We start from the raw sequence: 49,606 nt of genomic DNA on the forward strand, positions 1-49,606 counted from the left end.
CCTCCTCGTGATGGCCGTGCACAACCTGGTCGCCAACGCGGTGCACTACTCCGCTGAGGGATCCCGGGTGGGTGTGGGAGTGCGTCACCACGACGGCGTCGTCGAGGTGACGGTGACCGACCAGGGCGTCGGCATCCAGGAGGCCGACCTCGACCGCATCTTCGAACGATTCTTCCGGGTCGACCAGGCCAGGTCGCGTCACACCGGTGGAACGGGCCTCGGCCTCTCCATCGTGAAGCACATCGTGCAGATCCACGGCGGCGACATCCGCGTCTGGTCCCAACCGGGCAGCGGTTCGACGTTCACCATCCGGCTGCCTGAGGCGAGTCACACCGCCCTGGCCACAACAGGAGAGACCCCGTGACCCACATTCTTTTGGTTGAGGACGAACAAGCGCTGAGCGAGCCGTTGAGCTTCCTGCTCGAACGCGAAGGCTACGAGGTCACCGTCGCCGAGGACGGACCGAGCGCCATCAGCGAATTCGACCGGATCGGACCCGACCTGATCCTGCTGGACCTGATGCTCCCCGGCATCCCCGGAACCGAAGTGTGCCGCGAGATCCGCACCCGCTCCCAGGTCCCGATCATCATGCTCACCGCGAAGGACTCCGAGGTCGACATCGTCGTCGGACTCGAACTCGGCGCGGACGACTACGTGACCAAGCCGTACTCGACCAGGGAACTGCTCGCGCGCATCCGTGCGGTGTCACGTCGGCGCACCGACCAGACCGAGGACGACGAGAACATGCTCACGGCGGGCACCGTCCGGATGGACATCGAACGCCACACGGTCGCAGTGAGCGGCACCGTGGTGAACATGCCGCTCAAGGAGTTCGAGCTTCTCGAGTTCCTGCTGCGGAACGCCGGCCGGGTGTTGACCCGCGGCCAGCTGATCGACCGGGTCTGGGGCACCGACTACTTCGGCGACACCAAGACCCTCGACGTCCACATCAAGCGGATCCGCTCGCGCATCGAGGCGACGCCGTCAGAGCCGACCATGCTCGTCACCGTGCGTGGCCTCGGCTACCGCTTCGAGGCCTGACCCGGTCGGCTTCGACGCCGGACCCGGCCTGGCCCGAACCGGTCTGGTTCGAACCGGTCGGGTCCGAACCGGTCGGGCTCGACCAGTTCCGGCCTGACCCGGCCTGACCCGGTCTGGCCTTGCCTGCGTCTGCCGGGCGCTACGGCGCCGTGGTCGGCAGCAGGGTCGAGTACTGGGGGAGCGTGCCGTCGAGTACCGGCGTGAGCAACTGGAGGCCGGTCTCGGTGCCGTACTGGAAGTAGACGGGGAACAGCGAGCCGAGCGGGGCGTCGATGTTCTCGAGGGTGATCACGGGGCCGCCGGTCGCACCGATCGCGGTGCTCGACTGAGGCTTCAGTGTCAGCTGCTGGGTGACCTTGCCGGTCGTGGCCGTGTACTGCACGGACAGGCTGTGCGCTGAATCGCTCGGGTTGACCACGGTGACGAGGAGGCTCCCGGTCTTTCCGTCCGTCGAGAGCACGATCGCGTTGCGGACCTGCAGGTCGCCGACGTTGCCGCTGACCCCGTCGCTCGCGTCGTAGTGTTTGGTCGTTGACTGCGGGGCCAGCAGGTTGCATCCACTGGTACCCAGCAGGATACCGGCCGTCAGCAACACGGACAGCAAGACTCGAGCCCTCACAAGACCTCCAACAGTTCGACGGTGCGCCTGAAGGCGCGAACGCCGCAGATTTCGCTTCGAGCCTAGCGTATCGGGGAGGCCGGCCTCGTGGCCCCGCCGGCCCATGCCCCGGTCAGGGTCGCAAACCCTACCACCCCTCGCTGTGGTATCCTAGACGTTGCTGAAGGGATATCCATACATGCTTTTTGAAGTAGGCGAAACCGTCGTTTATCCCCACCACGGTGCCGCGACAATCACGGAAGTGAAGACGCGGATCATCAAGGGTGAGGAAAAACTGTACCTGAAGCTCAACGTCACTCAGGGAGACCTCACCATCGAGGTTCCCGCCGAGAACGTCGACCTCGTCGGCGTGCGCGACGTGATCGGTCGTGAGGGCCTCGACAAGGTGTTCGAGGTGCTGCGCGCCCCGTTCACCGAGGAGCCCACCAACTGGTCCCGCCGGTACAAGGCCAACCTCGAAAAGCTCGCCTCCGGCGATGTCATCAAGGTGTCAGAGGTCGTCCGCGACCTGTGGCGCCGCGACCAGGACCGCGGCCTGTCCGCCGGTGAGAAGCGGATGCTCGCCAAGGCCCGCCAGATCCTGATCAGCGAGCTGGCCCTCGCCGAAAAGACCGACGAAGAGAAGGCCTCAACTGTCCTCGACGAGGTTCTGGCTTCCTGACCCACCCTGACTTTTTTCACACGCTGAAAGGCGGCGCCGCGAGGTGCCGCCTTTCGCACGTTCCGGTGTGAACGTTCCGGTGTGAACTATCCCGCAGCATCCGCCCTCCAACAGATAGCCTCCAGACATGACTGAATACGCAGCCCCCGCGGTCGCGGTCATCGTCGTCGCCGCGGGCAGTGGCGCCAGGCTCGGAGCGACGGAGCCGAAGGCGTTCGTCCTGCTCAGGGGTCGCACGCTCCTCGAGCGCGCGCTCGGTTCCGTGTTCGGAATGGTCGAACCCGCCCAGGTGATCGTCGTGGCGCCGGACAGCCACCTCTCCGAGGCCCGGGTGATCGCGGCATCCGCCGCCGGGGCTGTCGCGTCGTACGTCGACGTCGTGGTGGGCGGCCCCACTCGTGCTGACTCTGTCAACCGGGGCCTCGCCGTGCTGCGCCCGGGCGTCGAGACTGTCCTCGTGCACGATGCCGCCCGCGCCCTCACCCCTGCCGGACTGTGCGACGCCGTCGTCGCCGCTGTGCGGTCGACCGGGCACGGCATCGTCCCCGGTCTCGCCCTCGTCGACACCATCAAGCACGTCGACGCCGAGGGCACCATCCGCGCGACGGTCGACCGTTCGGCCCTCTCGGCCGTGCAGACGCCGCAGGGCTTTCCCCGGGGCGTGCTGCTCGCCGCCATGAGCGCCGCAGACCCCGCGGGCACCCCGACCGACGACGCCGAGATCGTCGCGGCCGCCGGACATCCGGTCGGGGTCATCCCCGGAGACCCGCTCGCGTTCAAGATCACGACCCCGTGGGACCTGCACCGGGCCGAGGCCCTCCTCGACGAGCGTGCCCGCACGGATGCCGCCGCGGTCGGCCAGCAGGCCGAGGCGCCGTCACCGCGGATCGGTTCGGGCCTCGACGTGCACGGGTACGACGATGCCTCGCCGCTCTGGCTCGCCGGCCTGCACTGGCCGGGGGAGCGCGGCCTCTCCGGGCACAGCGACGGCGACGCCGCCGTGCACGCCATCTGCGACGCGCTCTTGTCCGCGGCCGGCCTCGGCGACGTCGGCGGTGTCTTCGGCGTGGCCGACCCGCGTCTCGAAGGTGCGCACGGCGACGTGTTCCTCCGCGAAACCCTCCGCCGGGTCACCGCGGCCGGGTTCCGGGTCGGCAACGTCACCGTCCAGATCATCGGCAATCGCCCGAAGGTCGGCCCGCGCCGACTCGAGGCCGAGGAATACCTCAGCGGGATCCTGTCCGCGCCGGTCAGCGTGTCCGCAACGACGACGGACCGGCTCGGTTTCACCGGGCGCGGCGAGGGCATCGCGGCCGTCGCGACGGCCCTCATCGTGCCCCTCATCCCGCTGCCGGAAACCGGCCCTGTTCTAAGCTGGGACGTGTGACGATCCAACTGTACGATTCCCGGGCCCAGGCCTTGCGTGACTTCATCCCGACGACCCCCGGTGCGGTCGGAATCTACGTGTGCGGGCCGACCGTGCAGTCCTCTCCGCACATCGGCCACCTGCGCAGCGCCCTGGTCTACGACCAACTTCGGCGCTGGCTCACCTACCGCGGCTTCGACGTCACGTTCATCCGCAATGTCACCGACATCGACGACAAGATCCTCGCCAACGCGGCAGGCACCGCAGAGCAGTGGTGGGCGCTCGCCTACCGCTACGAACTCGAGTTCACGGCCGGGTACCAGCGCCTCGGCATCCTCGCCCCCACGTACGAGCCACGTGCGACCGCGAGCATCCAGCAGATGCAGGACCTGATCACCCGACTGATCGACCGCGGCCACGCGTACCCGGCGGCCGACGGCTCCGGCGACGTCTACTTCGACACCAACAGCTGGGAGGAGTACGGGGCGCTCACCCGCCAGGGTCGCGGCGACATGGAAGCGGCGGCGGACGCCGATCCGCGTGGCAAGAACGACCCGCGCGACTTCGCCCTCTGGAAGGGTCACAAGGCCGACGAACCGGCCTCGGCGTCCTGGCCATCCCCCTGGGGACCAGGCCGGCCCGGCTGGCACATCGAGTGCTCCGCGATGGCGAGCCGCTACCTCGGAGCGGGCTTCGACATCCACGGCGGCGGCCTCGACCTGCGGTTCCCGCACCACGAGAACGAACTCGCCCAGTCAACGGCGGCCGGCGACGCGTTCGCGAAGTACTGGATGCACAACGGTCTCGTGCACGTGCACGGCCAGAAGATGTCCAAGTCCCTCGGCAACTCCGTCTTTGCTGCCGAGCTGCTCGACCAGGCCAGGGCCATCGTCGTGCGCTACTACCTCGGAGCCGCACACTACCGCTCCACGATCGACTACACCGACCACTCCCTTGCCGAGGCCGAAGCCGCCCTCGAACGCATCGAGAGCTTCCTCGACCGGGCCGACCGCCGCCTCGCCGAGACGCGTTTCGCCTCGAGCGGCGTCGAGCTCGTCCCCGACGAGTTCGCGATCGCCATGGACGACGACCTCGCCGTGCCCCAGGCCCTCGCCGTGTTGCACGAGACCGTGCGCACCGGCAACGCGGCGCTCGACGCCGAAGACTTGCGCGCCGCCGCCGCCGCCCGTGGCCAGGTGCTCGCCATGAGCGAGGTCCTCGGCATCAACCCCCTGTCGCCCGGCTGGGCCGTCGCGACGGACGAACCAGCCATGGTCGCACTCACCGCCCTCGTCGAGCGCCTGCTCTCCGACCGGGAGACCGCCAGGGAAAGCCGCGACTACAAGGCCGCAGACCGTATCCGGGACGAGCTCGTCGCCGCCGGAATTACCATCGAAGACACCCCCTCGGGTGCGCATTGGAGTTTTGACTGATGAAGAACACAGACCGCAAGGCTCGCACCGGGTCCGTGCGCAAGGGCAGCCGCGGCCCCCAGGTCGGCTCAGGCGGACAGGGCCGCCAGGCCCTCGAGGGTAAGAAGCCCACGCCCAAGGCCGAAGACCGTCCGTACCACCCCGCCGGGAAGCGCAAGGCCGCCCAGGACCGCTTCGCAGCGGCCGGCGGTGGCCGCAGCCGCCCCACGACGGGTTCGCAGGGCGGGCAGCGCTCCACCGCCAACTCCGGCGGCGGTGGCACCTCCACCCGCAAGGCGAAGTCGATCGACGAGCATGAGATCGTCACCGGGCGCAACTCGGTGCTCGAGGCCCTGCGCGCGAAGATCCCCGCGAGCACCCTGTACATCGCAACCCGCATTGAAATGGATGACCGGGTCAAGGAGGTCCTGACCCTCGCGACGGGCCGCGGCATCCCCGTGCTCGAAGTGATGCGCCCGGAACTCGACCGCCTCGCCGGCCGCGACGCCGTGCACCAGGGCCTCGCGCTCAAGGTGCCCGCGTACGAGTACGCGCACCCGATGGAGCTCCTCGAGCTCACGATCAGCCGCGGCTTCAAGCCGTTGTTCGTCGCCCTCGACGGCATCACCGATCCCCGCAACCTGGGCGCCATCATCCGTTCGACCGCGGCATTCGGCGGCCACGGCGTGATCGTGCCCCAGCGCCGGTCGGTCGGCGTCACGGCTTCCGCGTGGAAGACCTCCGCCGGTGCGGCAGCGCGCACGCCCGTCGCCATGGCGAGCAACCTCACCCAGACGCTCAAGTCGCTCAAGGAGGTCGGTGTGCTTGTGATCGGCCTCGACGGCGGCGGAGACACCTCGCTGCCCGAGCTCGGCCTCGGCTTCGCGGAGCGCCCGATCGTCGTCGTCGTCGGCAGCGAGGGCAAGGGCCTGTCGCGCCTCGTCACCGAAACCTGCGACGCAATCGTCTCGATCCCGATCAGCGCGAGCACCGAGTCCCTCAACGCCGGCATCGCCGCGAGCGTCACGCTCTACGAGATCTCCCGCCTGCGCGCGGCAGCGAAGGTCGCCAAGGCCGTCAAGCTCGCCGCCGCCAAGGCAGCCGCCACCGCCTGACCCTTCACCGGGTCAGGGTTCGCCATGACGGAGGATGCCGCGGACCGCGGCATCCGGACGTCGCCCGACCGGACGTCTAGACCTTGAGGCGCCAGTCCTGGGCGTCGTCAGCGCTGGTATCGCCGGCGCCCGCGGCGACGTCGTCGTTCGTGACGTCGATCGGAAGCGTGATGGACCCGGTCGCGGGTTCGATCACGGTCGCCTCGTCGCGGCGGTGACGCAGGACATCCTGCACATAGGACGTGACCGCTTCGGCGAGCGGGATGTCCCTGGACTGGTTCTGGGCCATGTACCAGCGGTGGTCGAGCAGCTGGTGGAACACCTCTGCCGGCTCGAGCTTGCCCTTGAGGTCGCGCGGAATCGCGCGGATGACGGGTTCGAAGACCCGGACGACCCACTCGTGGGCGAGGGCTTCTTCGTCGCTCGCCGGGTCGCCGTATGCGAGGCGATAGGCGTCGAGGTCGTTGAGCAGGCGCCGGGCCTGGTTCTCCTCGGCGTCGAGGCCGGTCAGCCGCAGCAGGCGGCGCTGGTGGTGCCCCGCGTCAACGACCTTGGGCTGGATGCGCACGGTCGAGCCGGTCGCATCCGTCTTGATGGCGAGTTCCTCGATGTCGAAGCCGAGGTCGTTCAGGCGCTCGACGCGTTCGGTGATGCGCCAGCGCTCGGAACTCGCGAAGGATTCGGAGCCGGTCAGCTCGGTCCAGAGCAGCCGGTAGGCGTTCACGATGCCGTTGCTGACCCGGATCGGGTCGAGTTCGTCCGCGGCGCGGCCGCCGGCCTCGAGGTCCATCAGCTCGCCGGCGATGTTGACCCTGGCGATCTCGAGGTCGTTCTCGCGCTGGCCCTTGGACAGGCCGCCAGGGTAGAGCTGCCCGGTCTCCGCGTCGACGAGATAGGCGGCGAAGGCGCCGGCATCGCGGCGGAAGAGAGTGTTGGAGAGCGAGACGTCGCCCCAGAACAGGCCCGCCATGTGCACGCGCACGAGCAGCAGGGCGAGGGCGTCGACGAGGCGGGTCGCGGTCGTCGGTCGCAGCGTCTGCGAGTACAGGGCGCGGTAGGGGAGTGAGAACTTGAGGTGCCGGGTGACGAGGACCGAGTTCAGCGGCTCGCCGTCTTCGTTGGTGCGGTTCGTGATCACGGCGAGCGGCTCGACGCAGGGGATTTCGAGTCCCTGGAGGGTGCGGAGCATTTCGTACTCGCGCTTGGCCATCTCGCTCGTGGTTTCCTTGATCGCGACGACGCGACCGCTGAGGTGCGCGAACCGTACGAGGTGACGGGAGAGGCCCTTCGGCAGGGCGGCGATGTTCTCGTTCGGCCAGGCGTCCAGCGGCAGGTGCCAGGGCAGGTCGAGGAGGGCCGGGTCGGCCGTGGCCGAGGTGATGTTGACAGAACCGCTCATGGATTGAGCCTACCGGTGCGGGTTGGCGGCCGGTGCCGGATGCCCCGCGGACAGGGGCTGTCCCGGGTTGCCGGGACGCAGAACGGCCGGGCGGAATGAATCCGCCCGGCCGTTCTGGTGAATCGTTGTCGACTAGTCGGCGACGGCTCCACCGAGGCGGAGGCCGCTCTCGGCGTCGAAGACGTGCAGGTGGTGCGCGGTCGGCGTCAGGTAGACCGTCTCTCCGGCGTTCGGGTGTGAACGGCCGTCGACGCGGGCGACGATGTCGGTGCGCTTGCCCTCGACCGTGGAGTGACCGTAGAGGTAACCGTCGGCGCCGAGCTCTTCGACCAGGTCGACGCTCACCTCGAGGCCCTCGCCGTGCGTGGTCGAGAGGTGGATGTCCTCGGGGCGGACACCGATGGTGACCTTCGGGCCGGTCGCGCCGGCGATGATCTCGCGGGCGACGGGGATCGTGGCGGTGCCGAACTTGATGCCACCCTCGACGGTGTCCGCGAGGAAGAGGTTCATGGCCGGGCTGCCGATGAATCCGGCGACGAAGACGTTGTTCGGCTTGGCGTACAGGTCGCGCGGGGTACCGACCTGCTGGAGCACGCCATCCTTGAGGACCGCGATGCGGTCACCCATGGTGAGGGCTTCCGTCTGGTCGTGGGTGACGTAGACGGTCGTGACGCCGAGGCGACGCTGCAGCGAGGCGATCTGGGTGCGGGTCTGCACGCGGAGCTTGGCGTCGAGGTTCGACAGCGGCTCGTCCATGAGGAACACCTGGGGCTGACGCACGATGGCACGGCCCATGGCGACGCGCTGACGCTGGCCACCCGAGAGGGCCTTCGGCTTGCGGCTGAGGTACGGCTCGAGGTCGAGCAGCTTGGCGGCTTCGAGAACGCGGGCGGCGCGCTCGTCCTTGTTGACGCCGGCGATCTTGAGCGCAAAGCCCATGTTCTCGGCGACCGTCATGTGCGGGTACAGCGCGTAGTTCTGGAAGACCATCGCGATGTCGCGGTCCTTCGGGGGAACATCCGTCACATTGCGCTCACCGATGAAGATGTTGCCGTCGTTGACCTCTTCGAGGCCGGCGAGCATGCGCAGGGACGTTGACTTTCCACAGCCGGAGGGACCGACGAGGACGAGGAATTCACCATCGGCAACCGACAGGTCGAGGTGGTCGACCGCGGGGCGGGTGGAACCCGGGTAGAGACGGGTTGCTTTGTCAAAGGTGACTGAAGCCATTTTCGGTATTCTCCTTCACCGGCAGGTACGTGCCGGACGATCCGTAGTGATGGGATTTATTGTCGGCCTGCGCATCATGGCAGGATCCGACTGTTCCAGTATGACACGCCCGAACAGGGGGTCTGCGGCGGTTTTGCCCAGCGGACGCGTCGCAAGGCAGCCCCTGTCTGGTCATTTCCCAGACTGGAGTCCTATTATTTGGAGGGCATTTACATAGGAAATGTCGATCCAAAGACCTACCCGAAGCGAGCATTCATGACTATTGGCGGATCTGGCGAGAGTCGACCTTCCCGAAATAAGCGACGCGACGCGGTCCGCACGAAGGCTACCCAGCTGCGTGTCGAGCAGAAGAAGAAGAACCGTCGCAACCGGTTCCTGCTGCAGGGCGGCATCCTGGTTGTCGCACTCGCGATCGTCGCGGTCATCGCACTCGTCGTCATGAATTCGATCCGCCCCGCAGGCCCCGGCCCCGCGAACATGGCCAGTGACGGCGTTCTCATCGGCGAGGGCATGAAGGTCACCGAGACCACGGCCCTCAAGGCCGGCGCCGACGCCGTGCCGTCCACACCGGATGCGACCGGAACCGTCGCCGACATCCGCGTGTACGTCGATTACCTGTGCCCGTTCTGCGGCCAGTTCGAAACGACCAACAGCGACCAGATCGTGAAGTGGGTCACCTCGGGTGCCGCAACGGTCGAGATCCACCCGATCTCTATCCTGACCAGCAAGTCGGCTGGAACCCAGTACTCGCTCCGCTCGGCGAACGCTGCCGCGTGCGTCGCCAACTATTCCCCCAATGACTTCTTCACCTTCAATGCCGCACTCTTCGCGAACCAGCCGAAGGAAGGCACCGCAGGGCTGGACGACGCAGCGATCATGGGGCTCGTGACGAGCTCCGGAGTCGCGTCATCCGTTTCGGAGATCAATACCTGCATCACCGACGTGCGCTACAAGGCCTGGGTCGTCGCTGCGACCAACCGGGCGTTGTCCGGGCCGCTGCCCAACACCACGGTCGAGGCCGTGACCGGCACTCCGACCGTGCTCGTGAACGGCAAGCAGTACTCGGGCGCCCTCGATGACCCCAAGGAATTCGCCGCATTCGTGCTGCAGTCCGCCGGAGAGACCTACTCGACGTCGACGCCGACGCCCACGCCGACCCCGGCGGGCTGATCCTCGACGGGTCCGCAGTTTTCGTCCGCAGCGGGCTCACGACCGGCGGATGCTGCCGGTCTGGCCCCGCGGAGCCCGTTCGTCATTTAGGATGGGGGACCGAGGCGGGAATCCGCCTCATGCCGGCCTGGCGCAATTGGTAGCGCACCACTCTTGTAAAGTGGGGGTTACGGGTTCAAGTCCCGTGGCCGGCCCCACACCCCTTGAAAACACTGGGATCCACGCCGATCCGGTCCTCTTGGAATCCGCCGCAGTCATGATTTAGTCATGATGAGAAACGACGGACGGGCCGCAAGTGCCGCGTCGCGGGCGTGGCCGACGGCATCCGTCACCTCGTCGAGGCGGTCGGGCCAGAGGTGCCCATAGGTGTTCAGCGTCTCGGCCGCGTCTCGGCCGCGTCGCGGTGTCCGAGCATTTGCTGCAGAACGAGCACGTCGGCACCGGCGGCGACGGCGGCAGACGCGGCCGCGTGGCGCAGCTTGTGTGGGGTCAGGCCGGGAATGTCGAGGCCGGAGCCCAGGACCGCCAGACGCCACGTGCGGCTGCGCCAGTTGTGGTTGTGGATCGGCCCGCCCCGCGGCCCTTGGAAGACGTAGGTGTCAGGGGAACGCCCCACGGTCAGCGCTCGCAGCTCGTCGACGAGGAAGGGCTGCAGGGGCACGACGCGAGTCGATCCGGTCTTGGGCGTGCCCGTGACGCGCTCACCCGCCGCGTTGATCGACCAGGTGGCTTTGACCGTCGCCCGGCGCGTCTCCAGGCGCAGGTCGCCGACGGTGAGCGCGAGCGCCTCGTTGATGCGCATACCCGTGTACGCGAGCGTGTGGATGAGCACCCGGTCGGTCTGGTCGGTCGTCGCTGCGAAGGCGGCGTCGGCCAGTAGCTCGACCTCGGGGTAGCTCAGGTAGATGTGGTGCGCGCGGAGGATGGTCGGCAGCTCGACGCCGTTGGCCGGGTTGACCGGCAGCCAGCCGGCCTTGTCGGAGTAGCTGAGCACGGCGCTCGTGATCGCGAACAGGCGGTCGATGCTGGCGGCACTGAGACCCGACGCCTTGCGCGGGTGCTCACCGAGGAAGTCGACGGGTGCTGAGCCGTCCTGCAGCTGAGTCACCCAGGTCTCGATGTCATGCCGTGTGATCGAGCCGATGGCGACCGCGCCCCAGCGGGGCAGAATGTGCGTGCGGAAGTCACGGTCGTAGCTGTGGCGGGTTGAGGGCTTGATCTTCTTCTTGCCGGCTAGCCAGGACTCAGACGCCCGCACGAAGGGCTTGCGGCCGAACTCGACGGGCCGGTAGCTGCCCGCCCGGGTCTCGTGGTCCGTGCGGGTCGCGAACTCTTCTGCGCCCGCCTTGATCGGGAAGGTGCGGGAACGGAGTCGCTTCGTTCCGTCGGGCTGGAGCTCGTACCAGTCGACTCGCCACCGTGAGCCACTGCCGAATCGCTCGGTCCGGATTTTCTTGCCGGTCTCGGGATCGATCTTCTGCCACAGATCGATTACCAAGGCTCTGGCCATTCGGCTCCTCCTCGATCGCTTGCGCACGAGCGTACATTTCAGGTCCGACAGCGCATGGAGGCGGGTTGCATGGTATTCAATCCGGAGACCAACGCGGTCGAAAGACGTGCCAGGTAGGCCGGTGAACCTGCCCGAGCGCGCACTCCGAGGCGTCGCTGCGTGGGGCCTTCAACGCAGACAACGAGTCGACTTTCTGCTTAGGCCCGAACGACATCACCCGCTGCTATGCCGAAATGCGTGACGACGATTAGGGGCGTTCGATCAAGCGAAGAGGATCCGAATTCGCCGTCGCGAAGGATCACGCGTCGGTGCTACGAGGCGGCTGCCTATTCGTTTGGGTATTCGTTTGGCTATTAGTTGAGAGCGAATACCCAAACGACTTGGTAAGGGGCCTCTTTCCCTGTCCCACCGCGACCCCCTCGCTGCGCTCGCTTCCCAACCCCCCCACACTCAACGGCATTGTGTGTGTGGGGGGGGGTGGGAAGTAAAGGGGTAGCGGTGGGACAGGGAAAGAGAAAGAAGTGTGAGGGAGAGAGGAAGAAGAAAAAGGAGAATAGAGAAATACAAGGACAAGTACAAGAAAGAGAGGCAGGAACGGGAGCAGCAGGGTGAACTGAGTCAGGACATCAGGAGACTCAAGGTAGGCCGAGATCGCGAAGTGGACGGACCGGAGCCAGGAAATTGGAGACCGACTGGGAGGAGTGCGTCCAGGCGGATGGATGCAATCTGAAGGGCAATGCGTCCTTGGGCTTGTGGCCCCAGTCGTGGTCACACCGGCCCGAGGTTGCCAGAGTCCTCGTCTGCGCTGAGAAAAACGCGGGTCCAACTCCTATTGTTCATCTGATGAACCCCATTGGATGGCTCCGATTTGGTCCGGTGGGTGTCGCCACCTGCTTCATTCGCCGAATGAAGCCAACGTTTGTGCCCATATCCTCTGCGAAGCGAACATTCGCGGACCTCCTCAGTGCCTCGTCGCAGCCGGTCACCCTCTCCGAGGCTCTGGTGGCCTATATGGATTTCTATCGTGACGTTCGGATCACCGACTGCCCGACTATCAATGACGGCGACATGCTGTTGTTCCAGTGGGGACTATACGATTGGCGGGACTTCAACGGGCAGGGTCTCGACGTGTCGCTTACACGCCAGTTCATGCCCGTCGGGATCGACGACGACAATGATCCGCCGATCATTCAGCTGTCGCTTAATCTGCGCTACCCGGCGGCGCGGGCACTGGGCCTGAAGGACGGGAACCGCTGGCTGAGCGAACCCGCCGACGTGAAGGATTTCGCGCAATGGTGCCGCAGCACTCCCGTGTATTCACTTGTTGAGAACGAATTTCCACAACACATTGAATTGAGGCTGGAAGACGCAGAGTGACGACCTGACGGACATGGTCGCCCGCGCTGGGCATCAAGCTGGAGTAGCACCTCGACACCACACTCCATGCCGTGCGTGCAGCCGAGGTGCTGAATCGCTGTCGATTACTCAGCCACGAAGCTGAGTGCGTTCGTGGCAACGTCAGGCAACGAGCTCGCGGAGTCGCTGGATGTCTGCGGTCACTCTGTCGAGCGCAGTGGCAATGGACTCATCACGGTGAGCCGCGAGGGCATCCAGAATCCAGCCGCGCAGGAGGCTGGACACCGGCACGTCAAGCTTGTTGGCCAGTATCTCGATGGCGGCGACGTCGTCGGGCGCGAGTCGAACGGCAACCGGAACGGACTTGTTGGGACGGGTCGGTGTCGCTCCGGCCGGCATCGGTTCATCTCGCGTGGTGTCGGCTTCGGCGGCCACATTTTCAATCAGCTTCTGGATGTTGCTGCTCACTGTTCAATCCCTTCTCGATACGTTCGTCGGTCCGCGGGGCCGGCCCGCCATCCATTCGCACCCCACCAAGCCTGAGTGCGGTCATCCCGATGGACGAGGATGACCACGATCACAGCGCTCGCCGTGTGCGAGTAGCCGAGCACTCGCGCGCTGTTGCCCGACGTGCTCTTGGGGTCCGGATCGAACCATTGTGCGTCGACGTCGGCGAGTGCTTCCATCGCTTCGGTCACGGAGACTCGATGCTTCGACCACATGTGATCACTGCCGTGCGTCCAATCAACGTCGAACCCCATGCTTGGAGTTTACGAGTGTAAACAATGGATCACAATGGGTCATGGGAGCTGCGCTTCAGTGATGATTTGGCCATCATGCCGAGCCAAACACTGCAGCCACCGTAGGAGCCCGCAGGCGATTCTGGTTGTGTCGATCTACGCGTCGATGTATTGTTTATCAACATTGTTGATTATCGATACGGGGGTATCTAATGAAGCAAATGCACGAGTCGTCACAGGCGTCCTTCAAGCGCTCGGTGCGATTGCCGCGAACGGGTCGATTCGCCGAAGGCGCGATCATGATCGTGCTCGTTCTAACGCTCCTGAACGATATTCCACTGGCGATCACAATCGGTACGGGACGGGTGCTTGTCGCGCTGGGCGGCGCGGACGGGCGGCTTCCGCTGAGCCATTTGCCGCAGCTGCTCCAGGCGGAGTTGCGCGAGGGTACCCAGGGGACTCTTGCCGATGCGGATCTGGGCCTGCGTTTGCTCGCTGCCCTACCGACGGTTCTGCATGCAGTCACCGTCACGGCCGCCGCGATTCTCCTGATTGGGATCTTGTACCGCGTCGCGCTGGGGAGGCCGTTCTCCAGCGAGGTCCTGCGTCGGTGGCGCTGGTTGACCGCCGTCCTCCTGATCGGCGGCGTCCTCCAATCGCTGGCTGACACCGGAGCCATCCTCTACCTGAGCCTCCACATCGGCCTTTTGACGGCCGGATCTATGCCTCGAGAGGACATCGTGTCATTCCTGGGCGGGGACTACTCCATCATCAGCACCAATGCGCCGCAGTGGCCGATCCCGATCCTCCTGGGTGGGATCATCGCCCTGGCCCTGGGCGTCGCCTTCCGGGCCGGCGCCCAACTCGTCGAGGAGGCCGATGGTGTCGTCTAAAGACCTGCCGACGACCGACGGTGACGCCGATTCCGGTGCGACAGCGCACCGCATCCGCTGTCATCTCGACGACGTGCTCGCTGAACGCGGCATGACGCTCACTGAACTCTCGGCTCGCACGGGCATCACGATCGCGAATCTGTCGATCCTGAAGAACAACCGGGCCAAGGCCGTGCGCTTCACGAGCCTCACCCTGATCTGCGACGCACTTCAGACCCAACCCGCAGAGCTCTTCACAATGGACGCGGATTGAGTGCGCACCGCTTTCGACAGCAGTAGTCGGACGTGTGAGCGCCCGCGACACGCTTGCCTTGACCTTTCGAAGTGGTAACTTGTTAAGCATGATAGCGGATGCGCAATTGCGGAAGGGCGTGGTCGAGTCATGTATTCTCGGCCTGCTCGCTCGCGAACCCATGTACGGGTGGCAGCTGTCGGAGAAGCTCACGAATCTCGGCATGATCGCCAGCATCGGGACCTTGTATCCCGTTCTGGGGCGACTGCGCGCCAAGGGGCACGTTGTGTCGGTCGACGAAACGTCAGAACTCGGACCAACGCGCAAGTACTACCACCTCGCGCCCTCCGGGAAAGAACAACTCGCACGGTTCAGACAGCAGTGGGCGCCGTTCACCGCTGTCGTGGCCGAAATCATTGGGGGAGACGATGAGCACAGCTGAAGCACCGAAAATTATCAGCAACTATTTGGCGCAACTGGAACGCGCCCTCGTCGACGTGCCGGACGCAATCGCTCAAGACATCCTTGAGGGAATCAGCGAAGAACTGGCGGGCCTCGACGAGAAATCCGCTTCTGAAAAGATCGCTCTTCTCGGGGATCCGAGGTTCATCGCGACCGAGGCTCGAGGGGGATCTGAGCCCTCACCCAGCGCCGAGGACACGTCTTCCCTGGGCAGGACGCGCAGCTCCGCGACACGATCCCGCGGCTTCGCGCTGGCTGCGGTTGTCCTTATCGCGGTAGGTGGGGTTCTGGTCCCAGTCGTTGGATGGGTAGCGGGGGTTTTCCTGATCTGGCTGTCTCAGAGCTGGCGCGTGTGGGAAAAGCTGGTCGCGACGCTGGCCGGTCCGACGGCGTCAGTGGCAATCATCATTCTTGCGGCGGTAGCGAGTCATGGAGTCATCCACGGGCAAGCCCTTCTTGGTGCCCCCGTGCTCGCGACGACGTTTGCCCTCATCATTCCCAATGTCGCCGTCGCGCTCTGGCTCCTCTGGAGAATTCGCGGAAACTGAATTGCTACGCGCTCACGAGCCCGATTGTGCACAGCGCCGCCAGCGCTGCGTGCAGGAATACCAGCGTGCTTGGGCCAGCGGCCGGGCCGGTAACGGAGCTTCCTTAGACGAGTCGAAGGACGCTGAGGACCGATATCCGCTATCGGTTAGGAAAGGCCTCCGTCCGGCATCGGATCGCCGTGGGTCGCATTGGCCTCTTCGGCGACTTGTTCCACTTCGTTCTTGATGTGACTGGTCATGAGGTGATCCTCCGCGGAACGGAGCATTTAAGGCAAAGAGCACTCCCGCCCAGATCGGATCCGGGGAGGCGTGGCAGTCATGATTTAGTCATGATGCCGAGAGAAACACGGCAGTTTCGGCGCGGGTCGTAGTGATCCAAAACAGGCCTGGATCCCAGTCATAGCACGGAACTGAGGGTTCTAACGCGTTCCGGTGATTGGGCCGAAATGGGCCAAAATGCAAGTGGGGGTTACGGGTTCAAGTCCCGTGGCCGGCCCCACACCCCTTGAAAACACTGGGATCCACGCCGATCCGGTCATGATGAGCGGTTGTCTCGCCGAGAATCTCGCCTATCCCGGTACTGCGGCGACTGCCGGAACCCGATCGTGTGGTCGAGCAGATCCTCCCACTCGACCAGCAGTAGGTACGTGCTCTGCGACTCGAGAGACCGCGACAACGACACGCTGAGGCATCCGGGCATGGAGGCGATGATCGGGCGAGCCAGGGTGAAGGCTCGCTCGAATTCAACTTCTCGTCCGGCGATGATGGGCAGTAAGGCGTGTTCGGTGAGCACGAGACCAGTGTGCCATTCGGGGTGGCTACGCTGACTCACATGAATGCAGAGGAACTCGCTCGGGAGGTAGATCGGCTGGAGAGATTGAGGACGCTACTCGCGGCCCGGAACCGCATTGAGGAGGTTTCTCGGGCCGTCGTTGCTGCGTCGAGTGACGATGACGCCGCGGAGCGAGTCCGTCGCCTTCTGGGTTGCTCAGAGATCGCAGCGCGGCACGTCATCTCGACACCGTTGCGCATGTACCGTCGCGGTGACGCACTCGCACGGGAAATCGCGGACCTTGAGGAGTACTTGACTGGCGTGGTGCCGCTGGACCCGGCGGTGTCCACGCGCGCCCTGGCTGACGGTACCGAGGACGTAACGGCCGCTCATCCGCTCGCGGAGCTGGAAGCCGGCGAGCCGAGCATCCCTCTCGAAGATATCGTCCGGGACCCGGGCATCCCATTGGACTAGCCCCGAAGGGCGTCCGAAATTCTTATTCGGTGACCAGCCCGATTGCGCACAGTGCCGCCAGTGCAGCGTTCAGGGCTACCAGCGTGCAGAATCTTGACGTCACTGGTCCTGAGTTGATCCCTCCGCGGGCGGATGCTCGGCCAGGCAGAAGAGGTTGCCTTCCGGGTCCGCCAGTGTGGTCCACTGCACGTGTGGGAACTCGTCCAGGACGTCCCACTGGTAGACGGCGCCCAGGCCGAGGAGACGTTCGACCTCAGCACGTCGTGACCCCCACGGGACGGTGAGGTCCAGGTGGGCGCCGCGGCGATTCGGATGGGGGGAGTCACAAGGCCGGAAGAACATCCCGAACCCGTTCGCGCCGGCCGGCGGCAGGTAGACGCTATCGCCACCGGGTGAGGGTGTCGCTCCGGTGACCGACGCCCAGAAATCGGCAAGCGCAGTCGGGTCATGTGCCTCGAGGTTGATCGCGCCAAGGGTGATTTGGGGAGCCGTCATCTCGCCGACGCTAGCACGCGTCCGACACGCATCTCTGGACAGCGGATCCGCGAATGTGGGAGGTCTCCGGTCCAAACGATTGCGACCCGCTCCCGAAGGCGGTTTGATGGACCGGCCCGAGATTCCGGATTCCACCAGCGAAGGAGCAGAGATGTCATTCCAGGCCTACCTCGACAACATCGAAGACAAGACTGGCCTGACCCCGCGCGAGTTCATCACCCTCGCCCACGAGAAGGGGTTCGACGACCCGTCCACGAAGGCCGGCGTGATCGTCGACTGGCTGAAGGCGGACTTCGACCTGGGCCGAGGTCACGCGATGGCCCTCGTGCACGTCATCAAGAACGGCGAGAAGATCGACGCCAAGCACGTCGGGACCGGGACCACGCACAGCGATGCGTCCGACACGCTCTGGCTCGACGGGAAACTGAACCGCCCCGGGTGACCGGGTGCACGCAGCCGTCGCCAAGATGTCGTAGTTTGACACTGCAGGCAGACGCCGGGCGTGAAATGGTCGATGATTGCATAGTCGCGCTCGAACGCGCCATCGCGTCGACCGACGCCGCCAGACCAGAGGGACGCACGCCCATGCCGCACGACGCGATCGCCCGGGAGGGAGACCGGTGACAGCAGAGCGCTCCGGACTGCTCGGCTTCGGTCGAACCGCCTGGTTCAGGCTCGCCGTGGCCATCATCCTCGCGATCGGCCTGCTCGCCGCCGCCGTGCTCGCCGCCAAGGGCCTCCGCTCGCTGCCGGCCGTGCAATCCTTCCTGACCGACTTCCCGGGAACGTCGCAGCTGCCGTCCGGGGCGCCCGTCGGCTTCCCGGCCTGGCTGGCCTGGCAGCATGGGCTCAACGTCTTCTTCCTCCTCTTCATCGTGCGTTCGGGCTGGCAGGTCCGCAGCGCCGGGCGGCCGACCATGTTCTGGACCCGGCGCAATACCGGGCTGATACGCACGAAACAAGCGCCCACCCGGATGGGCATCAACGTCTGGCTGCACCTCTCGGTCGACGTGCTCTGGGTGCTCAACGGGCTCCTCTTCTACGTGCTGCTCTTCGTCACCGGCCAGTGGGTGCGCATCGTTCCGGTCAGCTGGGACATCATTCCCAACGCCGTGTCGGCCGCGCTCCAGTACGTCTCGCTGGGCTGGCCGGTCTCCGACGGCTGGGTGAACTACAACGCCCTCCAGACCCTGAGCTACTTCACCATCGTGTTCGTGGCCGCTCCGCTCGCGCTGGCCACCGGCATCCGCCTCTCGCCGCTCTGGACGTCACGCCGGCTGAGCGAACTCGTCCCGCTCCGCCCGACCAAGGCGGTCCACGTCGGCGTGATGATCGTCTTCCTGGTCTTCGTCGTCGTGCACGTGACCCTGGTCTTCGCGACCGGGGCGCTCCGTAACCTCAACCACATGTACGCCGTGCAGAGCGACGACGGCTGGACCGGATTCTGGATCTTCGCGGCCTCGGTCGTCGTGATGATCGTGGCCTGGTTCGCTGCCGGCCCGCGCCTGCTGCGGGCGATCGCCTCGCTCGGCGGCACTGTCATCTCGCGCTGAGTCGCACCGGCGTCGGTCAGCGCTCCGCAGACTCCTGCGCGGCCGCCTCGACGCGTTCCCGGTAGTCCTCCCACCAGGCGCGGTCGGCCGGCGGCATATTGTCGTTGCCCTGCCGGAGTCCGACCTCCCCGTCGATGAGCTCTCGGACGAGGTCGGCGTGTCCGGCGTGCCGGTGCGTCTCCGCGATGAGGTGAACGAGGATCTCGTGCAGGCTCGCCGCGCTCCGATCGCCCGTCCACCACGGCACCCGGCCGATGGTGTCGAGCGTGAGCGCCTCGATCGTCGCGCTCGAGTGCGCCCCGACCCGGCGGTAGAGGGTGATGAGCGACTCGCGGGACTCGTCCGGCTTCGCCCACATGTCCGCGTTGAACTCGACGTCGTCCGCCGTCCACGGCAGCGGTTCCGGGAAGGGCCGGCCGAAGACGAGCCCGAGATACCCGGCCTCGACGCCGGCCATGTGCTTGACGAGTCCGAGCAGGTTGGTGCCGGTCGGCACGAGCGGGCGCCGCACGTCGTACTCGCTGAGCCCGTCGAGCTTCCAGATCAATGCTTCCCGACCCGACACCAGGTACCGCGTCAGATCCGTCTTGGCTGCAGTCTCCGTTGCATCAGTCATCCCGCCAGCCTCGCAGACCCGGCTCGGCGGGCCAAGCGATCCGTGCTGATCCGGTCCGACCCGGGTCGATCCGGGCGGGTCTGCTCCAGGACCCATCGACCGGCTGTGGGCGCCGCGCGACTGCGCGTTCCGCGATCCGTCCGACAACACGGCACGCGCAGGCCGAGCGACCTACGGGCGAGCGCTCATCTGGTCGAAGTCGGGGCTCACGGGTCGGCGGATGCTGCCGGCGCTCGACAGTCCGATGGCCGGCAGTCCCACAGCGGGGTAGTCCGCCTGCGGCCAGACGATCGGCTCGAGCTCCCGGCTCGCCGAGCGGGGCCGCGGCCCCTTGGCGAGGAGGACGACCCAGACATAGCAGCCGACGAGCGCCCAGAGGAACCGGAGCATGACATCCACGAGCGGTTCCAGGAAGGTGGCTTCGGCATCGTCGAGGCTCGGGCTCCGCGGAACCGCGGAGGCGGAGGCAGCAGGAGCGTGGGCGATCAGGGGTGCTGTGGCGGCCGTCCGCAGGACGGTCAGCGTGCCGAGGGAGATGGTGTCGGGCCGGACGAGTGTGCTGATTTCTGCGCTCACGCCACGAGGATACGTCGCGCCCCTGCTGCACCCGGGACATTCTGCCGACGTTCAGGTGAAGAAACGGTGAAGCCTCGCCTTCGCGCGCCAACTGCGCCGCTTCGCGCCAGGCCTGCCTGGCGCGAAGCGGCGCACGTGGCGCGCGACCCTCAAAAACCGAAAATGGCGGCAGTCAGCGGCGGTCAGGGGGTGGTCAGAGGGCGGTGAGGTGCGCGGCAGGGTCGATCGGGAGCCGGACGCCCGGCTTCGCACCAGACGGCACTCCGCCGACATAGAGCCAGCCGAGCAACTCCTCCGATTCGGTGAGCCCGTGCAGCCGGTGCACCTCAGCGGTGCGGGTGAACGCCCCGGTGCGCCACATCACACCCCAGCCGGCGTGTGTCAACAGGAGGCTCAGGGCATGTCCGACACCCGCCGCTGTGACGTCCTGTTCCCACGGTTCGACCTTGTCGCTCTCCCGATGGCTCGCGACGACCGCGATCAACAGTGATGCCCGAAGCGGCTTGCCCGCGAGCTTGGCCAACTCCGCAGCGGACGGCGGTTCCGCACCGGCCTCAGCAGCGAGGCGGGCGGATGCCGCGGCGAACGCCGCCCCGAGCCGCGTGCGGGCGTCCCCGCGCAGCTCGATCAGGCGCCAGGGTCGCAGGGCCCCGTGGTCGGCCACGCGCGCACACGCGGCCACGAGCGGGAGCAGGTCGTCGTGCGAGGGGGCATCCGATGTCACTGCGGACGACGAACGCCGCCCGCCGATCGCCTCGAGCGGCGTGGACACGGTCTAGTCGACCGGCTTGAACTCGAGCGAGATGGAGTTCATGCAGTAGCGGTCACCGGTCGGGGTGCCGAAACCGTCGTCGAAGACGTGCCCGAGATGGGAACCGCAGTTCGCGCAGCGCACCTCGGTGCGGACGACGCCGAGGGAGGTGTCTTCGATGAGTTCGACGGCCTCCGGGCGCACCGACTCATAGAAGCTCGGCCAGCCGCACCCGGAATCGAACTTCGTGCCGCTCTTGAAGAGTTCGGCGTGGCAGGCGCCGCAGGTGTAGATGCCGGAACGGCTCTCGTCGAGCAGCTCCCCGGTCCAGGCACGCTCGGTGGCGGCCTGCCGCAGTACGGCAAACTTCTCCGGCCCGAGTTCCGCGGCCCATTCAGCGTCTGACTTCGTGACTTCGTAGTCCATGGTTCATCCTTCCCATCGGGCGAGGGCGCAGTGCAGCGTGGCCGCCAACCCTCCCAGCAAGCTTAAACTCAGCCCGGCAGGGGCGTATTCCGATTCCCGGGCCCGTTCAGCACTTTCACACCGAGACGCCCACCGGGACGCTCACCGGCACGCTCCCGCGCCTGTCCGGGCACTTTTCCTCCCGGGGAGGGAGCGACCCGCGTGGCCCAGCAAATCCATAGCCGACGCCAAATAGGATTCGAGCAGCGAATGGCGATGGTGAAAGAGGTGGATGGTGGACGGCGTGCGTGACCCGGACCCCGCCGACTCCCCGGGCGGCCTCACCGACCGCGACCGCGGCATCCTGAGCTTCGAACGGCGCTGGTTCACCCATGCCGGAGCCAAGGAGCAGGCGATCCGTTCCGAGTTCGGGCTGTCCTCGGCCCGGTACTATCAACTATTGGGCGTTTTGATCGACTCCCCTGTTGCCCTGGCTCACGATCCCATGCTGGTGAAACGCCTGCAGCGGATGCGTGCAGCCCGTGAGCAGGCACGGGAGCGCCGGACAGTGCGCGCTCCGGAGCACCGAACCAGCCCCGCCCCCTAGGCGCAGCCGGATTTCGACCCCGATGTTCCACCCATTCGCCCGCGACAAGAGGATCGACCCAGCCCCACAATGCCTCCCACCTATCCGAAAGACCGCTTCGACCACCTGCCGCACTCCCTCGACCGAGTGGGCGCCCATCGCGCCCCCGGAAAGAAGGGACGCCACTGGGTTGCGTTCTGGTGGGCACTGGGGGCAACGGCCGTCCTGATCGGCCTCGGAGTCTTCGGGATGGCCTCGCTCAGCAACAAACTCAACATCGCGATCCCCGGGCTGTCCTCCAGCTCTGCGACAGACACGGCGACGGATGCCGCGACCGCCGTTCCGACGGCCGTCGCGACGGTCGATCCGAGTCTCACCGTGACCGTGCTCAACGGCACAAAGGGCACGGGTGTCGCCAAGGCTGCCGGGGAAGTCCTCTCCGCGGCCGGCTGGACCGTCGGCGCGCTCAGTAACGCGAGCACCGAAGACGTGACCAAGACGACCGTGTACTACGCCGATGCGACCCTCGAGGGCGCCGCCCGCGGGGTCGCGGCTTCGTTTCCGGGATCCACGGTGCTCCTCGCGAGCGACTTCGCAACCTCGGGGGCCGACCTCACGGTCGTCGTCGGGGCTGACTTCGTGTCAAGCACCACGCCTACGTCCTGACCGGCCATTCGCCTCCGGTTGTATAACTCCACGGGGGCTCCTCGTCAACCCCCTTTCGTTCTTTCTTGGCTTCAGTAATCTTTGACTCAGGTCGCTCATCTCGTTCGTCCGGTTGCCCCCTGGGGCATCCCACCGGTCGGACCAGATGGACGCAGTCACATGCGCCAGGCCCGGTACGGCCAACGGGCGGTTGCCGAAAATATCAGAGCACTGGGGAGTTACACATGGCGAACGGAACCGTCAAATGGTTCAACGCTGAAAAGGGTTTCGGCTTCATCACCGTCGACGGCGGCGGACAGGACGTCTTCGTCCACTATTCCGCCATCGACATGCACGGATACAAGGTTTTGGAAGAGGGACAGCACGTCATCTTCGAACTGGGAACCGGGGCAAAGGGGCCACAGGCCGAGTCGGTACGTCCCGTCTGATCTGAAAAGATCAGGCGCACCCACACCAAGCGCACCCAATCTCGGGTAACACCCCGAGCCGCGCGGCATCCGCGAGTTTGCCGCGTTAGGGTGTGGGGCGTGACAGCGAAAAGAACTGCAAGAATCCACGGGCGAAGCACGGCACGACTTTTCGGTGCCGTGCTTCTTCCATGCCTCCTCTTGGTGATGACGGCGTGCTCCGGAACCGAGCCGCCCACCACGGCGACGCCGACGGCGACCGTGGAACCAACCGCCGCTGCCGTCGACGCCCCGGCGCCGCTGGCGATCGCGCCGCTTCGTGGCACGATCGTGCCGGCCGGGAAGGCTGCGAACCCGTCCCTCGCCGTGAAGATCGACAACCACGAGGCCGCCAGGCCCCAGATCTCGCTGGATCGGGCTGACATCGTCTTCGAGGAACTCGTCGAGGGCGGACTGACCCGTTACGTCGGCGTCTGGCAGTCCGACATACCCGACGCGATCGGCCCGGTGCGGTCGATCCGGCCGATGGACCCCGACATCATCACGCCGTTCGGCGGGATCGTCGCCTACTCCGGCGGACAGCAGGTCTTCGTCGACATGATGAAGGCCACCCCCGTCATCAACTCGGTCTTCGATTACGACACGACGGGCCTGTTCTCCCGCGTCGCCGACAGGGAGGCCCCGCACAACGTCGTGCTGAAGGCCGCCGAACTCGTCGGGCGCAACGCTTCTGTCGCGCCGCCGGTGCAGCAGTTCGCGTACGCGGGCAGCATCGCGGCATCGACCGCCGGGGTCGATGGCACCCCGATCACCCAGATCAACGCGCGGTTCTCCGCATCGCGCTATCCCGGCTGGAGCTGGGACACAGCCTCACAGGCTTACCTGCGCTCGCAGGAGGGCGCCCCGGACCTCGACACGACCGGCGCCCGCAGGGGCGCCACCAACGTCCTCGTGCTCCGGGTCGACATCGACGGTACCTACGGCGAGGTGCCCAAGACCGTCATGATCGGCACGGGGGAGGGCTCGGTGTCCGCCGGCGGCAAGACCGTGCACGCGACGTGGTCGAAGGCCGGGCAGGCCGACCCGATCCGGCTGATCGACGACAACGGGGTCACCATTCGCCTCGCCCCGGGCAATACCTGGATCGAACTGATCCCGAACGGCACCGGCTCCGTCGAACTCGTCCCATAGCCTCCCGACGCTTCCCGGCGCTCACTTGCACTCTCGACCCCTGAGTGCCAGAATCGACTTGGCACTCTCTCCTTTTGAGTGCCAACCCATCACCGTTTTGGTAACGTCCGGGAGGGACGAGAAACACATATGGCAAAGATCATTGCTTTCAACGAAGAGGCCCGTCGTGGCCTTGAGCGTGGCCTGAACATCCTCGCTGACACGGTCAAGGTCACCCTCGGCCCGCGCGGACGTAACGTCGTATTGGAGAAGAAGTGGGGCGCCCCCACGATCACCAACGACGGTGTCTCGATCGCCAAGGAAATCGAACTCGACGACCCGTACGAGAAGATCGGTGCGGAACTCGTCAAAGAGGTCGCCAAGAAGACCGACGACGTTGCCGGCGACGGAACGACCACCGCGACCGTCCTCGCCCAGGCGCTCGTCCGCGAAGGCCTGCGCAACGTCGCAGCCGGCGCAGACCCGATCAGCCTCAAGCGCGGCATTGAAAAGGCCACCGCTGCGGTCATCGCAGAGCTGATCGCCAACGCCAAAGAGGTCGAGACCAAGGAAGAGATCGCGGCCACCGCATCCATCTCCGCCGGCGACGCTGAAATCGGCGCGATCATCGCCGAGGCCATCGACAAGGTCGGCAAGGAAGGCGTCGTCACCGTCGAGGAGTCCAACACCCTCGGCACCGAGCTCGAGCTCACCGAAGGCATGCGCTTCGACAAGGGCTTCCTGTCCGCGTACTTCGTGACCGACCCCGACCGTCAGGAAGCGGTCTTCGAAGACCCCTACATCCTGATCGTCAACTCCAAGGTCTCCAACATCAAGGACCTCCTCCCGATCGTGGACAAGGTCATCCAGACCGGCAAGCAGCTCCTCATCATCGCCGAGGACGTCGACGGCGAGGCTCTGGCCACGCTCGTTGTGAACAAGATCCGCGGCATCTTCAAGTCGGTCGCCGTCAAGGCTCCCGGCTTCGGCGACCGTCGCAAGGCCCAGCTGCAGGACATCGCCATCCTCACCGGTGGCCAGGTCATCTCCGAGGAGGTCGGCCTCAAGCTTGAGAACGTCACCCTCGACCTGCTCGGCAACGCGCGCAAGATCGTCATCACCAAGGACGAGACCACCATCGTCGAAGGCGCCGGAGACCCCGAAGCCATCGCCGGTCGCGTTCAGCAGATCCGCAACGAGATCGAGAACACCGACAGCGACTACGACCGTGAGAAGCTCCAGGAGCGTCTCGCCAAGCTCGCCGGCGGCGTTGCCGTCATCAAGGCCGGCGCCGCGACGGAGGTTGAGCTCAAGGAGCGCAAGCACCGTATCGAGGACGCCGTCCGTAACGCGAAGGCTGCTGTCGAAGAGGGCATCGTCGCCGGTGGTGGCGTCGCCCTCATCCAGGCCGGCAAGACCGCGTTCGAGAAGCTCGAACTCGTCGGAGACGAGGCGACCGGCGCGAACATCGTCAAGGTCGCCATCGACGCCCCGCTCAAGCAGATCGCCCTCAACGCGGGTCTCGAGCCCGGCGTCGTCGCCGACAAGGTGCGCAACCTGCCGATCGGTTGGGGCCTCAACGCCGCGACCGGTGAGTACGTTGACATGCTCCTCGCCGGCATCAATGACCCGGTGAAGGTCACCCGCTCCGCGCTGCTCAACGCCGCGTCGATTGCCGGACTCTTCCTCACCACCGAGGCCGTTGTCGCCGACAAGCCGGAAAAGAACGCTGCTCCGGTCGGCGACCCGTCCGGCGGAATGGACTTCTAAGTCCACCCTGCTCGATAGCTAGACTGCTTCACCGCCAACAGGGCGTCTCCTCCGGGAGGCGCCCTGTTTTCGCGTCCGGGCAGGCACGATCCCGATCCGGTCTCCACACGTCCGGCATCCGCCGCGTCCCGGCATCCGGCACAATCCAACCGACGACGCTACCGGACGCCGTTACCGGGCGAAGAGCCGCGCGTTGGCCTGCTCGATCTCGGCATACTGCTGGCCGGCCTGGTTGAGCGCCTGGCCGAGGCTTTCAGCGCTCTGCGCAACCTGCTGCTGAGTCGCCCGCCAGTCCGTCACGGCGGCCTGGAACGCGGCGGCGGCCTGCCCGGTCCACGAACCCTCCAGCCCGGTGAGTTGGCCGAGCAGCGCGGCAACCTCCGCCTGAATCCGACCGAGCGTCGCCCTGGCCGTCGTCGTGGTGCTGAGCACGAGTTCACTGTCTACCTGGTACCGGGGCATCTGCAGTCCTTTCGAGGGGTGTGCTGCCACCGTATGGCGGATGCCGCGCCGGGCTGGCGAGTACGCCCCGGCTGGGGAAAACTCACCGCCACCCGCGCCAGGGGAGGAGGCGCCGGGGTCAGGGCGCCGGGGTGATCGCGAGCCGCTGGGGCGCGTTCGGGGACCCTGCGAGAGGGAACCAGACCCGGAAGGTCGCGCCGCCGCCCGGGGTCTCGACGACCTGGACGGTGCCGTTGTGGCTGGCGACGATCGACGCGACGATCGCCAGGCCGAGTCCGCTGCCACCGGTCTCGCGTGCACGTGAGGTGTCGGCGCGCCAGAAGCGCTGGAATATCTTGTCGCGGATCTGCGGCGGGATGCCCTCGCCATGGTCGATCACGGCGACGGATGCGCGCTGGTTCCGCCGGTCGACGGCGATCTCGAGTTCGATGGGGCTGTCAGCGGGGCTGAAGCGAAGGGCATTGCCCATCAGGTTGGTGATGACCTGTCGGATCTTGTTCTCTTCGGCCATGACGACGGCGGGGATCGCGGCGGTCGGGGCAGCGGTAGGCACTGGCTCGGGGAGGATGGCGAGAGCATCCGATTTGCGGGGGCGACGGGTACGCAGCCGCGCGAGGGTCGCACCGGCGAAGGAAACCGTGTTTGTGTGCGGGACGGCCACGGCCTCGCCTGCCCGCTCGGGGACCGTCACGAGTGCGGAGGTCGGTACCTCGCCGGTGGAGTGCGCGAGGTCGATGGCGGGGGCCAACGGGACGACAGGCTCTTCGTCCGTGTCGGGAGCCGCCGTCACGACCGTGATGGTGCGACCGGGGGCGGAGGCCATCGCGTCGAGCGCCGCATCGCGGGCGAGGGGGAGCAGGTCGACGGGGGTGAGGGCGAGTGGCTTCGTCTCGTCCAGACGGGCGAGTTCGAGGAGGTCCTCGACGAGGCCGCCCATCCGGATCGCTTCCTTCTCGATGCGCTCCATCGCCTGGGCGACCTCTTCCGGAGTCTGCAGGGCACCCATCCGGTAGAGCTCGGCGTAGCCCCGCACGGAGACGAGGGGGGTGCGGAGCTCGTGACTCGCGTCGCCGACGAAGCGGCGCATCTGGTCGATCGTGCGGGCCCGTTCCTTGAACAGGCGATCGATCCTGCTGAGCATGGTGTTGAGGGAACGGTTGAGCCGGCCGACCTCGGTGTTCGGGGTCGCCCCGCCGAGCCGCTGGCTGAAGTCGCCGTCAGCAATCGCCGCGGCCGTGCGCTCCACTTCGCGCAGGGGGGCGAACGTGCTCGTCACGAGCAACCGGGTGATCAGGCCGCCCAGGAGCACGACGCCCAGGCCGAAGCCGAGGAAGATTGTGAGGTAGGTGCCGACGGTGTTCTCGGACTGCTTGAGCGAGACGGCCATGACGAGGGTGCCGTAGGTGCCGTGGACGTTGGTGACGAGCGGCACTGCGACCGCGAGGAACTCGGTGTCGTGCGAGGCGTCCTGCAGGCGCATGGTCTGGCCGTTGAGCGCGTTGACCGACTGGAGGTCAAGGGGCATGGTGATCTGCGGCAGCTCGCGTGCGGGCACGTCGGTCCAGGAATGGTAGCGGAGTTCGCCGTTCTCGTCGTACAGGGCGACGAAGTAGTCCGAGGGAACGACGGTGCCGGTATTCTGCCCGAGGGCGTTCGCGGTGTATGCGACCGACGTCGTCTGGGCATCCGCCTGGAGCTGCGCGTCGACCTGCTGGATCACATACTGCCGGAGCATGGCCATCGTGCCGATCCCGGAGACCAGGAGACCGAGCGTGAGCATGAGAACGGTCACGCCGGTGATCTTGGACCTGAGGGATATGCGGTTCCACCGCTCCGTGAGTGACTGATGCATCAGGCTGCCAGTCTATTTGTGCAGTCTGGGACTATGCCTTGGCAGCCTTGAGCATGTAGCCGAAGCCGCGCTTGGTCTGGATCAGCGGCTCCGAGGAGTGCGCGTCGACCTTGCGGCGCAGGTAGGAGATGTAGGACTCGACAATGCCGGCGTCGCCGTTGAAGTCGTATTCCCAGACGTGGTCCAGGATCTGCGCCTTCGAGAGCACCCGGTTCGGGTTGAGCATCAGGTAACGGAGCAGCTTGAACTCGGTCGGGCTGAGCTCGATGGGTTCTTCGCCGACGAGGACTTCGTGGGTGTCCTGGTCCATGGTCAGTTCGCCCGCGCGGATGACGGCGTCTTCGTCGGCGTGCATCGTGCGGCGGAGGATGGCCTTGATCCTGGCCACGATCTCGTCGAGGCTGAACGGCTTGGTCACGTAGTCGTCGCCGCCGACCGTGAGGCCGGTGATCTTGTCTTCGGTGTCGTCCTTGGCGGTGAGGAACAGGATCGGCGCCGTGTAGCCGGCGGAACGCAGGCGTTTGGTCACGCCGAAGCCGTTCATGTCGGGAAGCATGACGTCGAGGATGATCAGGTCGGGTTCCTCTTCGAGCACGGCGGAGATCGCCTGGGCGCCGTTGCCGACGGCCCGCACGGCGAAGCCGGCGAAGCGCAAGCTGGTGGTGAGGAGATCCCGGATGTTGGGCTCGTCGTCGACAATAAGAATGCGGGGGCCATCAGTCATTGGACCAGTATCTGCGCGTTAGCTGGACCTTTGCTGTGAGTGACCGGTGTGGTTCGGACGTGAGTAGATTGTGGGTGGGGAGCGGAGCCGCCGGGGCTGATCGGAGGTGGACGCCGCGACGGATTCGAACGGGAGAACGCCATGAAAATCGCAACATGTGTGATCGTCGGGGCCGGCCTCGCCGGGGCGCGCGCGGCAGAGGCGCTTCGCGTCGAAGGCTTCGACGGACGGGTCGTTCTGCTTGGCGAGGAGGCCGAGTACCCCTATATCCGGCCGCCGCTGTCCAAGGATTTCCTCGCCGGGACATCCGCTCGCGACTCGATCGACGTGCACCCGGCCGACTGGTATGCCGCACAGGACATCGAGGTCGTGCGGGGTCGCGCGGTGACGGCGCTCACCCTCGACGCGCGGCAGCTGAGCTACGCCGGCGGCGGGACGCTGCACTATGACCGGCTCCTTCTCGCGACCGGGGCGGCCGCCCGGCCGTTCCCCGGCCCCGGGGGAGACCTGGACGGCGTCCACCTCCTGCGCACCGTGGCCGACTCGACCCGGCTGAAGGCGGCGCTCGCGCCAGGGGGACGCCGGATCGTCGTGGTCGGAGCCGGCTGGATCGGACTCGAGGTTGCGGCGGCCGCCCGCAGCTACGGCAACGACGTGACGGTGCTCGGCCAGGGCGCCGTGCCGCTGCAGCGCGCGGTCGGCGCGGAGATCGGCGGAGTCTTCGCCGCGCTCCACCGGGCCAACGGGGTAGACCTGCGAATGGAGACCGGCGTGGCCGAGATCCTCGGCACGGACGGAAGGGTCACGGGCGTCCGGCTCCAGGCGGCCACGGACGGGACCCCCGGCCAGGACGGGTCGTCCGGAGAGGTCGTGCTCGCGGACGTCGTCGTGGTCGGGATCGGCGCGACACCCAATACGCGGCTCGCTCTCGACGCGGGGCTCGAGGTCGCAGACGGCATCGTCGTCGACGCGGCCTTCCGCACCAACGAGCCAGGGGTTTTCGCGGTCGGTGACGTCGCGAGCGTGTTCCATCCCGTTCTCGGGCACCACCTCCGGGTCGAACACTGGGCGAACGCCGAGAATGCCGGCCGGGCCGCCGCACTCTCCATGCTCGACCGTGCGGTGAGCTACGAGGAGATTCCCTACTTCTACACGGATCAATTCGACCTCGGAATGGAATACTCGGGATATGGCGATTTGGCGAGGGATGCGGAGCTGGTGTTCCGGGGAGACCGGACCGCCCGCGAGTTCGTCGCGTTCTGGGTCGTCGACGGCCGCGTGGTTGCGGGCATGAACGTCAATGTCTGGGATGTCAACGAATCCGTCCAGAACCTGATCAGGTCGCGCGTGCGCGTCGACGTGTCCGCGCTGCGGGACGAATCCCGCAGCCTCGACAGCCTCCTCGGCCCCGCGGCCGCCCGGAGCCACGGCGCCGACGCCGGTCGAGCGGTCGCCGACACGCCAGGGGTGGGTTCCTGATGGCGGGCGGCACCGCCGCGTTTCCCGTCCTGATCCATCCCCGGCGCATGATCGGCGGCCGCGAATTCGATTTCGACCGCGAGATCGCGGTGATGGCGATCATCAATCGCACTCCAGACTCGTTCTTCGACCAGGGCGCCACCTTCGCCCTGGACAAGGCCGTCGCTGCCGCGCACCAGGCGATATCCGATGGCGCGGACTGGGTCGACATCGGCGGGGTCAAGTTCGCGCCCGGCCCGCCCGTCCCCGTCGAACAGGAGATCGACCGTGTCGTCCCGGTCGTCCTCGCCTTGCGCGGCGCCGGCGCGGTCATCTCCGTCGACACGTTCCAGCCGGCCGTCGCACGGGCGGCGCTCGCGGCAGGCGCCGACGTCATCAACGACACCACCGGCATCCACGACCCGCTGATGGCGGACATCGTCGCGGACAGCGACGCGACCCTCGTCGTGACGCACAGCCTCGCTCGCCCGCGGATGCCGCACCCGGCCCCGCGCTACGGCGACGTCGTGGGCGAGGTCGCCGCGTTCCTGCGTGAGCGCACCGAGCTGGCCCTGTCCCGGGGGATCCCCGCAGAGCGGATCATCATCGATCCCGGCCATGACCTCAACAAGAACACCCGGCATTCGCTCGAGCTCACCCGGCGCCTCCCCGAGATCGCCGCGCTCGGCTACCCGACCCTCGTCGCGGTCTCCAACAAGGACTTCATCGGCGAGACCCTCGGCCGCGCCCGTGACGAACGTGTCGAGGGCTCCCTCGCCGCCGCCGTGTTCAGCATCATGCAGGGCGCCCGGATCGTGCGGATGCACAACGTGCGCGCCGCCGTGGACGCCGTTCGGATGACCGAGGCGATCCTGGGCTTCCGCGAACCGGCGTACGAGCGCCACAACCTGGCCTGAACGATGACCGACTTCAGCCAGGCGGGTCTCCTCGACGCCTACCGCATCGAGGACAGGACCGCCGCGCGGCTGCGGGTGAACTTCATCGCGAGCCTCGACGGCGCCGCGACCCACGACGGCCTGAGCGGTGGCCTGAACAATGCCGACGACAAGCTCGTCTTCGACACGCTCCGGACCCTCGCCGACGTGATCCTGGTCGGCGCCGGAACGGTCCGCGCCGAGGGCTACGGTGGCATCCGCCTGGATGCCGCAGCCGAGGCCTGGCGCGTCGCGCACGGGCTCCCGCCGCAGCCGCGGATCGCGGTCGTGAGCGGGCGCCTGGATCTCGAGGCCGGGCATCCGCTGTTCACGGACGCCGCGACGCGCCCGATCGCCATCACGCACGCGGGGTCACCGGCCGACAAGCGCGCCGACCTCGAGGCCGTGGCCGACGTGCTCGTTTGCGGGGCGGCGACGATCGATCTCCCGCTCGCGCTCCGCGAGCTTGCCGCGCGGGGCCTGCGCCAGGTGCTCTGTGAGGGCGGCCCGAGCCTGTTCGGGGCGCTGCTCACGGCCGATGCCGTTGACGAACTCTGCCTGAGCCTGAGCCCGGTTCTCGAGGCAGGCACCTCTGGCCGTATCGCGCACAGTGCCGCGGCCGCGTCACGCCCGATGCGTCTCGGCCACGTGCTCACTGCCGGAGACATGCTCTTCCTGCGCTACACGCGCCCGTCGCCCTGACCGATTCCGTCGGATCGGTCAGGGCAGGTCAGCGGATTCCTGCTGCGGCCTCGTCGACCAGGGCGTCGGTGTCGAGGTTGTTCGCGTCGAGAATGGTGTAGCTGTACCCCTGCTCCGCGAGGAAGCGCTGGCGGTTCTGTGCGAAGTCCTGGTCGACGGTGTCGCGGGCGACGAGCGTGTAGAAGTTGGCGGCGAGGCCGGACTCCTTGGGACGGAGCAGCCGGCCGAGCCGCTGCGCCTCCTCCTGGCGCGAGCCGAACGACCCGGAGACCTGGATGGCCACGGTCGCCTCGGGCAGGTCGACGGAGAAGTTCGCGACCTTGGAGACGACGAGCAGGTTCTCCTCGCCGACCCGGAAAGCCTGGTAGAGCCGTTCGCGTTCGTCGACGGGGGTCGCCCCGGTGAGTTTCGGCGCGTTGAGGGCGTCGGCGAGTTCGTCGATCTGGTCGAGGTACTGGCCGATCACGAGGATGCGTTCGCCGGGGTGCTTAGCGACGAGACGCTTGACCACGTCGAGCTTGGCCGGGGCGGTCGCGGCGAGGCGGTATCGCTCGTCGTCCGCTGCGGCGGCATAGGTGAGCCGCTCGGACTGCGGCAGGTCGATCCGTACCTCGTAGCAGGAGGCGGGGGAGATGAAGCCCTGGGCCTCGATCTCCTTCCATGGTGCGTCGAAACGCTTGGGGCCGATCAGGCTGAACACGTCGCCCTCGCGGCCGTCCTCGCGGACGAGCGTCGCGGTGAGGCCGAGGCGGCGGCGGGCCTGCAGTTCGGCCGTGAGTTTGAACACCGGCGCGGGAAGGAGGTGCACCTCGTCGTAGATGACGAGGCCCCAGTCCATCGCGTCGAGGAGTTCGAGGTGGGCGTACTCGCCCTTCCGCTTCGCGGTGAGGATCTGGTACGTCGCGATCGTGACGGGCTTGACTTCTTTGACCTGCCCCGAGTACTCGCCGATCTCGTCCTGGGTGAGGGTGGTGCGTTTGAGGAGCTCGTCGCGCCACTGCCTGGCCGAGACGGTGTTGGTCACGAGGATGAGCGTGTTGGTCTTCGCCGTGGCCATTGCGCCGGCGCCGACGAGGGTCTTGCCCGCTCCGCAGGGCAGGACGACGACGCCGGAACCGCCGTCGAAGAAGCTCGCGACGGCCTTGTTCTGGTAGTCGCGCAGCGCCCAGCCGTTCTCGAGCAGCGCGATGTCGTGCGGGGTCCCCGGCGTGTAGCCGGCGAGGTCCTCGGCCGGCCAGCCGAGCTTGACGAGCTCCTGCTTGAGCTGGCCGCGGGCCCAGGGTTCGACGAGGAAGGAATCCGGGGTCGGGTGGCCGATCAGCAGGGGGGCGATCCGCTTGGCGCCGGAGATCTCCATCAGCACAGCCCGGTCGTTGCTCTGCAGCACGAGCTGGCCCTCGTCGTCGCGCTCGATGATCAGGCGGCCGTAGCGCCCGACGGTCTCCTCGATGTCGATCCGCACGGTCTGCGGGATCGCGAACTTGGAATACTTCTCGAGGGTCCCGAGCATGTCCGAGGCGGCATGTCCCGCCGCGCGGGCGTTCCAGAGGCCGAGCCGGGTGATCCGGTAGGTGTGGATGTGCTCAGGGGCCCGTTCCAGCTCGGCGAACACGGCGAGGTCGTGGCGCGCATCTTCGGCGAGGGGGTGGGCGACTTCGAGCAGAACCGTGCGGTCGCTCTGGACAATCAGTGGGCCATCAGACATAGCCGTTAATCCTACGCCCGCATGGCTGGGAGCCTCCCATCGGCCCACCCCCGCTTATGGGGCAGGTGTGATGCTGATGATGCTCGAGAGCGGCAGAGTGCGTTCGATGTCGGCACGGCGGTCCCTGGCGCGGAATCGGCCTCCGCCGACACTGGCCGGTTCGAGCAGGTAGTCGACGACGACCCCGCCCGGCATCGCAATGCTGACGATGACGGTCTGCTTGGACTTGATCGCCGAATCGAGTTGGCGGGCGAGCCAGGCGTCGGCGGCGACGTCTTCGCCGCCATCCGTGGCACGGAGTTTTTCGACCAGGATGAGTGCGAGGTCAGGGGCCTCAGGGGGGAGGACCCTGGCGAGCTGGTGCCTGCGGAGGTGCAGGACCTCTCCGTCGGAGCTCTCCGCTGCGACCGGGTACTTGGCGTCGTTGAGCGCCCAGAACACGACGTCCGAGGTGAACCGGCTCGTGAGGCGGTGGGCGTCCGCGCGGACGAGTCCGAGCGGGCCGAGGGTCTGGTCGACGGCGAGGGTGCCGAGGAGTTCATCGTCGTCCGAGCGGACGTAGCTCCGGCTGAGCGCGGTCGGTGCGGCCACCTCGCCGACCCGGATCCGTCCATACCGGCCTGCGGACTCCCGGATCAGGTACTCGATGGGCTGGGGGATGCCGGTCAGCGAGATCGTGCGCAGGAAGTCGAGGAGTGACTCGGCGGTTTCACCCGCGGCGAGCGCCCGGTTGACCGAGGTCGCCGAGATTCGGTAGCTGAGGGCCAGTTCGCGGCTCTCGACGTCGGCGAGGCCGCGGAGCCGGGCGTCGATGGAGGGAGCCAGGGGGCCTGGGGAGACGATCGAGAGGTCGTTCTGCAGGTAGACGGCGCCGACTTCTGCAGGCAGGGACGCCCCGATCGTGGCGATGGCGCCGTCGAGGTCTTCGGCGAGGACAGCGGCACCCGCCGGGCTCGTGGTCTGGTGAGCGGTGATGCCGATCAGCTCGGCGTCGCGGGCGAACTCGGTGACGCGGGTGTCCATCCACTCGCCGCCTGCTGGGTAGAGCCAGGTCACGAAGCTGCGCAGTCCCTCGCCCCAGGAGACGCCGGGGCGGTGCGCGAGGATGCTGCGCACGTCGGCGGGCAGTGCCGCCTGCCAGGAGCCGGCCAGGGCCGCCCAGCGGTGCGCAGTGCCCTCGAGGAGCCAGGCCTCGCCGGCCTCCGTCTCGTTCCAGTACCCGGTCGAGTGCGCGATGAGCTGCGCCCTGGCTGCTGTCGCGACGTAGGTGGCGACGGCGTCGATATCGATGCCCATGACGGACGAGAGGCGCTTGGTGTCCGGCAGGCCGAGTCCGCCCCGGCTGAGCTCGCGCACGGGCTCCCGGGAGAGTTCGGTGACGAGCTCGGCGATTGAGGAGACCGCCGCGAAGGCACGTTCGGCGGCGAGGCGGTCGGTGAAGCGGCTGTCGGTCGTGATCACGGTCGCGAGCGCGGAGGGCGCGGGTGTCGATGCGAGCTCGAGGGCGGACGGCAGGCCGAGGTCGGGCCAGGTGGCCAGATGATCGGCGACCGCCGGATACACCCTGAGGCCGTCGTCGGACAGGAGTGCGAGCATCAGTTCGTCGAGCACGGCTGCGCGCGCGGCGACATCCGCTCGGGTGACGGGCAGGCCGCCGAGCTCGGTGAGGCGGGAAGTGAGCGCATCGAGGCCGAGGGACGCGCCGGGCACACCCGTCGGCTCGGTCGGTTCGGCGGGCGCCTCGGTGGCGGTGACCGCAAGCACGGCCAGAGTCGACCGGTCGAGCCGGGAGAGGGCTGCCTGGACCGCGGCCGGATTCAGCAGGGCTTCGGCGAGGTCGAAGAAATCACGGATGCCGTGGGCTGAGATCGCGCGGATCTCGATCGTGCGGCGCAACGCCGCGTCGTCGAGGGCACGAAGGCGTGAGGCGAGCGTCAGCACGGCGTTACTCCCCGTTCTGTCGTGCCTCGCGAGCGCGGCGGACGGTGGTCGTCACCAGGAGAACGATGATCAGGATGAATCCAATCGGCAGTCCGACAAGCGGGAGCGCGAGGATCGCGGGCCAGACACCCTCGCCGAAGCCGTTGTTGGCGCCGGCGCCGAGCCAGGTGCCGATGATGACGGCGAAGAACGCGAGGATCGACAGGCCGACGGTGGCGGCGACCATATAGGCGAGGATGCGTTCCGGCCGGCCGGCGGCGTGTGGAGTTTGATTGGTCACAGTGTCAAGGATACGGGGCGGGGACGAGTGCAACCGAATAAGCTGGGTGCGGTTGGCGCGCATGTCGCGCGCCCGGAATTCAGCGAGGTCCAGATGCCCACCGGCAAGGTCAAGTTCTACGACGAGGAGAAGGGTTTTGGCTTCATCAGTTCCGATGACGGCCAGGAGGTCTTTCTCCACGCTTCTGCGCTGCCCACCGGAGTGACGGTCAAGCCAGGAACGAAGCTCGAATTCGGCATCGCCGATGGCAAGCGCGGCGCCCAGGCGCTGTCCGTGCGCATCATCGAAGCGCCGCCGAGCCTCGTCAAGCTCAGCCGCAAGCCCGCCGACGACATGGCCATCATCATCGAGGACCTCGTCAAGGTGCTCGACGGCATCGGTGCGAGCCTGCGTCGCGGCCGTTACCCCGATAGCGCCCACAGCCACAAGATCGCCGCCATGCTTCGCAAGGTCGCAGAGGAACTCGATGCCTGAGCAGATCCAAGACACCACACTCGACGTACCGGCTGTCGACGCCGTCGCCGATGACGCCGCGGCCGACGACGCCGAGTCGCCGGCAGCGGATGCCGTTCCCACCGACGAGACACTCGTCGCGGCTGTCGAGGTGGCCAGGGCCGCACTCCTCACCTTCACGCCGGAAGACACCATCGGCGACCCCCTCGGACACGTCGTCGAGGGTGACCGGGTCGTGTCGCTGCTCTTCGACTGCACCATGACCGGGTATCCGGGCTGGCGCTGGACCGTCACGCTCTCGCGCATCGACGGGGAATCCCTGCCGCAGGTGCTCGAGACCGAGCTCACGCCGGGGGACGAGGCCCTCGTCGCACCCGAGTGGATCCCGTGGTCCGATCGCCTCGCCGACTACCGCACGGCCCAGGACCTGGTCGCTGCGACCGCGGCCGCCGACGCTCTCGACGACGACACCGACGACGATGACGACGACACCGATGACGATGACGACGACACCGATGACGACGACGCAGACGACGACGACGCAGACGACGACGACGCAGACGACGACGATGATGAAGAAGAAGAAGAAGACGATGACATCGACCCGGACGACATCGACGAAGACGAATAGCGTCTGACGAACTACCGGCGCCTCACGCGCAGCCAGGCCAGCCCGGCGACGCCGAGGCCGACCCCGGCCACCGCGCACCACAGCCACCAGCCGAGCCCGCGGGCCGCGAGCTCACCCTGGAAAACCAGGGCGAGACCCGCGGCCACGAGCCAGGCGAGTGCTCCGATCAGGATCGGCGTGCGCGCATCCGCTTTCGCCGGCTCAGGATCGGGCCGGCGCTCGCTGTCTCTCAGCCAGAGGCGCACGAGGACCGCTATTTGCCCAGGTTGGCGACGACGAATTCGATGGACTTGACGAGCTGGCGTACGTCGTTCGGCTCGATCGCCGTGAACGTCGCGACGCGCAGCTGGTTGCGGCCGAGCTTGCGGTAGGGCTCGGTGTCGGAGATGCCGTTCGCGCGCAGCGCCTTGGCTACGGCGGAGGCATCGATCGCGTCGTCGAAGTCGATCGTCGCGACAACCTGCGAACGGTGGTCGGGGTTGACGACGTACGGCGTGGCGTAGTCAACGGTCGCTGCCCAGTCGTAGAGCACCGAGGAGGACTCGCGGGTGCGTGCGGAGGCCCAGGCGAGGCCGCCATTGCCGTTGATCCAGTCGAGCTGGTTCTCGATCAGGAGCAGGGTGGCCACGGCCGGGGTGTTCAGGGTCTGGTTGAGGCGCGAGTTGTCGATCGCGTTCTTCAGGCTGAGGAACTCCGGGATATACCGGCCGCTCGCGGCGATCTGCTCGACGCGCTCGATGGCCGCGGGGGAGAAGAGCGCCATCCAGAGGCCGCCGTCGGAGGCGAGGTTCTTCTGCGGGGCGAAGTAATACGCATCCGCCTGATCGGCGGCGTAGTCGATGCCGGCGGCGGCGCTCGTGGCGTCGATGACGGTCAGTGCTCCGGCGTCGCCGTGCACGCGGGTGACGGGCGCCATCACACCGGTCGAGGTCTCGTTCTGGGGCCAGGCGTACACGTCGACGCCCTCGGTCGGAACGGCCGCGCTCAGCGAGCCCGCCGGGGCCTTGATCACGTCGGGTGCTTCGAGGAACGGTGCGCTCGCCGCGGCAGCGAACTTGCCGCCGAACTCGCCGAAGACGAGGTTCTGGGCCTTCTTGGAAATAAGGGAGAACGCGGCTGCATCCCAGAAGGCGGTGGACCCGCCGTTGCCGAGGACGACTTCGTAGCCTTCCGGAGCGCGGAGCAGCTCCGCCAGGCCGGTTCGGACCCGGCCGACCAGGTTCTTCACCGGCGCCTGACGATGGGAGGTACCGATAATGGACGTGCCAGATTTAAGGAGGTACTCAAGCTGTTCCTGACGGACTTTGGACGGGCCGCAGCCAAATCGTCCGTCAACGGGCAAGAGTTCGGAGGGAATTATCAGATTCGACATGAGGCGATTCTAACGACCCCTAACACGGCGATAAGGTTGTGACGCACACGGAGGCACTGGGAGGCCGGCGATGACTGATCTGATCGACACGACCGAAATGTATCTCCGCACCATCCTCGATCTGGAGGAGGAGGGCATCGTCCCCCTCCGGGCCCGGATCTCCGAACGACTGGGCCATTCCGGCCCGACCGTCTCGCAGACCGTCGCGCGCATGGAGAGGGATGGGCTCGTCGTCGTGTCCGGCGACCGCCACCTCGAACTCACGATCAACGGGCGCCGTAAGGCCGTGCATGTCATGCGCAAGCACCGCCTCGCCGAGCGCCTGCTGAGCGACGTGATCGGCCTCGAATGGGAGTTCGTCCACGACGAAGCCTGCCGCTGGGAACACGTCATGAGCGAACAGGTCGAGCGCAAGATCCTGGAGATGCTCGGGCATCCCACCGAGTCACCGTATGGCAACCCGATCCCTGGGCTCGACGAACTGGGCGACTCGCCCGCCGTCGCATTCATGGCGGGAGTCACGAACCTCGTCGAGGTCGTCGCGGGGTCGACGACCCCGGTGACCGCCGTCATCCGCCGCCTCGGCGAACCGGTGCAGTTCGACCCGGAACTCCTCGCCCAGCTCAAGAACGCCGGCGTGATGCCGGGCAATTCGGCGGTTTTCTCGGCACTCGGCTCCTACGTTCTCGTCGAGGTCGCGGGGTTCGCTGAGGGTCTCGAACTGCCCAATGAAGTCGCGAGCCACATCTTCGTGGCTACCCCGGTCGCCGCTCTCTAACCGCCCGTTTCGCGGGGCAAAACCCGAACGGATGCCGGGTTTTCGGCGGTCGACAGATGACCCTTTCGTTACGCGTTCGTTATTAAATCGTCACCAAGGGGTGACAAACGGAGAAACCTCACGTACTGTCGGACGAGTCCCACAGGCCAGAACCGGCCGCCGGGCTCGAAGCAGGACGTCTCTCTTCCCGTCTCCTGGTTCGGTAACACATGCGACCAACGCATTGGACGGGGCAACTACCTAGTGTTGTCGAGGCGCCGGAGGTACACACTTTGGCCGAAGAATTAGGTAGAAGACTGTCCCGTCGAGGTTCTGCCCCGACACCCGCACGGCCGGCCCCGACGCCGGCGCAGCGTGAAGAGGCCCCCGCGCGCGGGATCTTCACCCGCCCGTCACGCCGGCGCGGCGCCATCGCCAACATCGTGATGATGACCCTGGCCGGCGGACTCGTCGCCACCATGGCGATCCCCGCATACGCGTTCGCGCCGAGTTCTCCCGGCACGGATATCGCGCACGGCACGACGGCATCCACGGCCCTCACCCGGTCCGGCGCCCAGTCGCTCACCGTCGCCGACCAGGCCTCGACCGTCAGCGTCGCCCGCGACAGCTTCAGCGCCACGACGCCGGAAGAGATCGCCGCGGCAAAGGCGGCAGCAGCATCTGCGGCTGCCGCAGCAGCAGCCGAAGCGCGCCGCGTCGCCGCGGCCGCCTCCATGACGACGTATGCGGCCGCGTATTCGGGGCCGTCGGTCTCCGACTTCCTGGCGAACCCGTCCTACCCGACGTTCAGCCTCGCATCCGTCTATAACGTCGGCCTGCAGTACCAGGGTGTTCCCTATGTCTACGGTGGGTCGACCCCGGCCGGTTTCGACTGCTCGGGCTTCGTCATGTACGTCTACGCCCAGTTCGGGATCAGCCTGCCGCATTCGGCAGCAGGACAGGGCGCCGCGGGCACCCGCATCTCCCTCGCCGATGCGCAGCCGGGTGACCTTGTCATCATGGACGGTCACGACGGCATCTACGCCGGCAATGGCAACATTCTGCACGCGCCCTATGAGGGGGCTTCCGTGAGGGTGCAGCCCATCTGGACGAGCTCGTACTACATCGTCCGCCTCGGGATCTGAGTCGCTCGGACGGGGCTTGGCGAGGCCGCGACGTGGCCTCGCCGGGCGGCAACGATGTGAACAATGCGTAACAGCTTGCCCACGAAGTGTTGTGGGGTGCTGCGCGGCGTGTCGCTTGTGCGTTAACCTGATGCTCTGTAGTACTGCGAGTCTTTTGGGAGAGCCAATGCGCGAGCGATGCACGATCCACACCATGGATGTGCGCTGCCGCTTTGCGTTGCGGCACGGCAGTCAAACTTGTCTGAGTTGCGCGTGTTCTCGCGTTTCAGACCGTAGGGCGTTGTCATTGTGACAGCGCCCTTTTTGTTTGCCCGTTTGCCCCTGACTCTCGGTGCGAGGGAGTAGATCGAATGGCTGGAAGCCGTCCAGCCCTTTTCGAAAGGGAACGAATGCGCACACTTGTTCTGAACGCGGGCTACGAGCCCCTCGCCGTGGTCTCGTTCAAACGGGCCATCGTGCTGGTCATGAATCAGAAGGCCACCATTGTGGCCGCCGACCAGGCCCACCCGGTCTGGGCGACGACCGGCTCGTGGGATCGACCGAGCGTGATCATCCTCACGCGGTACGTGCATCTCCCGCGCTCCCGTTCGCTGCCGGTGAGCCGGCGCGGCGTACTCCGCAGGGATGACCATCGCTGCGCGTACTGCGGCCGGACTGCGAATACGATCGACCACGTGCAGCCCCGTTCCCGTGGTGGCCGGGACAGCTGGGACAACCTCGTGGCCTGCTGCCTGCGCTGCAACAACATCAAGAGCGATCGCACTCCCGCCGAGATGGGCTGGGATCTGCTCTTCCACCCGAAGATCCCGATCGGGTCCAGCTGGGTCGTGCGCGGAGTCGAGCGACCATTGCCGCAATGGGACGAGTATCTTGCGCCTGCCGCCTGATCAGGCAATGTAACGGATGTGTAACGCCGGGGGTGACTTCTTCGACGGTTTCCCCTAGGGTGGGATGAACCCGATTGATACGCCACGATCCAGAGGAATCCTGTTGCCCGAGTCTGGCGTGTCCGATTCCGAAGCGAGCCCCGAGGTCTTTCTCACTCGTCGCGAACTCCGGGCCCAGCGCGAGGCGCTCCCGGCTTTGAGCCCGGCCACGGAGCAATTCCTGGCACCGAAGCCCGAATCCGTCGTCGTTCCCGCAGTGAGGCCGCGTAGCCGTTTTTCGGCCTCGCCCGCGAAGCCGGTCGGTCGTTTCCCACGCAAGCGGCGGCATCCGGTCAAGATCGCGATCGCCGTGTTCGCCATCCCGGCCATTTTCCTCACCGCGGCATTGCCCGCGTACGCCTTCACTCCGCGCGCAGCCGGTGACATGACGAGCGCAACGCACTCGTCGGGGAACAAGACCGTGCAGGGCCTCACCGTCGCAGCAGCGGCGACCGCGGTCACTGTTTCGCGTGACGGCTTCGCTGCCACCACGAAAGAGCAGCTCGCGGCGCAGGCGCTCGCGGCCAAGAAGGCCCTCGCTGCCCAGCAGGTGGCGACCGCCCGTGCCGCTGCGGCGGCCTTCGCCGTCTACGGCGTGCGTGCGGAGGGTGATGACTACCCCTGGTACAACATGCCCACCGAGTCGCAGGGTGGCGGCCTATCCCCGCTCAGTTACTACTACCGCGAGTGTGTCGACTTCGTGGCCTGGCGCCTGAACCGAGACGCCGGTTCGACCGGCTCTTCCTGGCGCTGGACCTGGAACAGTCTGACCCCCGGCGGCGGCAACGCGAGCGCCTGGGCGAGTGCGTGGTCCAACCACGGCTGGACCACGAGCAAGACCCCCGTCGTCGGCGCGGTCGCCTGGTTCAACTACAACCACGTCGCTTATGTGCAGTCGATCGGCGGTGACGGATCCGTCGTGCTCGAGGAGTACAACTGGATGGGCAGCCACGCGTATCACAAGCGCACGGTCTCGCCGAGCGACGTCGCGCTGTTCCTATACCCGCCCGCGTAATCCTGATCGGGCTCGCACCAGCTAAACTTTGACAGCCAGCCTCTGTAGCTCAACGGAAGAGCAGTTCCGTCCTAAGGAAACGGTTGGGGGTTCGAATCCCTCCAGGGGCACACTGAAACAGCCTTCGATGCCAGTGAAACGCTGGTGAAGCGCATTTCTTCGCCATCGCTAGTCGTCACGCCGTCAGCCCATTGGATGACCGCTGGCTCTGCGATCTCGAAGGCGCAGCCGACGGCACCCCCCCCCCGCCGCGTCGGAAGGGAGTTTCCGATCACAGCGAAGCGCCTTCTTATGCGGGTGAGAGTGTTGTGAAGCCGGCCCCGCTACTTCACTTCGTGGGCGGTGATAGCTTCTTCGCGGCCGCGAACTTATGGGCCGCCTCGAGGTCTTCCTGCCTATTCTTCTCGGCGAAGTTATCCCATGCTGCGAGGCGCTGGGATTGGGCGCATAGCCCGCGCAACACAGGGTACGATCGGGCTGCTAGAGGGAGCGGCACAAGCGGGGCTCCTGCCAGCTGGCGCAGCCACAACCAATGGCGGGCTGCCGGGTCTTTGGGGGTAACGATGAATGGCTCAAGCAGGACCCGTTGGATCTACATCAGTGGTGGAGCTCTAGTTGTCGCTCTACTTGTCCGACTAGCAATTGCATTCGTCGGCGCATCACAGCTAGACGGCGCTGAGGGTGGATCATCCGGCCGGGCTGCGTTACTCATTGGGGTTGCGCTCCCAATATTGTTGATCCTGGGTGTGTTCTGGGTCACCATGTGGCGCTGGCCTCGGGTGCTCAAGTCCGTCCGGGATCAGAACCCATTGGTGCCGGCGTATGTGACAACCGTGTTGCCCGAAGTTTTCGATGCCGTCGCGACTTTCGGCTCGGGCCGTGGGCTTAGGGTGAACACGTCCAGCGTCGTCATGCTTGGTGAGTACGAATGCTCATGGTGGTCGGGGTTGAGCAAGGTGTCTCAAGTGGCCGCAATCGGCTCGCTCGAGAAGATCGAGTACAGGGTTGTACAGGCACCTTATCTTGCCCGGACGCTTGAAGCACTTCAGGCGACGATTCACACTCCGTCGGGCCCCCATTCCTTCTCAATGTTCCTCAGGGACGACCAGAAGAGTGGACTGCTACCTCGTCGCGCGACCGGGGCTGCATTGCAGGACATCGCGGAACGGCTTCGACAAGCGGAGGATTTCCAGTCGTGAGTCTGGGGCAGAGGCGCGTTCAACAGGTTCCCGTCGCTCGGGACGTCATACAATCGATCGCATTCGCTGCGTTCGCTGTCTTCGGCGCATCTATGTCGCGCAGGGTCTTCCTTCAAGCCAACGGTGACTGGGCCGTACTGGTCGGCGGAGGTGGACGTAGTCCCGCAGTTCCGATGGGAGTCATGTTCCTCATGGGAATTCTCATAACCGTGATGGGGGTCGTGACAGTGGTTTCATGCGTTGTGGGCGCCAGCAGAACGATCAGGGAACGTCGTATTCAGAAAGACCAGGCGCGAGGTGGGGGCGAATCCAACTAGCGTCACTTCGCCATCTGCCGGGCCCATGTTTCCTTCCACGATCATCGTCCATGAGGTAGTCGGCTACCGCGCTCTGGACGACTGGACGTTGCACACCTGACGAGCACTTGGGCTACGTCCTGAGCTGGGTTCACCGGCGACCCCACCGCGCCAACGAGCGGCGCCCCAAGTTCCCTAACCTCGGCGCAACGCCGTCCGTCTCGACGGCGGTCCAGGTAGCAGTGATCGCGTATCTTTCCGTTGTCTTCATCATCGCGGCGAGAACCAAGGAGTATTGGTAGCCGGCTTGGACCGTCAGGTCCACAGCTGCTCAGGAGGCGCGCATTGCCGATCAATCCGTATGTGAACACCTGAATCAGATCGCCGGATATTGTCGCTGATTAGACGGGAAATCTTGGCGAGAGGGGTAGCGTTTTCGGTTGTGTCCTAAGGAAACGGTTGGGGTTCGAATCCCTCCAGGGGCACACTCTTTCACGCCGAACCGGGCCTTATCGGCGTTTCCGGTCACTTGGACCGTTGGTATCCGCCGTTTCTCTCCAGGTCTATGTGTGTACCTATGTGCGTACCCAAAAAGAAAATGGTTTGGGCCGGTTCGGCAGGCTTGCACCGCAGTGAGTCTGCGCACTTCTGGGCAATGCCCGCGGGGGCTGCAATGATCAAACCCATGGGGAAGACGAAGAGCGCGATGCAACGATCCCTCTCGAACTGGGCCGTACTGAATTCTGGGCGTGTTGCGTGGCCGCGTGTCGAGATGAGTTCGAATAACAAAGTCAACGAGTTGGCAGCCGGCAGGACGCTTGACCACGGAATCGACGACGCCCGGTCAGTCCGCGAAATCTAATGCCGATATCGTCCAGAAGGGATCGCGGTCACCCCCAGCGTTTGCTCCTGTGCTTCGTTGTAACGTTCGCAGGATTGGTGCTTTCCGGGTGCACCGCATTCGATGAGCCCACGATGTCCTTGCCCCCTGACGGATCGGCAAGAGAGCTTCGTCAGCAGGTGATCGCGGCCATTGACGCCGGGGACCAGCAGGCGCTCCAGGATCTCTTCACGTCCGCAGCGTCGGCATACAATGCCGAGAGTGCGGGTGTCGTCTTCGAACAGTGTTCCAAGATCTCTCCGGTTGGACGCGAAATGAGCAGTGCCTCCGATATCTCCCCGAAGCTGATGACGGTTGATTTGGTGGGCAAGGCGAAGCAGGGCTCGACGCTGGGGCAGTCGTGCGCATTCGTATTGATCTGGTCGGGTGCGGGCCCGTGGGAGCTCGGAATTGGCAGCCCTCCTTCAAACGCGTGACGTAGGCCGCTCTAGATGCCGGGCAGTCGGCGTCACGCATGAGTGTCATGCTTGCATGGAATGGGAGTTCGCGTGCTAGCGTCTGGCCTGTGCTGCCGCCCGAGGAACACCGACCAAGGTCCCGTTGGCCGTTGTGGACGACCGTCCTCGGGCTTGTAGTTCTTTTCGCAGACGGAATCGTCATCGCCCTTGATGGTGTAGTCCGTCTGCCCGGCCCGATTGTCGAGGTCGCGCTGCTCGTCGCATTGGTTGCCGCAGTGATGGTGGCCGGCGCCACTTGGGCAGAATCGAGACGTCGCGGTATCGGGTGGGTGCGCAGTCTTGGCCGATCTCTGCGGGCGCTTGGCCGCTTCGTTTTCGACTTCTTCTAGAAGCCGTTCGCATCTGCCGCAGCAGGACCGTGGCTACGCAGATTCTCTACGCCGATTGACCCCTGGCACGGTGACGTCGCGAATCCACCGGGGCAGGTATCCGCATTGACCTCGACACGGGCGCGATCGTGATCCACCCTGAGAAAGAAGACGTCTACGTTGAGATCGCCGAGCTCAGGGGATTCCACGACGAAGCGTGGATGGTCTGGCGCCCCGGCGAGGACAGCTTCAAGGACTTGGCCTGACCGCAACAGCTCCGGGAAGGGGCCCCAAGAGACTCGCCACCTCGGAATGTAATCAAACTAGATTTGAAGGGTGAACTGGATAATCGTTGCAGGTGTCATCACCGTGATCACTGTTGTAGCCATTGTCGGGCAGCGCAAGGGGTGGGTCGACTTCTCCTGGAATCAGAGGCGTCGAGGCGGATCGATGACAATCGCCGATGAGGCATTCAATCCGACACGTTACGAAGCGCAGGTAGAGATGGACCGCCAGTCGATCTTGCCCGCGCCGGCCCCCTTGCCCGGCGACGATGACAAGGGCGCTTACCGGGGAACTATTCGCATCAAAATTTGACGATTTCACGATCTCGGCGCCGCACTTTCACAACTGCTACTGTCTGCAGAATGCTGCAACCGTTCTCGAGCTTGGCGAGTCGGCTCAGGAGGGACACGTGACCCTCGACGAGATCCGGCAGGCCATTGACACCGATCCCTCGAACGCTGCCTGGGCGAAACGAGGCGTGGGGGCCCTGTTCGTCGCGGACCCTGCCGCTCGGATTGTGATCATCGGTCAGGCGCCCGGACAGAAGGCGGAAGCCTCCGGAATCCCCTGGGACGACGCGAGCGGCGCGAAGCTGATGCTGTGGCTGGGTGTGACGGAGGATCAATTCCGAGATCCCGCGCTGTTCGCGACCTCCCGATGGACTTCTACTACCCGGGCAAAGGAACCAGCGGCGACTTGCCGCCACGAAAAGACTTTGCACCGCGGTGGCATCCGCTCATCGTCGGCCAGCTGTCTGGGATTCGTTTGACATTGCTCATCGGCAAGTACGCGCAGGACCAGTATCTCGTCGGCCGTGGCAAGCGCAACCTGACCGAGACTGTCCGAGCGTTCCGAGAGTACCTGCCCGATGTGTTTCCCGTGGTGCACCCGTCACCGCTCAACTTCCGGTGGCAAGCGCGCAATCCCTGGTTCGAGACTGACCTAGTGCCCGCGCTGAGGACCTCCGTCGCTGACGCGATCGAGTAAGCGCCCAGCGTGTCATCGACAGAGTGCCCGCTGTTCGGGGTCTGCATCGGGAGTATCAACGTCAGGCTTGGTGCCAGATTCCGACTATCTGCCGGGTGTATCGGTGGCGAGTCAGCTCGGTGACGAGGAAACCGCTGATGCTGAGGTAGCGGGTCAGGTCGACTTGGGTTCATCAAGACGTGCCGACGGACTCCGTGCTGCGCCAGCCATCTCCACGATCGACTCCGCAGCAGGGTCGGTCCGAACGCGCGAACCGCAACCGTGCCATCATGGACGCGACCGGTTCAGTAACCGTCGCGTCAAACGTGGGACTAATGCCCTCTCGGCACTTCTCCTGCGGTAGCGGCGTGAGGCTTGCGGCGTGAGGAGAGGCATGGATGCCCAGCAGGGTGCCCTTCGCGGGCGCGTGGCGGTCGTCACGGGTTCCACTCGCGGCCTTGGTTTCGCTGTGGCCCGGTTGTTGGGCCAACAGGGTGCAACCGTTGTGCTGGCATCCCGTTCGGAAGCCCACGTCGCAGCCGCCGTCGAACGGCTTCGACTGGAGGGCATTTCGGTCTCCGGGTGTCGCTGCGACACCGGGGAAATGGCCGACGTCGAGACTCTTCGTGACGAGGCCCTCCGGCAAGGGACGCTCGACATCTGGGTCAATAACGCTGGAATCTCTGGCGTTTACGGGCCCACGGCATCCACGCCGATCGACGACTTCGAGCGCGTGGTGCGAACGAATATCCTCGGAACGTTTCATGGGTCACGGGTCGCACTGCCGGTGTTCCTCTCCCAAGGCCACGGCGACCTCGTCAACCTTTACGGCCAAGGCGACCAAGGCCCGGTCGCGATGCAGAACGCATACGCGTCAAGTAAGCGTTGGGTCCGCCAGCTCACGGAGACTTTACGACTCGAAACCAAAGGAACCGGAGTCCGCGTTCACGGTATGAACCCCGGCTTGGTGACGACAGCCCTTCTCAGCCACATCACGTCACAGCCAGGATACGAAGGGCGTCTAACTGCACTCCAGGCGGTCGTTGGGCTGTGGGGGCAGGCCCCGGAGGCCGCCGCGCGTCCTCTCCTGAACCTTGTCACGTCGGACGCTGCCGAGTTTCGCAGCCTGACGAAGTTGGCCCTGGTGACCCGCGGTGTTCATAGCGTACTGACCGGACGACTACGCCGCCGCAATCGCATGCCCCTGGACGTCCGCGTCCTGGATGCGAACGGCCAAGAACGAACGATCGGGCCCGATGCAATCACGCGATGAGTCTGCGGTCAACCGCATCGCATCCTGACGGAAGGGTAGACGGTCCTGGCGTAAACATGGCTGCTCGGCCCCGCATTGGGGGAAGCGGCTGCTCGTCGCATGCGGGTAGCGTCAGGCCTCGGGGGTACGGGTGCCAATGTCTGACGATGTGGGTGGGCGCGTTGACTTTGCGGGCATTCAGGCGCTGTCCTCGCGCGGAGCTGGCTATTCGGTGGCGGCGAAATGCCTGCAGGTCCAGGCTGACGCTGAGGCTCTCGATCCTTCCCTGCGGTCCTCCGACGGAGTGACGCTTCACGCGGATGCCCGGTCCTGGTACGTGGGCGCTCTCGGCGAGATCGAGGTCGGCTTGCTTCTTGCTGCGCTAGGTCCGAAGTGGTTTGTGCGGCATGCGGTGCCGATCGGTGCCGGCACCAAGGATGTGGATCACCTCGTCATCGGGTCCGGGGGAGTGTTCGCGATCAACACGAAACACCACGCCGGCGCATCCATTTGGGTGGGCGACTTCGTGCTTCGAGTCAACAACGTCAACACCCGGCATTTGAAGCAGGCGCAGAGTGACGCGACGGATGTGGGCCGACGGTTGACGACAAAAGTCGGGTTCCCCGTGCCGGTCATCTCCGTCCTGGCGATTCTCGGTGCGAGGTCGATCAACGACAACCGCGCCCCCGCCGCGGGCGCGGTCTCTGTCGTGGATGCGAAGAACCTTGTCTCCTGGCTCGTGGCCCGGCCTCAGCAATTGAGCGACAGCGAATTGGCCTTGATCGAGTTCGCAGCCGAAGAGCCGGAAACCTGGCATGTGGACCCGCGAGCGGCCGACACCCTGCGGGTAATGCCACGATTCGAGCGACTCGTTCTTCAGGTCGGGACGCTCAACGTTGCCGCTCAGGTCCCCTCCCAAGCCAAGACCGCGGCGACTCGAACAACCACTCGACCCACGACCGGTGCTCCCAACCGCGCTCTGAATCGCACTCCCGCCCGCAGTCGCGCGACTCCGTCCCGCTCCCCGGCACGACGTAAGCGTCGAGAGCGTGTGACCCTGGGTGACCTCGTCAAGCTGTGGCTCGCCTGCGGACTCATCATCGCAGCGATGTCAGTGATCGAAGGCGTCGCGAACCAGCCGTGCACGTCCCCGGCTGGTTGCGTTCTGCCGTCGCTGCTCGTGGCGTTCGCGCCGCTCCTGAATCTTGGAGTGGTGGCCGCGCTCGGTGCGGCTCTGGTCGGCACGGTTCTCTGGGTAATCCGCCGGCTCACGCAATAGATGAACGCGATGAGTGCCACCCGGCCACAGCGGCTGGATTGATGTAACGCTGCGCCTACCCGGAGCGTCTATTGAGTCTGGAGTCCAACGGAATGCATAACCGCTCGCCCAAGGACGACGTCCTCGTCGGAGGGTTGGACGACTGGGCATACGCGGCGTGGGTTTATGGCAGCACGCGGTTGAGCGGTCTGGAGGATCCTGGTCTGAGACGTGTCAAGGGCCATGAAGAACTGCCCACTGGCGGCCACGGAAAATGCCCGCTGATGGCCATGAAAACTGCCCACTCATGGCCAACAGATCTGCCCACCA

The 49,606-nt window shown here is 66.1% G+C and carries 58 protein-coding genes and 2 tRNA genes (1 of these 60 only partly in view); 40 read left to right on the forward strand and 20 right to left on the reverse strand.

Annotated features, from left to right (window positions below):
• Positions 1 to 364: the 3' portion of a cell wall metabolism sensor histidine kinase WalK gene (locus E3O39_RS06820; RefSeq protein WP_134450023.1), read on the forward strand. 791 nt of this gene lie to the left of the window's left edge; 364 of the gene's 1,155 nt are visible here — the last part of the coding sequence; its start codon lies off the left edge, out of view; the stop codon is at positions 362 to 364.
• Positions 361 to 1,041: a response regulator transcription factor gene (locus E3O39_RS06825; protein ID WP_134450024.1), complete on the forward strand. Its 681-nt coding sequence runs from the start codon at positions 361 to 363 to the stop codon at positions 1,039 to 1,041. Before E3O39_RS06820 ends, E3O39_RS06825 begins: the two co-directional genes overlap by 4 nt.
• Before the next feature lie 139 nt (positions 1,042 to 1,180).
• On the opposite strand, the gene E3O39_RS06830 is transcribed toward E3O39_RS06825, so the two are convergent.
• Positions 1,181 to 1,660, reverse strand: a complete 480-nt coding sequence (locus tag E3O39_RS06830; protein ID WP_134450025.1) for a hypothetical protein — start codon at positions 1,658 to 1,660, stop codon at positions 1,181 to 1,183.
• A gap of 178 nt (positions 1,661 to 1,838) precedes the next feature.
• On the opposite strand from E3O39_RS06830, the gene E3O39_RS06835 reads away from it, so the two are divergent.
• The 4 genes from E3O39_RS06835 to rlmB all read left to right on the forward strand — a co-directional run bounded on the left by E3O39_RS06835 (position 1,839) and on the right by rlmB (position 6,214).
• Positions 1,839 to 2,321, forward strand: coding sequence for a CarD family transcriptional regulator (locus tag E3O39_RS06835; RefSeq protein ID WP_035879449.1), 483 nt, complete (start codon positions 1,839 to 1,841; stop codon positions 2,319 to 2,321).
• 127 nt (positions 2,322 to 2,448) lie between these two features.
• The gene (ispD, locus tag E3O39_RS06840; RefSeq protein WP_134450026.1) at positions 2,449 to 3,708 is read left to right on the forward strand and encodes a 2-C-methyl-D-erythritol 4-phosphate cytidylyltransferase; all 1,260 of its coding nucleotides are present in this window, start codon (positions 2,449 to 2,451) and stop codon (positions 3,706 to 3,708) included.
• A complete protein-coding gene (gene cysS / locus E3O39_RS06845) occupies positions 3,705 to 5,120 on the forward strand; it encodes a cysteine--tRNA ligase (RefSeq protein ID WP_134450027.1) in 1,416 nt (471 codons plus the stop codon). Before ispD ends, cysS begins: the two co-directional genes overlap by 4 nt.
• Positions 5,120 to 6,214, forward strand: coding sequence for a 23S rRNA (guanosine(2251)-2'-O)-methyltransferase RlmB (gene rlmB / locus E3O39_RS06850; RefSeq protein WP_134450028.1), 1,095 nt, complete (start codon positions 5,120 to 5,122; stop codon positions 6,212 to 6,214). Before cysS ends, rlmB begins: the two co-directional genes overlap by 1 nt.
• A 76-nt stretch (positions 6,215 to 6,290) precedes the next feature.
• Here the strand turns inward: rlmB and E3O39_RS06855 are convergent, their stop codons facing one another.
• Positions 6,291 to 7,613 carry a DUF4032 domain-containing protein gene (locus tag E3O39_RS06855; protein ID WP_134450029.1) on the reverse strand — a complete coding sequence of 441 codons (1,323 nt, stop codon included), beginning with the start codon at positions 7,611 to 7,613 and terminating at the stop codon, positions 6,291 to 6,293.
• 132 nt (positions 7,614 to 7,745) lie between these two features.
• Positions 7,746 to 8,843 (reverse strand): ABC transporter ATP-binding protein, encoded by a 1,098-nt coding sequence (locus E3O39_RS06860; protein WP_134450030.1) that lies wholly within the window; start codon positions 8,841 to 8,843, stop codon positions 7,746 to 7,748.
• A gap of 255 nt (positions 8,844 to 9,098) precedes the next feature.
• On the opposite strand from E3O39_RS06860, the gene E3O39_RS06865 reads away from it, so the two are divergent.
• Complete coding sequence (locus E3O39_RS06865) at positions 9,099 to 10,013, forward strand: thioredoxin domain-containing protein (protein WP_134450031.1); 915 nt, start codon at positions 9,099 to 9,101, stop codon at positions 10,011 to 10,013.
• A gap of 121 nt (positions 10,014 to 10,134) precedes the next feature.
• Positions 10,135 to 10,210 (forward strand) — tRNA-Thr (locus E3O39_RS06870).
• A 173-nt stretch (positions 10,211 to 10,383) separates the two neighbouring features.
• Here E3O39_RS06870 and E3O39_RS06875 read toward each other — a convergent pair.
• Positions 10,384 to 11,523: a tyrosine-type recombinase/integrase gene (locus E3O39_RS06875; protein WP_134450032.1), complete on the reverse strand. Its 1,140-nt coding sequence runs from the start codon at positions 11,521 to 11,523 to the stop codon at positions 10,384 to 10,386.
• An 843-nt stretch (positions 11,524 to 12,366) separates the two neighbouring features.
• On the opposite strand from E3O39_RS06875, the gene E3O39_RS06880 reads away from it, so the two are divergent.
• Positions 12,367 to 12,900, forward strand: a complete 534-nt coding sequence (locus tag E3O39_RS06880; RefSeq protein WP_134450033.1) for a hypothetical protein — start codon at positions 12,367 to 12,369, stop codon at positions 12,898 to 12,900.
• Positions 12,901 to 13,041: 141 nt separating this feature from the next.
• Here the strand turns inward: E3O39_RS06880 and E3O39_RS06885 are convergent, their stop codons facing one another.
• Both E3O39_RS06885 and E3O39_RS06890 read right to left on the reverse strand, forming a co-directional pair.
• Entirely contained in the window at positions 13,042 to 13,347 is a 306-nt protein-coding gene (locus E3O39_RS06885; protein ID WP_134450034.1) for a hypothetical protein, read from the reverse strand.
• Entirely contained in the window at positions 13,344 to 13,640 is a 297-nt protein-coding gene (locus tag E3O39_RS06890) for a transposase (protein ID WP_134450035.1), read from the reverse strand. Before E3O39_RS06890 ends, E3O39_RS06885 begins: the two co-directional genes overlap by 4 nt.
• Before the next feature lie 200 nt (positions 13,641 to 13,840).
• Between E3O39_RS06890 and E3O39_RS06895 the strand changes: the two genes are divergently transcribed.
• The 4 genes from E3O39_RS06895 to E3O39_RS06910 are packed head-to-tail and all read left to right on the forward strand — an operon-like array spanning position 13,841 to position 15,754.
• Positions 13,841 to 14,512, forward strand: a complete 672-nt coding sequence (locus E3O39_RS06895; RefSeq protein ID WP_134450036.1) for a hypothetical protein — start codon at positions 13,841 to 13,843, stop codon at positions 14,510 to 14,512.
• A complete protein-coding gene (locus E3O39_RS06900) occupies positions 14,499 to 14,765 on the forward strand; it encodes a helix-turn-helix transcriptional regulator (RefSeq protein WP_134450037.1) in 267 nt (88 codons plus the stop codon). The genes E3O39_RS06895 and E3O39_RS06900 overlap by 14 nt, the downstream gene beginning before the upstream one ends.
• Before the next feature lie 34 nt (positions 14,766 to 14,799).
• Positions 14,800 to 15,186 (forward strand): PadR family transcriptional regulator, encoded by a 387-nt coding sequence (locus E3O39_RS06905; protein ID WP_241984996.1) that lies wholly within the window; start codon positions 14,800 to 14,802, stop codon positions 15,184 to 15,186.
• The gene (locus tag E3O39_RS06910; protein WP_134450038.1) at positions 15,173 to 15,754 is read left to right on the forward strand and encodes a hypothetical protein; all 582 of its coding nucleotides are present in this window, start codon (positions 15,173 to 15,175) and stop codon (positions 15,752 to 15,754) included. The genes E3O39_RS06905 and E3O39_RS06910 overlap by 14 nt, the downstream gene beginning before the upstream one ends.
• Positions 15,755 to 16,289: 535 nt before the next feature.
• On the opposite strand, the gene E3O39_RS06915 is transcribed toward E3O39_RS06910, so the two are convergent.
• The gene (locus E3O39_RS06915) at positions 16,290 to 16,547 is read right to left on the reverse strand and encodes an antibiotic biosynthesis monooxygenase (RefSeq protein WP_134450039.1); all 258 of its coding nucleotides are present in this window, start codon (positions 16,545 to 16,547) and stop codon (positions 16,290 to 16,292) included.
• Positions 16,548 to 16,586: 39 nt separating this feature from the next.
• Between E3O39_RS06915 and E3O39_RS06920 the strand changes: the two genes are divergently transcribed.
• Positions 16,587 to 17,000: a hypothetical protein gene (locus E3O39_RS06920; RefSeq protein WP_134450040.1), complete on the forward strand. Its 414-nt coding sequence runs from the start codon at positions 16,587 to 16,589 to the stop codon at positions 16,998 to 17,000.
• A 99-nt stretch (positions 17,001 to 17,099) separates the two neighbouring features.
• Here E3O39_RS06920 and E3O39_RS06925 read toward each other — a convergent pair whose 3' ends face one another.
• Positions 17,100 to 17,495, reverse strand: a complete 396-nt coding sequence (locus E3O39_RS06925) for a VOC family protein (RefSeq protein WP_134450041.1) — start codon at positions 17,493 to 17,495, stop codon at positions 17,100 to 17,102.
• A gap of 151 nt (positions 17,496 to 17,646) precedes the next feature.
• Here E3O39_RS06925 and E3O39_RS06930 point away from each other — a divergent pair, with 151 nt between their 5' ends.
• From E3O39_RS06930 to E3O39_RS06935, 3 genes are read left to right on the forward strand one after another with little or no spacing between them, the layout of a single operon-like run.
• Entirely contained in the window at positions 17,647 to 17,937 is a 291-nt protein-coding gene (locus tag E3O39_RS06930) for a DUF4287 domain-containing protein (RefSeq protein ID WP_134450042.1), read from the forward strand.
• A 35-nt stretch (positions 17,938 to 17,972) separates the two neighbouring features.
• Positions 17,973 to 18,119, forward strand: coding sequence for a hypothetical protein (locus tag E3O39_RS18935; RefSeq protein WP_166787424.1), 147 nt, complete (start codon positions 17,973 to 17,975; stop codon positions 18,117 to 18,119).
• Complete coding sequence (locus E3O39_RS06935; RefSeq protein WP_166787425.1) at positions 18,116 to 19,048, forward strand: hypothetical protein; 933 nt, start codon at positions 18,116 to 18,118, stop codon at positions 19,046 to 19,048. Before E3O39_RS18935 ends, E3O39_RS06935 begins: the two co-directional genes overlap by 4 nt.
• Before the next feature lie 16 nt (positions 19,049 to 19,064).
• On the opposite strand, the gene E3O39_RS06940 is transcribed toward E3O39_RS06935, so the two are convergent.
• From E3O39_RS06940 to msrB, 4 genes are all read right to left on the reverse strand, one after another.
• Positions 19,065 to 19,664, reverse strand: a complete 600-nt coding sequence (locus E3O39_RS06940) for a DinB family protein (RefSeq protein WP_134450043.1) — start codon at positions 19,662 to 19,664, stop codon at positions 19,065 to 19,067.
• 171 nt (positions 19,665 to 19,835) lie between these two features.
• A complete protein-coding gene (locus E3O39_RS06945) occupies positions 19,836 to 20,240 on the reverse strand; it encodes a hypothetical protein (protein ID WP_134450044.1) in 405 nt (134 codons plus the stop codon).
• A 193-nt stretch (positions 20,241 to 20,433) separates the two neighbouring features.
• Entirely contained in the window at positions 20,434 to 21,012 is a 579-nt protein-coding gene (locus E3O39_RS06950; RefSeq protein WP_134450045.1) for a nitroreductase family protein, read from the reverse strand.
• Positions 21,013 to 21,015: 3 nt separating this feature from the next.
• Positions 21,016 to 21,417 (reverse strand): peptide-methionine (R)-S-oxide reductase MsrB, encoded by a 402-nt coding sequence (gene msrB, locus E3O39_RS06955; protein WP_134450046.1) that lies wholly within the window; start codon positions 21,415 to 21,417, stop codon positions 21,016 to 21,018.
• Between the two features lie 271 nt (positions 21,418 to 21,688).
• Between msrB and E3O39_RS06960 the strand changes: the two genes are divergently transcribed.
• The 5 genes from E3O39_RS06960 to groL all read left to right on the forward strand — a co-directional run bounded on the left by E3O39_RS06960 (position 21,689) and on the right by groL (position 25,995).
• A complete protein-coding gene (locus E3O39_RS06960) occupies positions 21,689 to 22,003 on the forward strand; it encodes a DUF3263 domain-containing protein (protein WP_134450047.1) in 315 nt (104 codons plus the stop codon).
• Positions 22,004 to 22,072: 69 nt separating this feature from the next.
• Positions 22,073 to 22,648, forward strand: a complete 576-nt coding sequence (locus E3O39_RS06965; protein WP_134450048.1) for a LytR C-terminal domain-containing protein — start codon at positions 22,073 to 22,075, stop codon at positions 22,646 to 22,648.
• A 224-nt stretch (positions 22,649 to 22,872) separates the two neighbouring features.
• Positions 22,873 to 23,076, forward strand: a complete 204-nt coding sequence (locus E3O39_RS06970) for a cold-shock protein (protein ID WP_134362230.1) — start codon at positions 22,873 to 22,875, stop codon at positions 23,074 to 23,076.
• A 159-nt stretch (positions 23,077 to 23,235) separates the two neighbouring features.
• Complete coding sequence (locus E3O39_RS06975) at positions 23,236 to 24,246, forward strand: DUF3048 domain-containing protein (RefSeq protein ID WP_134564054.1); 1,011 nt, start codon at positions 23,236 to 23,238, stop codon at positions 24,244 to 24,246.
• A gap of 129 nt (positions 24,247 to 24,375) precedes the next feature.
• Positions 24,376 to 25,995 (forward strand): chaperonin GroEL, encoded by a 1,620-nt coding sequence (groL, locus tag E3O39_RS06980; protein WP_134450050.1) that lies wholly within the window; start codon positions 24,376 to 24,378, stop codon positions 25,993 to 25,995.
• A gap of 171 nt (positions 25,996 to 26,166) precedes the next feature.
• Here the strand turns inward: groL and E3O39_RS06985 are convergent, their stop codons facing one another.
• From E3O39_RS06985 to E3O39_RS06995, 3 genes are all read right to left on the reverse strand, one after another.
• The gene (locus E3O39_RS06985) at positions 26,167 to 26,457 is read right to left on the reverse strand and encodes a WXG100 family type VII secretion target (RefSeq protein WP_134450051.1); all 291 of its coding nucleotides are present in this window, start codon (positions 26,455 to 26,457) and stop codon (positions 26,167 to 26,169) included.
• 118 nt (positions 26,458 to 26,575) lie between these two features.
• Positions 26,576 to 28,309 (reverse strand): HAMP domain-containing sensor histidine kinase, encoded by a 1,734-nt coding sequence (locus tag E3O39_RS06990; RefSeq protein ID WP_134450052.1) that lies wholly within the window; start codon positions 28,307 to 28,309, stop codon positions 26,576 to 26,578.
• Between the two features lie 31 nt (positions 28,310 to 28,340).
• Positions 28,341 to 29,033: a response regulator transcription factor gene (locus E3O39_RS06995; RefSeq protein ID WP_134450053.1), complete on the reverse strand. Its 693-nt coding sequence runs from the start codon at positions 29,031 to 29,033 to the stop codon at positions 28,341 to 28,343.
• Between the two features lie 141 nt (positions 29,034 to 29,174).
• On the opposite strand from E3O39_RS06995, the gene E3O39_RS07000 reads away from it, so the two are divergent.
• From E3O39_RS07000 to E3O39_RS07010, 3 genes are read left to right on the forward strand one after another with little or no spacing between them, the layout of a single operon-like run.
• Complete coding sequence (locus E3O39_RS07000) at positions 29,175 to 30,512, forward strand: NAD(P)/FAD-dependent oxidoreductase (RefSeq protein WP_134450054.1); 1,338 nt, start codon at positions 29,175 to 29,177, stop codon at positions 30,510 to 30,512.
• A complete protein-coding gene (folP, locus tag E3O39_RS07005) occupies positions 30,512 to 31,408 on the forward strand; it encodes a dihydropteroate synthase (RefSeq protein WP_198413392.1) in 897 nt (298 codons plus the stop codon). Before E3O39_RS07000 ends, folP begins: the two co-directional genes overlap by 1 nt.
• Before the next feature lie 3 nt (positions 31,409 to 31,411).
• Complete coding sequence (locus E3O39_RS07010) at positions 31,412 to 32,128, forward strand: pyrimidine reductase family protein (RefSeq protein ID WP_134450055.1); 717 nt, start codon at positions 31,412 to 31,414, stop codon at positions 32,126 to 32,128.
• 28 nt (positions 32,129 to 32,156) lie between these two features.
• On the opposite strand, the gene E3O39_RS07015 is transcribed toward E3O39_RS07010, so the two are convergent.
• The 3 genes from E3O39_RS07015 to E3O39_RS07025 are packed head-to-tail and all read right to left on the reverse strand — an operon-like array spanning position 32,157 to position 36,054.
• Positions 32,157 to 33,833: a DNA repair helicase XPB gene (locus E3O39_RS07015; protein ID WP_134450056.1), complete on the reverse strand. Its 1,677-nt coding sequence runs from the start codon at positions 33,831 to 33,833 to the stop codon at positions 32,157 to 32,159.
• A 54-nt stretch (positions 33,834 to 33,887) separates the two neighbouring features.
• Positions 33,888 to 35,774 (reverse strand): helicase-associated domain-containing protein, encoded by a 1,887-nt coding sequence (locus E3O39_RS07020; protein ID WP_134450057.1) that lies wholly within the window; start codon positions 35,772 to 35,774, stop codon positions 33,888 to 33,890.
• A 4-nt stretch (positions 35,775 to 35,778) separates the two neighbouring features.
• The gene (locus tag E3O39_RS07025; RefSeq protein WP_134450058.1) at positions 35,779 to 36,054 is read right to left on the reverse strand and encodes a hypothetical protein; all 276 of its coding nucleotides are present in this window, start codon (positions 36,052 to 36,054) and stop codon (positions 35,779 to 35,781) included.
• Positions 36,055 to 36,147: 93 nt separating this feature from the next.
• Here E3O39_RS07025 and E3O39_RS07030 point away from each other — a divergent pair, with 93 nt between their 5' ends.
• Both E3O39_RS07030 and E3O39_RS07035 read left to right on the forward strand, forming a co-directional pair.
• The gene (locus E3O39_RS07030) at positions 36,148 to 36,528 is read left to right on the forward strand and encodes a cold-shock protein (RefSeq protein ID WP_134450059.1); all 381 of its coding nucleotides are present in this window, start codon (positions 36,148 to 36,150) and stop codon (positions 36,526 to 36,528) included.
• Positions 36,521 to 37,138, forward strand: coding sequence for a DUF3027 domain-containing protein (locus tag E3O39_RS07035; RefSeq protein WP_134450060.1), 618 nt, complete (start codon positions 36,521 to 36,523; stop codon positions 37,136 to 37,138). The genes E3O39_RS07030 and E3O39_RS07035 overlap by 8 nt, the downstream gene beginning before the upstream one ends.
• An 11-nt stretch (positions 37,139 to 37,149) precedes the next feature.
• Here the strand turns inward: E3O39_RS07035 and E3O39_RS07040 are convergent, their stop codons facing one another.
• Together E3O39_RS07040 and serC are read right to left on the reverse strand one after the other, a co-directional pair.
• On the reverse strand, positions 37,150 to 37,383 hold the full coding sequence (locus E3O39_RS07040) for a DUF2530 domain-containing protein (protein ID WP_134450061.1): 234 nt from the start codon (positions 37,381 to 37,383) through the stop codon (positions 37,150 to 37,152).
• Between the two features lie 8 nt (positions 37,384 to 37,391).
• The gene (serC, locus tag E3O39_RS07045) at positions 37,392 to 38,510 is read right to left on the reverse strand and encodes a phosphoserine transaminase (protein WP_134450062.1); all 1,119 of its coding nucleotides are present in this window, start codon (positions 38,508 to 38,510) and stop codon (positions 37,392 to 37,394) included.
• Between the two features lie 70 nt (positions 38,511 to 38,580).
• Between serC and E3O39_RS07050 the strand changes: the two genes are divergently transcribed.
• The 13 genes from E3O39_RS07050 to E3O39_RS19330 all read left to right on the forward strand — a co-directional run.
• Positions 38,581 to 39,288 carry a metal-dependent transcriptional regulator gene (locus E3O39_RS07050; RefSeq protein ID WP_134450063.1) on the forward strand — a complete coding sequence of 236 codons (708 nt, stop codon included), beginning with the start codon at positions 38,581 to 38,583 and terminating at the stop codon, positions 39,286 to 39,288.
• A 272-nt stretch (positions 39,289 to 39,560) separates the two neighbouring features.
• Positions 39,561 to 40,412 (forward strand): C40 family peptidase, encoded by an 852-nt coding sequence (locus E3O39_RS07055; RefSeq protein WP_198413393.1) that lies wholly within the window; start codon positions 39,561 to 39,563, stop codon positions 40,410 to 40,412.
• A gap of 389 nt (positions 40,413 to 40,801) precedes the next feature.
• Positions 40,802 to 41,299, forward strand: coding sequence for an HNH endonuclease (locus E3O39_RS07060; protein ID WP_134450064.1), 498 nt, complete (start codon positions 40,802 to 40,804; stop codon positions 41,297 to 41,299).
• Positions 41,300 to 41,417: 118 nt separating this feature from the next.
• Positions 41,418 to 42,353, forward strand: a complete 936-nt coding sequence (locus E3O39_RS07065; protein ID WP_134450065.1) for a CHAP domain-containing protein — start codon at positions 41,418 to 41,420, stop codon at positions 42,351 to 42,353.
• Between the two features lie 38 nt (positions 42,354 to 42,391).
• Positions 42,392 to 42,463: transfer RNA gene (locus tag E3O39_RS07070), tRNA-Arg, on the forward strand.
• A gap of 669 nt (positions 42,464 to 43,132) precedes the next feature.
• Entirely contained in the window at positions 43,133 to 43,552 is a 420-nt protein-coding gene (locus E3O39_RS07075) for a hypothetical protein (protein WP_134450066.1), read from the forward strand.
• 1,271 nt (positions 43,553 to 44,823) lie between these two features.
• Positions 44,824 to 45,165 (forward strand): hypothetical protein, encoded by a 342-nt coding sequence (locus E3O39_RS07080; protein ID WP_134450067.1) that lies wholly within the window; start codon positions 44,824 to 44,826, stop codon positions 45,163 to 45,165.
• A gap of 686 nt (positions 45,166 to 45,851) precedes the next feature.
• Positions 45,852 to 46,112: a hypothetical protein gene (locus E3O39_RS07085; protein ID WP_134450068.1), complete on the forward strand. Its 261-nt coding sequence runs from the start codon at positions 45,852 to 45,854 to the stop codon at positions 46,110 to 46,112.
• A gap of 97 nt (positions 46,113 to 46,209) precedes the next feature.
• Positions 46,210 to 46,569 (forward strand): uracil-DNA glycosylase family protein, encoded by a 360-nt coding sequence (locus tag E3O39_RS19275; RefSeq protein WP_198413397.1) that lies wholly within the window; start codon positions 46,210 to 46,212, stop codon positions 46,567 to 46,569.
• Positions 46,458 to 46,787, forward strand: a complete 330-nt coding sequence (locus tag E3O39_RS19280; protein ID WP_198413394.1) for a uracil-DNA glycosylase family protein — start codon at positions 46,458 to 46,460, stop codon at positions 46,785 to 46,787. The genes E3O39_RS19275 and E3O39_RS19280 overlap by 112 nt, the downstream gene beginning before the upstream one ends.
• A 373-nt stretch (positions 46,788 to 47,160) precedes the next feature.
• Complete coding sequence (locus tag E3O39_RS07095; RefSeq protein ID WP_134450069.1) at positions 47,161 to 48,039, forward strand: SDR family oxidoreductase; 879 nt, start codon at positions 47,161 to 47,163, stop codon at positions 48,037 to 48,039.
• A 136-nt stretch (positions 48,040 to 48,175) separates the two neighbouring features.
• Positions 48,176 to 49,297 (forward strand): nuclease-related domain-containing protein, encoded by a 1,122-nt coding sequence (locus tag E3O39_RS07100; protein WP_134450070.1) that lies wholly within the window; start codon positions 48,176 to 48,178, stop codon positions 49,295 to 49,297.
• Positions 49,298 to 49,368: 71 nt separating this feature from the next.
• Positions 49,369 to 49,606: hypothetical protein (locus tag E3O39_RS19330; protein ID WP_206751292.1), on the forward strand; the 238-nt coding region annotated here is incomplete at its 3' end.

The organism is Cryobacterium sp. MDB2-A-1, from assembly GCF_004402675.1.
Taxonomy (GTDB): Bacteria; Actinomycetota; Actinomycetes; order Actinomycetales; family Microbacteriaceae; genus Cryobacterium; species Cryobacterium glucosi.

Excerpts from the sequence above, each read along its gene's own strand:
- E3O39_RS06835 (WP_035879449.1), top strand. The coding sequence starts at position 1,839 with ATGCTTTTTGAAGTAGGCGAAACCGTCGTTTATCCCCACCACGGTGCC.
- ispD (WP_134450026.1), top strand. The coding sequence starts at position 2,449 with ATGACTGAATACGCAGCCCCCGCGGTCGCGGTCATCGTCGTCGCCGCG.
- rlmB (WP_134450028.1), top strand. The coding sequence starts at position 5,120 with ATGAAGAACACAGACCGCAAGGCTCGCACCGGGTCCGTGCGCAAGGGC.
- E3O39_RS06855 (WP_134450029.1), bottom strand. The coding sequence starts at position 7,613 with ATGAGCGGTTCTGTCAACATCACCTCGGCCACGGCCGACCCGGCCCTC.
- E3O39_RS06860 (WP_134450030.1), bottom strand. The coding sequence starts at position 8,843 with ATGGCTTCAGTCACCTTTGACAAAGCAACCCGTCTCTACCCGGGTTCC.
- E3O39_RS06865 (WP_134450031.1), top strand. The coding sequence starts at position 9,099 with ATGACTATTGGCGGATCTGGCGAGAGTCGACCTTCCCGAAATAAGCGA.
- E3O39_RS06875 (WP_134450032.1), bottom strand. The coding sequence starts at position 11,523 with ATGGCCAGAGCCTTGGTAATCGATCTGTGGCAGAAGATCGATCCCGAG.
- E3O39_RS06880 (WP_134450033.1), top strand. The coding sequence starts at position 12,367 with ATGAACCCCATTGGATGGCTCCGATTTGGTCCGGTGGGTGTCGCCACC.
- E3O39_RS06890 (WP_134450035.1), bottom strand. The coding sequence starts at position 13,640 with ATGGGGTTCGACGTTGATTGGACGCACGGCAGTGATCACATGTGGTCG.
- E3O39_RS06895 (WP_134450036.1), top strand. The coding sequence starts at position 13,841 with ATGCACGAGTCGTCACAGGCGTCCTTCAAGCGCTCGGTGCGATTGCCG.
- E3O39_RS06900 (WP_134450037.1), top strand. The coding sequence starts at position 14,499 with ATGGTGTCGTCTAAAGACCTGCCGACGACCGACGGTGACGCCGATTCC.
- E3O39_RS06910 (WP_134450038.1), top strand. The coding sequence starts at position 15,173 with ATGAGCACAGCTGAAGCACCGAAAATTATCAGCAACTATTTGGCGCAA.
- E3O39_RS06920 (WP_134450040.1), top strand. The coding sequence starts at position 16,587 with ATGAATGCAGAGGAACTCGCTCGGGAGGTAGATCGGCTGGAGAGATTG.
- E3O39_RS06925 (WP_134450041.1), bottom strand. The coding sequence starts at position 17,495 with ATGACGGCTCCCCAAATCACCCTTGGCGCGATCAACCTCGAGGCACAT.
- E3O39_RS06930 (WP_134450042.1), top strand. The coding sequence starts at position 17,647 with ATGTCATTCCAGGCCTACCTCGACAACATCGAAGACAAGACTGGCCTG.
- E3O39_RS06940 (WP_134450043.1), bottom strand. The coding sequence starts at position 19,664 with ATGACTGATGCAACGGAGACTGCAGCCAAGACGGATCTGACGCGGTAC.
- msrB (WP_134450046.1), bottom strand. The coding sequence starts at position 21,417 with ATGGACTACGAAGTCACGAAGTCAGACGCTGAATGGGCCGCGGAACTC.
- E3O39_RS06960 (WP_134450047.1), top strand. The coding sequence starts at position 21,689 with ATGGTGGACGGCGTGCGTGACCCGGACCCCGCCGACTCCCCGGGCGGC.
- E3O39_RS06965 (WP_134450048.1), top strand. The coding sequence starts at position 22,073 with ATGCCTCCCACCTATCCGAAAGACCGCTTCGACCACCTGCCGCACTCC.
- E3O39_RS06970 (WP_134362230.1), top strand. The coding sequence starts at position 22,873 with ATGGCGAACGGAACCGTCAAATGGTTCAACGCTGAAAAGGGTTTCGGC.
- groL (WP_134450050.1), top strand. The coding sequence starts at position 24,376 with ATGGCAAAGATCATTGCTTTCAACGAAGAGGCCCGTCGTGGCCTTGAG.
- E3O39_RS06985 (WP_134450051.1), bottom strand. The coding sequence starts at position 26,457 with ATGCCCCGGTACCAGGTAGACAGTGAACTCGTGCTCAGCACCACGACG.
- E3O39_RS06990 (WP_134450052.1), bottom strand. The coding sequence starts at position 28,309 with ATGCATCAGTCACTCACGGAGCGGTGGAACCGCATATCCCTCAGGTCC.
- E3O39_RS06995 (WP_134450053.1), bottom strand. The coding sequence starts at position 29,033 with ATGACTGATGGCCCCCGCATTCTTATTGTCGACGACGAGCCCAACATC.
- E3O39_RS07000 (WP_134450054.1), top strand. The coding sequence starts at position 29,175 with ATGAAAATCGCAACATGTGTGATCGTCGGGGCCGGCCTCGCCGGGGCG.
- folP (WP_198413392.1), top strand. The coding sequence starts at position 30,512 with ATGGCGGGCGGCACCGCCGCGTTTCCCGTCCTGATCCATCCCCGGCGC.
- E3O39_RS07010 (WP_134450055.1), top strand. The coding sequence starts at position 31,412 with ATGACCGACTTCAGCCAGGCGGGTCTCCTCGACGCCTACCGCATCGAG.
- E3O39_RS07015 (WP_134450056.1), bottom strand. The coding sequence starts at position 33,833 with ATGTCTGATGGCCCACTGATTGTCCAGAGCGACCGCACGGTTCTGCTC.
- E3O39_RS07030 (WP_134450059.1), top strand. The coding sequence starts at position 36,148 with ATGCCCACCGGCAAGGTCAAGTTCTACGACGAGGAGAAGGGTTTTGGC.
- E3O39_RS07035 (WP_134450060.1), top strand. The coding sequence starts at position 36,521 with ATGCCTGAGCAGATCCAAGACACCACACTCGACGTACCGGCTGTCGAC.
- serC (WP_134450062.1), bottom strand. The coding sequence starts at position 38,510 with ATGTCGAATCTGATAATTCCCTCCGAACTCTTGCCCGTTGACGGACGA.
- E3O39_RS07050 (WP_134450063.1), top strand. The coding sequence starts at position 38,581 with ATGACTGATCTGATCGACACGACCGAAATGTATCTCCGCACCATCCTC.
- E3O39_RS07060 (WP_134450064.1), top strand. The coding sequence starts at position 40,802 with ATGCGCACACTTGTTCTGAACGCGGGCTACGAGCCCCTCGCCGTGGTC.
- E3O39_RS07080 (WP_134450067.1), top strand. The coding sequence starts at position 44,824 with ATGTCCTTGCCCCCTGACGGATCGGCAAGAGAGCTTCGTCAGCAGGTG.
- E3O39_RS19280 (WP_198413394.1), top strand. The coding sequence starts at position 46,458 with ATGGACTTCTACTACCCGGGCAAAGGAACCAGCGGCGACTTGCCGCCA.
- E3O39_RS07095 (WP_134450069.1), top strand. The coding sequence starts at position 47,161 with ATGGATGCCCAGCAGGGTGCCCTTCGCGGGCGCGTGGCGGTCGTCACG.
- E3O39_RS07100 (WP_134450070.1), top strand. The coding sequence starts at position 48,176 with ATGTCTGACGATGTGGGTGGGCGCGTTGACTTTGCGGGCATTCAGGCG.